Below are 53,874 nucleotides of genomic sequence, written 5' to 3'. Positions count from 1 at the left end.
TCGTCGCGTTCTTCTGTCCTCGCTGCAAGGCGCGGCGGTCACGGCTATCCAGATCGACGGCGTTGTTCACGAGTTCTCGTCGCTGGAAGGCGTGCGGGAAGACGTGGTCGACATCGTCCTGAACATCAAGCAACTGGCGCTGCGCATGCACGCCGAAGGCCCCAAGCGCATGACCCTGCGCGCCACGGGCCCCGGCGTCGTCACGGCGGGCCAGATAGAAGTTCCGGCTGACATCGAGGTTCTGAACCCCGATCACGTCATCTGCACGCTGGACGACGGCGCTTCGATCCGCATGGAACTGACGGTCCAGAACGGCAAGGGCTATGTCGCCGCCGAACTGAACCGCCCGGAAGATGCGCCGATCGGCCTGATCGCCGTCGACGCCCTGTACTCGCCGGTCAAGCGCGTCGCCTATCGCGTCGAGCCGACCCGTCAGGGGCAGTCGATGGATTACGACAAGCTGATCCTGGAAGTTGAAACCAACGGCGCCGTCTCGCCGGTTGACGCGGTGGCTTACGCCGCCCGCATCCTGCAAGACCAGCTGCAGATCTTCATCACCTTCGACGAGCCGACCAAGGCGGTTGAGGCGACGGACGGCAAGCCCGACCTGCCCTTCAACCCGGCCCTGCTCAAGAAGGTCGACGAACTGGAGCTGTCGGTCCGCTCGGCGAACTGCCTGAAGAACGACAACATCGTCTACATCGGCGACCTGATCCAGAAGACCGAGGGCGAAATGCTTCGCACCCCGAACTTCGGCCGCAAGTCGCTGAACGAGATCAAGGAAGTTCTCGCGACGATGGGCCTGTCGCTCGGCATGGACGTGCCGAACTGGCCGCCCGAAAACATCGAAGATCTGGCCAAAAAGTTCGACGACCAGATCTGATCATCAACCCTCCGCCCAGCGCCTGTCGGCGCGGATGGGGCGGTTAGAATGAAAAGGCCCCAGGTCCCGCCCCTATGATTAGGCCGGAAACCAGGGTTGAGTAGGAGAGACCCCGATGCGCCACGGCGCCGCTTACCGCAAGCTCGGCCGTACGGTCAGCCACCGCCAAGCCATGTTCGCCAACATGGCCGCCTCGCTGATCAAGCACGAGCAAATCACGACCACCCTGCCGAAGGCGAAGGAACTGCGTCCCTTCGTTGAGAAGCTGGTCACGCTCGCCAAGAAGGGCGACCTGCACGCTCGTCGTCAGGCCATCAGCGCCGTCCGCGACGTGCCGCAAGTCGGCAAGCTGTTTGAAACGATCGGCCCGCGCTACGCCGAACGTTCGGGCGGTTACATCCGCATCATGAAGGCCGGCTTCCGTCACGGCGACAACGCCGCGATGGCTGTGATCGAGTTCGTCGATCGCGACGTCGAAGCCAAGGGCAAGGACTCCGGTCCTGTCTTCGCCATCGAGGGCGACGAAGCCTGATCGGCTTCTTCAACCTGAAGACATGAAGAGGCGGCTGGAGCGATCCGGCCGCCTTTTTCATTGTCCGCCGCGATGCGGGGGGCGATAGAGCGAGCATGAGCAAGCTCGAAGACCCCATCGTCGCCTACACGCCCGACCATCGCGCCGTTTGGAGGGCGCTCAATGCGGATTGGCTGGCTGAGGGCGGCTTCGCCCTGGAGGCAAAGGATCATCTGACGCTGGACGATCCCGAGGGACAGATCCTGGCCAAGGGCGGTCACATCTTCTTCGCCGAGCGGGGCGGGGTTTCGGTCGGCTGCTGCGGCCTGATCGCCATGGCGGACGGCGGCTATGAGGTGACCAAGATGACGGTGCGGCCTGAGGCGCGCGGCGGCGGGCTGGCTCTGCGGCTGCTGGAGGCTTGCGAGGCGGCGGCGCGGGATGCGGGCGCGCACCGCCTCTATCTGGAGACCAGCTCGACGCTGGGCCCGGCGCTGGGGCTCTATGCCCGGTTCGGCTTCGTGAATCTGCCGCCTCAGCCGACGCCCTATGCGCGCGCCGACGTCTGGATGGAGAAGCGGCTGATCTCTCAGGCGAAGATCTGAGTTTGGACGCGAGGGCGTCCAAACCGATTTCGCACTAACCGCTACTCCTTCGACAGGTCCTGACGGCCGAACCAGGCGATGGCGGCCCCAAGGGGGACGAGGCTCCATAGAGCCAGGCTGAGGATGGCCTTGATGGCGACGCCGTCGGGCAGGGTGGTGGCTGCCATGCCGCCCTTGATCAGCGTCTTGAGCGTCTCGAACGCGGCGCCGGGGAGCAACAGGTGCGTCAGCCAGTCGCCCGGCTCCAGCCCCAGCAGGGGCGCGAACGGCCCGCCGAGGAAGAACTGGCCGATGCCAAGCACTAGCGGGATGAACAGGGCCGCCAGCAGCGATCGGGTGACGGTGGCGGCCAGCAGGCTGATCATCAGGAACTGCACCACCCGCACGAAGGACAGCAGGAAGAGCAGCCCGAACTGGCCAGCCTCGATCGCGCCGAAGGTGAAGGTCAGGGGGCGGGCGAAGATCGCGGCCTTGATCACTTCGGACAGGGCGCCGCTCAGCAGGAAGGTCAGCATGGCCGCTAGCGTCAGCATTTTCAGCACCCCGACCTTGCCCAACAGCAGGTTCGGTCGGCTGTTACGGGCGCTGATCAGACGCCAGGTCTCCCAGCGATAGTCGCCTGCATAGAGGGTGGCGGCGCCGATCAGCAGGAACGCGAGGATGGCCGGGTTGGCCAGGTCGCCGGCATTGCTGGCGAGAGCCTGTCCCAGGTCCAGAGGGCCGCCGAGCGACAGTTCCGGGGGCAGTTGGCCGCCGTTGATCTGGGCCGCCTTCGACTTGAGCAGGAAGAAGCCGAGGGCCGATACGAGCAGGCCGACGACTGGCACGAAGAAGACGCTCCAGAAGATCGCGGTGCGGTTGCGAAGCAGGCGCCAGGATTCGGAGCGGATGGCGTCAGCCAGCATGGAGGGCCTCGCGGATTTGCGCCTCGGTGCGCGCGGGGCCGGTTTCGGCCATGAAGACGCTTTCCAGATCGGCGCCGACCCAGCGGGCCTCGTCGATGTCCACGCCCTGTTCGATCAGGGCGCGCAGCAGGGCGGGACCCTCGGCGCGCGGAATGGCGGCCAGAACGGCGTCGCCGTCCAGCGACCCCTTGTCGCCCAGGACGCCCATGATCTTGGCCAGGGGCGTGGCCGACAGGCGCAGGCGCTCGCCGGCAGCGGTCAGTTCGCTGACCTTGCCCTCGGCGGCCAGCGTCCCGCGATTGAAGATGGCGACCCGGTCGCAGACGCGTTGGACTTCGAGCAACTGGTGGCTGGCCAGGATGATGGTCACGCCGTCGTCGTCGGCCAGGCTGCGGATCAGGGCGCGCATCTCCTGGATGCCGGGCGGGTCCATGCCGCTGGTCGGCTCATCCAGGATGACGAGGTCGGGCTTGGTCATCAGGGCGGCGGCGACGCCGAGGCGCTGCAACATGCCGACCGAGAAGCCGCGCACGCGGCGGTTGGCGGCCTCGGTCAAGCCGACGCGGTCCAGCCAGGCCTCGATGGCGGCGTCCTTGCCCATTCCATGCGCCAGCGCCAGCCATTCCAGCACCTGACGCGCGGTCATGTAGGGCGGGAAGCGGGGCGTCTCGATCATGGAGCCGATGCGGCGCATGACGGCGGGATCGCCCGCGTGCTGGCCCAAGACCCGGACCTCGCCTGCCGTCGGCCGGATCAGGCCCAGCAGGATGCGGAACAGGGTGGACTTGCCGGCGCCGTTCGGCCCCAGCACGCCGTAAACCCCGCCGCGCGGGATAGAGAGGCTCAGCCCGTCCAGGGCGCGCACTGCGCCATAGGTCTTGGTCAGGCCGATCGTTTCGATAACAGCGGTCATGCTGCAGAGCTTGGCCCGGTGGGGATAAACCGGCAAGCCGTCTTCTGCCTGTCGCAGATTAAGCTTAGGCAATCTCCCCGAAGTCGCTTCGGAGTTCCCCATGTTTTCTCGCGTCGCAGGCCTGTGTCTGGCCCTGCTTCTGACCGCCTGCGCCACCACGCCGGGTCAGACCCCCGAGCCGCAGCCGGTCGAGCCGCCGCTGGTCATGCTGATCTCCATCGACGGGTTCCGCGCCGACTATCTGGATCGCGGCGTCACGCCCAACCTGTCGCGTCTGGCGGGCGAGGGGGCGACGGGGTCGATGCGGCCGTCCTTCCCCAGCGTGACCTTTCCCAATCACTATACGCTGGTGACGGGTCTGCACCCGGACCACCACGGCATCGTCGGCAACAACATGATCGACGCCGAACTGGGCCGGTTCTCGCTGGGCAACAAGCAGGCCGTGACCGACCGCCGCTGGTGGGATCAGGGCGAGCCGATCTGGGTCTCGGCCGAAAAGGCGGGGGTGAAGACCGCCACCATGTTCTGGCCGGGCTCCGAGGCCGATATTCGCGGCGTGCGCCCGACCTACTGGACGACCTTTGATCAAGGGATGCCGGGCGATGCGCGCGTGGACCGCGTGCTGCAATGGATGGACCTGCCTGCGGATCAACGACCGCAGCTGACCACCCTCTATTTCGACATCGTCGACACCCAGGGCCACCACAACGGTCCCGACGCGCCCGAAACCGCCGAGGCGATCCGCTCGGTCGACGCCTCCATCGGCCGTCTGGTCGAGGGGCTGAAGGCGCGGGGCCTCTATGAGCGCACCGTGCTGGTGGTCGTGTCCGATCACGGCATGGCGGCCACATCGCCCGAGCGGGTGACGTGGATCGACGACCTGATCGACCCGGCGGCGATCCAGATCATCTATTCCGGCGCGGTGACCTTCCTGAACCCGGTCCCCGGTCGCGAGGCCGAGGTCGAGGCGGCGCTGCTGGGTTCGCGCCCGCATCTGGATTGCTGGAAGAAGAGCGAGATTCCGGCGCGGTTCGTGCTGGGCTCCAATCCGCGTGTTTCGGCCATCGTCTGCGCCTCCGAGCCGGGCTGGACCTTCACGACCAAGACGCGGCCGGTGACCAAGCCGGGCGGGGCGCACGGCTATGACAACTTCTCGCCGGACATGGCCGCCATCTTCATCGCCCACGGGCTGGGCGTGGTTCCGGGCCGACGGTTGACCGATCTGGACAGCGTGGACGTTCAGCCCTTCCTGGCGCGCCTGCTGGGCGTCGACGCGCCGCGCGGCGACGGGCGTCCGGAGGATACTTTGGCGGTGACCACGCACTAACCCGCTTCGTCATCCCGGACGAAGCCTCTCGCAGAGAGGCGCAGATCCGGGACCGCCCAAGACGCAGAGGTCGGCGCCTCCTGCGGTCCCGGATAGCCCTGAGGGCTTCCGGGATGACGGGCGAGGGGGCGCGGTCTAGAACACCCGTCCAACAGATCGGCGTTCCATGTCCCTGCATCATCCCAAGGTCCGCCGCGCGGCGATCGCCTTCATCCTCGTGACTGCGGTGCTGGATATCGTGGCCATGGGGATCGTCATCCCGGTCCTGCCGCACCTGATCGAGGAGTTCGTTGGCTCCAACGCCCAGGCGGGCTTGCTGAACGGACTCTTCATCGCCCTGTGGGCGGGGATGCAGTTCCTGGCCTCGCCGGTGATCGGCTCGCTGTCGGACCAGTACGGGCGTCGGCCGGTCATCCTGATCAGCTGCGCCGGGCTGGCGGCGGACTATGTGCTGATGGCGCTGGCGCCCAACCTGTGGTGGCTGGCGGCGGGGCGGCTGATTGCGGGGGTCACCTCGTCCAGCTTCACGACCATCTACGCCTACATGGCCGACATCACCGAGCCTGAGAAACGGGCGCGAGCCTACGGCCTGATCGGCGCGGCCTTCTCGGGCGGCTTCGTGCTGGGGCCCGTGCTGGGCGGATTCCTAGGCGAGTTCGGCCCGCGCGTGCCCTTCTGGGTGGCGGGCGGTCTGTCGGGCGTGGCCTTCCTCTATGGCCTGTTCATCCTGCCCGAGAGCCTGGCGCCCGAGAAGCGGATGAAGTTCAGCTGGGGGCGGGCCAATCCGGTCGGGGCCATGATGCTGTTGCGTCGTCACGCGGAACTGACCGGCCTCGCGATCGTGAACTTCCTGCTCTACTTCGCCCACCACGTCTTTTCGGCGGTCTTCGTCCTCTATGCCGGGCTGAGATATGGCTGGGGGCCGTGGGAGGTCGGGATGCTGCTGGCCCTGGTCGGCGTGCTGGACATGATCGTCCAGGGCGTTCTGGTCGGGCCGGTGTCGAAGAAGCTGGGCGACCGGATGACCATGATCTTCGGTCTGTGCGGCGGCACCGTGGGCATCGCCCTGATGGGCTGGGCCCCGACGGGCGTCGCCTTCATTATCGCCATGCTGCCCAACGCCCTGTGGGGACTGGCCATGCCGACGCTGCAGTCGCTGATGACGCGGAGAGTGGGCGAGAGCGAGCAGGGGCAATTGCAGGGCGCCAACATGAGCGTCGCCTCCATCGCCGGGGTGGCTTCGCCGCTGTTCTTCGGCTGGATCTATTCGGTGTCGGTGGGAGAAGGGTTCGAGCCTGTCTCTGCGTGGCTGCGGGGTGTCGGGGTCGATGTTGGTCTGGCGTCGAGGATCGTGGACGCTCTGTCCACGCCGGGGTTGGCCTTCTATCTGGCGGCGGTTGTCCTGGGCTTGGCGGCGCTGATCGGCTGGATCACCGCGCGGCGGGCGGAACGGGACGAGGTCACGCTCGTTTGATCGCGGCGCGGGCGTCAGGCTTGGCTGTTGGCCTTGATCCTGTCTCAAACCCGTTGCGCAATGCCTTGTAAACTCAGCCTTCCGAATGAGACCGGACGACATGAAGACTTCCCGACTGGCCCTCGCCGCCGCCCTGATGCTGTCCGCCTGCGGCCAGCCCCAGCCGTCCAAGGCCCAGGAAGGCGTCTTCGCCGAACAGCCGCGACAGGCTCCGCGCGACGCCGGCTCGATGAAGTCCAGCTTCGCCCCCGTGGTGCGCGAGGCCGCGCCCGCCGTGGTCAATATTTCGGCGCGGGGCGTGCAGCAGGTGCGTGATCCCTTCTTCGAGATGTTCGGCGGCGGACCGCAGTCGCGCGTGACCGGCTCCATCGGCTCGGGCGTCATCGTGCGCTCCGACGGGGTGGTGGTGACCAACAACCACGTCATCGAGAACATGCAGCAGATCCGCGTCACCCTGAACGACCGGCGCGAATATGCGGCCAGGGTGCTGCTGGCCGACGCGCGCTCCGACATCGCCGTGCTGCAGCTTGAGGGCGTCGAGGGCAGCCTGCCGGTCCTGCGCATCGACGATCAGGAGGAGCAACAGGTCGGCGACCTGGTCCTGGCCATCGGCAACCCCTTCGGCGTCGGCCAGACGGTGACGACCGGCATCATTTCGGCCCTGAACCGCACCGAGACCGGGATCAGCGATTCCGGCTCCTTCATCCAGACCGACGCCGCCATCAATCCCGGAAACTCGGGCGGGGCTCTGGTCGACATGGACGGCGACCTGATAGGGATAAACACCGCGATCTTCTCGCGCACAGGCTCCTCGTCCGGCGTGGGCTTCGCGGTGCCGGCGACCATGGTGAAGCGTGTGGTGGATTCCGCAGTGGGCGGGGCCAAGTCCGTCGTGCGGCCCTGGCTGGGCGTGAAGGGCGACACGGTCAGCGCCGACATCGCCCGCAGCCTGGGCTTGTCGCGTCCCCAGGGCCTGATCATCACCGACGTCTATCCCCAAGGGCCGGGCGCGCGCGCCGGGCTGGAGGAAGGCGACGTCATCACCGCCGTCGACGGGGCCGAGATCAATGATCAGGGTGGGTTGAACTTCCGCGTCGGCACGCGCTCGCCCAATGACACGGTGGCCGTGACCATCCTGCGCGACGGGCGCACCCAGACGCTTAACGCCCGCGTATCCGCCCTGCCTGGCGACGCTGACCCGGGGCAGGGCACGACCGTGGGGCAGGGGGCGCTGGCCGGCCTGCAGGGCGTGGCGCTGAACCCGGCGCTGGCCGACCGCCTCGGTGGCGATCCCTTCACCAGCGGGGTGGTGGTGACCGGCCTGCAGCGCAACAGCATCCCGGCCCGCATCGGCCTGCGTCCCAACGACCTGATCGTTCAGGTGGACGGTCGCCCGGCGACCTCGGTCGCGGCCCTCGGCCGGGCCCAGCGCGGCTCGGAACTGACCATCGTGCGCGGCGGACGGAAGCTGACGGGGCGCCTGCCCTAGGTCGCCGGAGACGGCGCTGGGGATAGCTGCGCCGTTCGGTTTGGCGAGGCTTGCGTCCGGGGATGCGGCGTGTGGAATGGCGGGATGATCTTCCTGCCCTTCGCCGCCGCTCTCGTCCTGCTGTCCGCAAGCGGGGGCGCCGTCCATGACGATCCGCTGACGCAGCCGATCCCTGGAAACCCGGACTGGGAGAAGCCGCAAACGCCGTTGAAGCTGTACGGCAAGACCTATTTTGTCGGCACCGGCGGTCTCAGCCTGGTGCTGATCGACACCGGCGACGGCCTGATCCTGATCGACGGCGCCCTGCCGCAGACCGTGGAGGCGACGAAGGCGAACATTCGTCAGCTGGGTTTCCGGGTCGAGGACATCCGCTACATCCTGAACACTGAGGCGCACTACGACCATTCGGGCGGCCTCGCCGCCCTGGCGCGCGACAGCGGGGCGGAGGTGATCACCAGCCCTGACGGCGCCGCCGCCCTGCGGACGGGCCGGGTCGACGCCCATGATCCTCAGGCCGCCAACATTCCCGAACATCCGCCGGTCCCCAATGCGCGCGGCATCGGCGATGGTGAGGCTGTGCGTCTGGGCGATACGGCCGTGACGGCGGTCTACACGCCGGGCCATACGCCGGGCAGCGTCAGCTGGACCTGGAAGACCTGCGAAGGCGAGGCCTGCGTGGACGTGGTGTTCGCGTCCAGTCTCAACGCGGTGGCGAACGGGACCTTCACCTATACGGCGCATCCCGAGGTGACGGCGACGTTGCGCGCCTCGATTGATCGGGTAGAGGCGCTGCCCTGCGACCTGCTGATCTCGGCGCATCCCGACAACTCGAGCGGCGACGTCAAGATCGCGGCCTTGCAGGCCGGCGCGACGCCCAATCCCTTCCTCGATCCGTCAGCCTGCCGCGCTTACGCGGAGCGGGCGCGGGGCCGGCTGCAGGCGCGGCTGGATCGCGAAGCGTCCTAGACGCTCTTTGCCGGGCCGCCGATGGACCAGGTGTGGCCGAACGGGTCGCGGACCTGGCCGTAGCGGTCGCCCCAGAACTGATCCTCCAGCGGCATGACCGGGATGGCGCCCGCCACCAGGGCGCGGGTCCACCATTCGTCGGGATCATCGACCTGAAGATGCAGGGTGACGCCCTTGGGCGTAATGTCGGCTTCGCCGGTCCATTCGGGGAATTCGTCGGCCAGCATGACGCTGGCGCCGTTGATCTTGAGGTGGGCGTGCATCAGCCGTTCGCCGTCCTCGGCGGGCATCCGCATGATCTCCTCGGCGCCGAAGGCCCGGCCGTAGAATTCGATGGCCGCCTGGCCGCCCCGCGACGGAATGGTCAGGTGTGCCGTGACGCCGCCGGTCGGGCCCTGGTTCGGCTGGGATTCGGACATGGTTCCTCCGTTCGGGCCGATAGTAGTGCGTGTAATCGGCTGAACGAACGCCTATCTCTGCCGTTCCATGAGTGATCTGTTCGAAGCCTCCGGCATCCACGCCCCTGACGCGCCCTTGGCCGACCGTCTGCGTCCGCAGACGCTGGAACAGGTGGTGGGTCAGGATCATCTGCTGGGCGAGGGCGGGCCGATCCGCCGCATGATCAAGGCCGGGCGTCTGGGCTCCATGATCCTGTGGGGACCGCCCGGTACCGGCAAGACTACCATTGCCCGCCTGCTGGCCAAGGCGGCGGGCTATGAATATCAATCGATTAGCGCCGTTTTTTCGGGCGTCGCCGACCTGAAGAAGGCGTTCGAAGCCGCGAGGATGCGCCGGGCCGCAGGGCAACAGACCCTGCTGTTTGTGGACGAGATCCACCGCTTCAACCGCGCCCAGCAGGACGGCTTCCTGCCCTTCGTCGAGGAGGGGGTGGTGACCCTGGTCGGCGCCACGACCGAGAATCCTAGCTTCGAGCTGAACGGGGCGCTGCTGTCGCGGTCCCAGGTCTATGTGCTGAAGCGTCTGGACGACGCGGCGCTGGATCAACTGCTGGACCGGGCGGCGGCGCTGATGGAGCGGCCCCTGCCGCTGACGGCCGAAGCGCGTCATGCCATGCTGGCCCTGGCCGACGGCGACGGGCGGTATCTGCTGACCATGTCGGAGGTTCTGTTCGACCTGCCCGAAGGGGAACCACTGGACGTTCAGGCGCTGGCCGGCGTGCTGCAGAAGCGCGCGCCCGCCTACGACAAGTCGCGCGAGGAGCACTACAATCTCATCTCCGCCCTGCATAAGTCGGTGCGGGGTTCAGACCCGGACGCCGCCCTCTACTGGCTCGCGCGGATGCTGAACGGGGGCGAGGACCCGCTGTATCTGGCGCGGCGGATCGTGCGGATGGCGGTCGAGGACATCGGTCAGGCCGACCCCCTGTCCATCCTGGTCGCCAATGCGGCCAAGGACACCTACGACTTCCTGGGATCGCCCGAAGGGGAGTTGGCGTTGGCGCAGGCGGTGGTCCACCTGGCCACGGCGCCCAAGTCGGTCGGGGTCTATGAAGCCTTCAAGGCGGCCAGGAAGGCGGCGCATGAAACCGGCTCACTGATGCCGCCCGCCCATATCCGCAACGCCCCGACCAAGCTGATGAAGCAACTCGGCTACGGCAAGGGCTACCAGTACGACCCCGATACGCCCGAGGGCTTCTCCGGCGCCAACTTCTTCCCCGACGAGATGGAGCGCCGCACCTTCTACAAGCCCAAGGGCGAGGGGCATGAGGAGAAGGTCAAGGCGAGGCTGGAACGCTGGGCGGCGCTGCGGGAACGGGCGCAAAGGGAAGGCTGAGGCGCGGGCGGCGTTGAAGCGAGGCCGTGGGATTCCTAAGTTCTGCGTCCCTCACTTGTGAAATGCGTACCGCCATGAATCTCAATCAGGTCACAGTCGAAACGACGGACATTCCGCGCGCAAAGGCCTTCTATCAGCGGCTGGGGCTGACCATGATCGTGTCGAGCGATCACTATGCCCGGTTTGTTTGTCCCGGCGACGGCGTGGGCGCGCCCGCGACCTTTTCGGTTCACCTAGCTGATCGGGTCACGCCCGGCGGCGCCGGCGTCTATTTCGAGTGCGCTGATCTGGATGAGCGGGTGGCGGCGCTGAAGGCGGCGGGCGTGGCCTTTGATCATGATCCCGTGGATCAGACCTGGCTGTGGCGCGAAGCCTGGCTGCGTGACCCGGATGGCAATCGCCTGTGCTTCTACCGGGCGGGCGAGAACCGGATGGACCCGCCATGGCGTGTCGGGGGTTCCTGATCGCTGTTCATTGTTAAGCATGGCGGTTCGGTATTAGCCTCCTCCCATCGGCAACCTGGGGAGGGAACATGACCGATATTGCAAGACGGGCTGCGACGCCCTGGCATCTCTGGCTGGTAGGGGTGTTGTCGCTGCTGTGGAACGGCTTTGGCGGATACGACTTCATCCAGACCACTACACGTGGCGAAGCCTATATGCGCGAATCCGGTTTCGGCGACGAGATGATCGCCTACTACAACGCCATGCCGGCGTGGATGTATGTGCCGTGGACCCTGGGTGTCTGGGGCGCGGTGATCGGGTCGCTGCTACTGTTGTCGCGCAGCCGTTGGGCGGTGCACGCCTTCGCTCTGTCGTTGCTGGGGGCGGTGGTCAGCCTGGTCTATTCCAAGTTCATCAACCCGCCGCCCGCCCTGCCGCCGCAGTTGGCCATGATGGAGTGGATGCCCTTCGTCATCACTGCGATCGCGGCCCTGTTGCTGTGGTACGCCTCGGCCATGGCGAAGAAGGCTGTCCTCCGCTAAAGGCTCGGCGGGTGAAAACCCGCCAGCCCGCTTCCCTGACCGAAGAAGACATCGCCGCCGTCCGTTCGTGGGTCATCCACGAGGACGCGCATATCATCGCCTTCAACAAGCCGTCCGGCCTGTCGAGCCAGGGCGGGCGCATCCAGGCCCATACGCTGGACGACCTGCTGTGGGCCTTCGCCCGCTCGAACGGCAAGCGGCCGGAACTGGTGCACCGGCTGGACCGCGACACCTCGGGCGTCATCCTGGCGGCCAAGACCAAGCCGGCCGCGGGCTTCCTCGGCAAGGCCATGCAGATGCGCCGGTTCCAGAAGACCTATCTGGCCCTGGTGTCGGCAGCCCCCGAGCCCAAGTCGGGCCGCATCACCGCCGCCCTGCGCCGCGAAGAGATCGGGCGCGAGAGCTATATGCGAGTGGTCGAGTTCGATGCACCGGGCGCGCAGGGCGCCGTCAGCGGCTATCGCACGCTGGCCTCCAGCGAAGACGGCGCCCTGGTCGAACTGTCGCCCGAGACGGGACGGATGCACCAGTTGCGGGTCCATATGGCCTCGATCGGCCGGCCTCTGGTCGGCGACGTGCGCTACGGCGGGGCTCTGACCTTCGCCGGTCGTGGGGCTTCGCGTCTGATGCTGCACGCCGCCAAACTGTCCTTCCCCCACCCTGAGGGCGGCGAGCGCGTGACGCTGGAGGCGCCCTTGCCCGAAGATTTCATGGCCCTGAAGGCGGCGGCGGGGCTCTAGCCGGTTCAGTCTCTGTTCAGCTTCGCGGCGGAACATCCCGGCAGGCTCGACGCTAATCGGGCAGGGAGATTTCGCATGAAACGTCTGACCTTCGGCCTGATCGCAGCCTCCGCCCTGGCGCTGAGCGCCTGCGCCAGCCTGGCCCCCTATGGCCCGCAGCAGTCGACGCGTGGGCAGGGCTTCAGCGAGCAGCAGATCGAAACCAACCGCTTCCGTGTCACCTACAACGGCGTCGGCGCGCCCGGCCCAGTGGCGGACCGCGCCCTGTTCCGCGCGGCGCAACTGACCGTCGATCAGGGCTATGACTGGTTCGAGGTGACGCAGCGCTGGATCGACGGCCGCCCTGACAGCGCCGGCGGCGTGCGCCCCAGCGTCTCGATCGGCGCGGGCTCGGGCCGCTATGGCGGCTGGTCGACCTCGGGCGTCGGCGTGGGCCTCGGCTTTGACCTAAGCGGGCCGCAGCCGACCTCCACCACGCTGGAGATCGTCATGAGCCGGGGCGCCAAGCCGGATCGTCCCGACGCCTATGATGCGCGTCGGGTTCAGGATGCGATCAGATCAAGGCTCTAGAGCGGCCGGCTAGCTAGAGCGTACAGGGCGACCACTCTGCCTTTACTGCTCTAGAAACGTATATTTCTTTACCGCTACTGTCTCTTGGCGCGCACCGCGGGGTAATCAGCGACCTTCAGCAGGTAGCTGCCCATGGCGGCGCGGCGGATCTTGATGGGCAGGCCGGCGCGCGCGCGGAACTGGAGCGGGGTCGTGTCGATCTGACGCCAGACCGACCCGTCCGCCAGATGGAAGGTCCATCCTTGGCCCGCCACATGGCTGGCGCGTTCCAGCGACGTTTCGACCTCGTTCAGGGCTTCCGTTTCTCCCCCGAGAAGGCTGCTGGGGAAGGCGGGCAGGCTGAAGCCGAATACGGCGCGCCTGGCTTCTATCACGCGCTCACGCTCGACGACGACGATTTCGCCCTGGCGTTCGGCGGCGTCGAGCGATGCCGCCGCTGCGTCGTAACAGTCGACGCGGGCGCTGCGATCCTCGATGCGTCTGCAGTCGAGAAGCTGCTGCATCTGTGCCGCCTTTGGCGTCGGATCTACGTTCGCGTAACTCTGATTTGTAAAGGTGAACGTCGCCGACATTGCGCACAAAATTGCAATAATTCTTCCGTGAACAGCGTTCATGTTCGCAAACTCTTTTGTCATTTCGTTAAATTTGGGGTGGTGTTGCCTAGCGGCGTGCTTTGTCAAAGCGTGGCTAGTTTGCGACATATGGGACAACTTAATCTTACGGCTCAGTAATTTTGTGTCGTAAATTGGACGCCATGGCGTAATCGGTAGGGGATTGGCGGGCGAATCTAAGATTTGTCTCGCGTCAGGATGCGGGGGCGGAAGCGAGGAAAAGGTCCTCTGCTTTGTTGCCGAACGCCAGGAGAGGGTTTTAAAAATTGACCAACAAACGTGAACGGTTGCTGGCCACGACGATGATCGCGGGCATTGCGCTGGCGGGCTTCGCCGCGCCGGCCATGGCCCAGTCGCAGGCTCAGGATGAACAGGCGACCCAGGTGGGCGAGATCGTCGTCACCGGCTCGCGGATCGCCCGTCAGGACTATCAGTCGACGAGCCCGATCGTCACGGTCGACGCTCAGGACTTCCAGGCCACGGGCTCGGTGACGATCGACAGCCTGCTGAATGACATGCCGCAGTTCGTGCCGTCGGTCAGCTCGACGTCGAACAACCCGTCCAACGGCGGTCAGGCCAACCTGAACCTGCGCGGTCTCGGCACCTCGCGCACCCTGGTGCTGATGAACGGCCGTCGCGTCGTGCCGTCCAACGCCACCGGCGTGGTCGACATCAACATCCTGCCCACCGCCCTGATCAAGAACATCGAAGTCATCTCGGGCGGCGCTTCGGCCGCTTACGGCTCCGACGCTCTGGCCGGCGTGGCCAACTTCATCCTGAACGACAGCTTCGAAGGCGTTCAGATCGACGCCCAGTACGGCGAAACCGACCGTAGCGACGGCATCACGGAAAGCTACTCGCTGACCGTCGGCGGCAACTTCGCCGACGACCGCGGCAACATGGTGCTGTCGATCGGTCGCTCGACCCGCGCTCAAATCTACAACGGCGCCCGCGACTGGGCGGCCGTCTCGGGCGCTTCAGGCACCACCCCGCTGGGTTCGACGACGTTCGACTCGAACAACCTGCCGACCCAGGCCTTCATCAACACCTACTTCGGCACGCCGACCGTCTGCGCGACCTCGTCCAACCCGTCGGCGCCCTGCGTCGGCAACTCGGGTCAGTTCGGCTTCAACAACGACGGCTCGCTGTTCAGCTATGTTCTGACCCGCAACTTCAAGAGCCCGGGCGGCATCACCTATGATGGCTTCGCTCAACCGGGCGTGGGCACCTACGCCTTCAACACCGGCGCCCTGAACTCGCTGCAACTGCCGCTGGATCGCTGGAGCGCCTATGCCGGCGGTCGTTACAAGCTCAACGACGCCGCCGAAGTCTATTCGAGCCTGCTGTTCACCCAGTACACGGCGCAGCAGGAACTGGCGGCGACGCCGGCCGCCGGCAACGTCCCCAGCACCGGCTTCCGTATCCCGACGACGAACCCGTTCATCGGCAGCGAGCTGCGCACCTTCCTGAACGCGCGCCCGAACCCGAACGGCTCCTTCCTGCTGAACAAGCGTTTCACGGAAGTCGGCGGCCGTATCGGCAATGACCGCTACAACGTCTATCAGCTGACGACTGGCGTCCGTGGCGATATCCCGGACAGCGAATGGACCTATGACGTCTATGCGCAGTACGGCCGCGTGGACAACACCACCACCCAGCTCGGCAACGTGTCGCGTTCGGCCGTGCAGCGTCTGCTGGACGCGCCTGACGGCGGCCGCAGCCTCTGCGAAGGCGGCTTCAACCCGTTCGGCGAGTCCAACCTGTCGGCGTCCTGCGTCAACTACATCTCGCGGGCCGGTCAGAACACGACCATCTCCGAGCAAACCGTCGTTGAAGCCTCGCTCCAAGGGCCTCTGTTCACCCTGCCGGCCGGCGAAGCGCGCGGCGCCTTCGGCGTGCAATACCGCCAGGACAACTACGCCTTCCGCCCCGACGCCTCGCTGGCCCAAACCAATACGGTCGTGCCGCGTCCCGACGGCGGTTCCAACGGCGGTTCGGAAATCGCGGGCTTCAACGCCTCGCAGGCTCTGAACGGCGACACGAACTCCAAGGAACTGTTCGCCGAAGTCCTGCTGCCTCTGCTGTCGGATCTGCCGTTCGTGCAGCAGTTGGACCTCACGCTGGGCGCCCGTTATTCGGACTACAGCTCGATCGGCGGCGTTTCGGCCTACAAGGCTGATTTCGAATGGCAGGTCATCGACGGTCTGCGCTTCCGCGGCGGCGCCAACCGCGCCGTGCGTGCGCCTTCGATCGGCGAGCTGTTCGCACCGACCAACACCAGCTTCCCGGCGATCGGCACGCCGTCGGCCACCGGTCTGTCGGGCGACCCCTGCGATATCCGCAGCAGCTATCGAAATGGTCCGAACGCGGCCAAGGTCCGGGCGCTTTGCATCGCTCAGGGCATTTCGGCTAGCGCTATCGACAGCTATCAGTTCGGCAACAACCAGGCCACGGGCATCACCGGCGGCAACGTCAACCTGCAAGAAGAAACCGCCGACACCTGGTCGGTCGGCGCCATCTATCAGTCGCGCTTCCAGCATCCGCTGCTGTCGGGCTTCTCGGCTTCGATCGACTACTACAACATCGAAATCACCGATGTGATCGGCACCGTGGGCGCCTCGGCCCAGCTGCAAGGCTGCTACAACGCCCAGGGTCAGAACCCGAACTACGATCCGACCAACAGCTACTGCCAGCTGTTCATTCGTGACTCGCTGACCGGCAACGTGACGCAGGCGCGCGAGCTGAACCAAAACCTGGCCACGCTGAAAACCTCGGGCATCGACGCCCAGTTCGACTGGAACGTGCAGCTGGCTGACGCCGGTCTGCCGGATTGGGGTTCGCTGAACGCCAACGTCGTGGTCGGCTGGCTGGACACCTGGGAGCGCCAAGACACCGCCGGTGGTCCGTTCATCAACCGCACGGGCACGATCGACAGCGTCTTCGGCAATACCTTCCCCGAGTGGAAGATGCTGTCGTCGCTGAACTGGCAGATGGGTTCGTTCGGCGCGGGCGTGCGTTGGCGCCGGGTGGGTGAAATGACCCAGTTCGGCACCACGACGGTGCTGGAGCCGCTGCACTACTTCGACCTGAACGGCTCCTGGACGCTGAACGACGCCGTCGTCCTGCGTGCGGGCGTGAACAACCTGACGGACGAGGATCCCCGGACCTACGCCCCGGGCGTTCAGGCGAACACCGACCCGTCGACCTACGACGTGCTCGGCCGTCGCTACTACGTCGGTCTGACCGCGCGCTTCTAAGCCCGGCCATCACGACCAAGAGAGAGGGCGGCGGATTTCGATCCGCCGCCTTTTTCCTTTCAGGACAGCGCCTTCGCCAAAGCGGGTCGGTCGGTGTACAAGCCCGGCATGACGCAATTTCTTCTTGTCGCCGCCGGCGGCGCCCTGGGGGCTATTGCCCGCTATGGGCTGGGCCTGACGGTCGGGCGACTGGCGCCCGGCGCGGCTTGGCCTTGGGGCACCTTCGCCGCCAACATCGTCGGCGGTCTGCTTATGGGTTTGCTGGCCGGATGGCTGGCGCTGAAGGCGGGCGCGGGGCAGGAGAGCATCCGTCTGTTCGCCGCCGTCGGCGTGCTGGGCGGCTTCACCACCTTCTCGGCCTTTTCGCTGGAAGCGGCCTTGATGATCGAACGCCGTGAACTGGCCACGGCTTTCGTCTATGTGGCGGGTTCGGTGGTTCTTGCCATCGCCGCCCTGTTCGTCGGCCTGATGATCGCGCGCAAACTGTTTACCGGAGTGGGCGCATGAGCCGCGAAGTCCAGACCCTCTATGTCGCCGAGGACGAGCACGACATCCGCCTGGACCGTTGGTTCAAGCGCCGCTGGCCGCACCTGACCCACATCCAGGTCGAGAAGATGGCCCGCAGCGGCCAGATCCGCGTCGACGGATCGCGGGTCAAACCGCAGGACCGCCTGACCGCCGGAGCCGCCGTGCGTGTGCCGCCTCTGCCCGACGCCAATCCGCGCAAGCCCGGCGATCTGCATGAACTGAGCGAACGCGACGTGGCCTACGCCAAGTCGTTGGTTCTCTATGAAGACGACATGGTCATCGCCCTGAACAAGCCGCACGGCCTGGCCGTGCAGGGCGGCACCAAGACCACCAAGCACGTCGACCGCCTGCTGTCGGCCTGGGGCGAGGGGATGGACCGTCCGCGTCTGGTCCATCGCCTGGACCGCGACACCTCGGGCGTCCTGCTGCTGGGCAAGGGGCCGGAGGCCGCCAAGCGTCTGGCCGGAGCCTTCGCCCGCCGTCAGGCCAAGAAGACCTATTGGGCCATCGTCATCGGCAACCCCAAGCCCTCGGCCGGTCAGATCGACATGGCGCTGAAGAAGACCGGCATCAACGACTTCGAGATGATGCGTCCTGCCGATCCCAAGGACCCCAAGGGCGAGCCGGCCGAGACCGCCTTCGCCACCATCAGCCGCGCCGCCCACCGCGCTGCCTGGATGGCCCTGCGACCCTTCACCGGCCGGACGCACCAGCTGCGCGCACACATGGCCGCCATCGGCCACCCGATCCTAGGCGATCCCAAGTACGGCGACGAGAAGTCGCGCGAACTGTCCGGCGTGCTGAAGCTGCAGCTTCACGCCCGCCGCATTGAACTGGACCATCCGCGCGGCGGCAAGCTGATCGTCGAGGCGCCGCTCAGTCCCGAGATGAAGGCCGGCTTCGCCCACTTCGGCTTCTCCGAGGACGAGAGCGAGGTCGACCCGTTCGAAGGGGTCAAGCGTCAGCGATGAGCCACGACGGTCGTCTCAACCCGGATCGAGCGGCCATCGACGGGCTGATCGCGGCCGGGCGCCTCGACCAAGCCCTGGCGGCTTTGCAGGCGGGGCCGAACGCGGCGGAGACCCGGCCGATGCAGGCCGATCTGCTCAAGCGGTTGGGACGGCTGGACGAAGCTCTGGCCCTGCGCGTCGCTCAGGTCGAGGCCAGGCCGGCCAGCAGCGTGTCGGAGCATAACCTGGCGGCGCTTCTGGGCGACATGCGCAGATATGCCGAGGCCGAGGCCGCGGTCCGTCGCGCCTTCGCAAAGGGCGGGAATGCTCCGGAGACCTGGCTGGTGATGGCCCGCGCGCTGGCCGGGCAGGAGAGACATGACGACGCGGAACAGGCCTATCGTCAGGCGGTCGCGCGTCGCCCGGCCTATGCCGAGGCCCTTCGCGAACTGGCGCAACTGATCTGGATGCGGACGGCGGACGCCGCCCTGGCTCTGAGCCCCGTTCGCGAGGAACTGGGCCGGGCGCCGCGCGACAGCGGGCTCCGGCGTCTGATGGCCCTGTTGATGGAGTATATGGGCTCGACGCCGCGCGAAGTCCTCAGCGCTCTGGTCGAGGGCGGGACGAGGGACGCCGGGATCGATCTGGCCGCGGCCAGTGCGGCCCTGTCATTCGATCTGGACCTGGCCTTGCAATACGCCGAGGCGGCCGTAGCCGGAGCGCCAGGCCACCCCGTCGTCGTGCTGAAGCTGGCCGAGATCCGCCTGGCGCGCGGAGAGCTGGATCACGTCGCGGCCTTGCTTGCGCGAACCGTCAGGGCGGCGGACGATCAGAACTGGTTGTCGCTGCAGGCCACATATGAGCGGCTGGCGGGCGTCACCGGCGGCGCACGGCTGAACGACTATGACGCCTTCGTGCAGGGCGCGACGATCGACACGCCCGAGGGCTGGAGCGATCTGACCGCCTACCTGAAGGATCTCGCGGTCGCGCTGCGTCGTCTGCATACGCTCAAGACCCATCCCGTGGGGCAGAGCCTGCGGCACGGCACCCAAACACCGGTTGATTTGCGATCCAGCCACGATCCGGCCATTCGGGCCTTCTTCGTCGCCATCGACGGCCCGATCAAAGGCTACATCGCGCGCCTCGGCGCCGGCGACGATCCTCTGCGGCGACGCAATACGGGCGCCTATCGCCTGTCGGGCTGCTGGTCGGTGCAACTGGCGCCGAACGGGTACCATGCGCCCCACGTTCACCCCGAGGGCTGGCTGTCCTCCGCCTGCTATATCGACCTGCCGGCCGCCGTCGACGCGGGTGGGCGCGAGGGCTGGATCGGCTTCGGCGCGCCGCCGTTCGACTGCGCCGCGCCCACGCCGCCTGAGCATTTTGAGAAGCCGGAGCCGGGCAAGCTGGTGCTGTTTCCCTCCTATATGTGGCATGGGACCGTACCGTTTACGGGCGAGCAGACGCGCCTGACCATCGCCTTTGACGTGGTTCCCGCATGATGCGCCCGCTCGCTGTTTTCGACATCGACGGCACCTTGGTGGACAGTCGGGCCTCGATCCATCGGGCCTCGTGCGAGGCGGCGAGGGTCCTGGGCCTGCCCGAACCCTCTTATGACCGCGTGCGCCAGATCGTCGGCCTGTCGCTGGACAAGGCGCTGCACGTGCTGGAGCCGGACCTGACGCTGGCGGAGCTGGCCGATTTCGTCGCGGCTTTTCAGGCCAGCTTCCGAGCCATGTACGACGCCGGGCACGAGGAACCCCTCTATCCCGGCGTCATGGACACCCTGCGCCGTCTGAAGCGCGACGGCTGGCGCCTGTCGCTGGCGACGGGGCAGAACCGGCGTGGCGTGGCCCGCAACCTGGCGCGTCCGGAGTGGAGCGAACTGTTCTTGTCCAGCCATTGCGCCGCCGACGGTCCGGGCAAGCCCGATCCGGCCATGCTGTTCGCCGCCATGACCGCTTGCGGGGCAGACGCCGCCTCGACCGTCATGATCGGCGACACCAGCCACGACATCCTGATGGCGCTGAACGCTGGCGTGCATCCGCTGGGCGTAGGCTGGGGTTTCCATACGCATGAGGAACAGGTCGCAGCGGGCGCGCATCACGTCGCCGTCGACTGTCCTGACCTGGAGGCGGCTCTGGATCGCTTCGCCTCTACCGCAATCGCCGCCTAGAAGACTGTCCCATGTCCCACATCCCCCCGCTTGATCCCAACGTCGCCGCCCGCAAGGGATTTCGCGAGTCCGAGGAGCGCGTCAAACGCTTCTGGAAAGCCGTTGATGTGACCAAAGGCGACGCCGGCTGGACCGTACGTCTGGACGGGCGGACGCCCAAGACCCCGGCGGGAAACACCCTGACTCTGCCGACTGAGGCCGCCGCGCAACTGGTCGCGGAAGAATGGGCGGCGCAAGGCGAGTTCGTGGAGCCGGGGACCATGCCCGCCACCCGCTTGGCTTCGACCGCCATCGACCGGGTCAGCCAGACGCGCGAGCCGGTAGCCGCCGAGATCGCCGCCTACGCCGGGTCGGACGTCATCTGCTACCTGGCCGAACATCCGGCGAACCTGATCGCGCGCCAGCAGGCTGAATGGGGGCCGTGGCGCGACTGGGCTGCGCGCGAGTTGGACGTGGTGCTGCACACCGCCGAGGGCATTGTCCACCGGCCTCAGGCCCCCGAGGCGCTGGAGCGGGTCAAGGCGCTGGCGCTGGAGATGGACGACCACGCCTTGACCGGGCTGGCGACGGCGGTGCCGCTGCTGGGGTCGGCGGTGCTGGGTCTGGCGGTGCAGCGCGGGGCCCTGTCGGGCGCGGCGGCGCTGGACCTGTCGCGTCTGGACGAGGCCTTCACCGAGGAGCGCTGGGGCGTGGACGAGGAAGCCGCCGCCCGCGTGGCCGCCCATCGGGATGAGGCGACCTTGCTCCAGCGGTGGTTCGAGGCCTTGAAGACATAAGTTTCCATGTTGGCAAGTTATGTCTTGCCGCGATGGAAACTGATGCCTATTCTTTCCGTATTGGAAAGTGAGGTTTCGTCATGTCGCACGATCCCCAGAGCCCTCAGGACGCCTTGGCGTCGATACGGGCCGCGCGCAGCAGTATCGCGCCATCGATGGCCTACCCCATTGGCTATGATCTGGCCTACGGCGCCGTATGCGGCCTTCTGGTTGCGGGGCAGGGCATGCCTCAGCCATGGTCACTCATTGTCTTGCCCATCGCCCTGGGCGGTCTCGCCGCCATGGTGATGTGGTGGCGCAAGAAGTTCGGCTGGTGGGTCAGCGGCTACTCGCCCAAACGCGCGCGCTGGGTGGCGTTTGGGCTCCTGGCCGTCTTCCTCGGACTGATAGGACTATCCCTGTATGGACGGTTCGCCGGGCCCTGGTGGCTGTTCATGGTGTCGGGGGCGTTGGGCTTCATCGCCGCCATCGTGGGCAGCCGGGTGTGGCTGGCCGTCTGGCGTCGGGAGTTGGCGGAGGCGGTTGAATGAGCGCGCCGCCCATTTTCGACCCTGTCATCCATGCGCCGGGACGGTTGCAGATCTGCGCCCTGCTGTCGGGGATCGACGACGCGGAGTTCGCCATGATCCGCGATCGGCTGGAGGTGTCCGACTCTGTCTTGTCCAAACACCTGAAACAGTTGGAGGAGGCAGGCTATGTCACACTTCGCAAAGCGGCGACGGCGGGCCGTCAGCGGACGTGGATCAGTCTGACGTCGGCAGGCAGGAAGGCGTTCGCCAGCCATGTGCTCGAACTGAACCGACTGGCCGGGATTGCGCTGACCTGAATGGTCAGCCCGCCGAGCCGCTGATCAGGGCGTCGCGTTCCTCGGCCGTGATCATCCGCCACTTGCCCTCGGGCAGGTTGTCCAGCCGGATCGGACCGACGCGGATGCGCAGCAGGTCCGTGACCTCCAGATCCACCATCTCGCACATGCGGCGGATCTGGCGGTTGCGGCCCTCGGTCAGGATGAAGCGCAGGCGGTTCTGCTCCATGCGCGAGACCCTTGCGTATTTCAGCACCCGTCCGTCCAGCATCAGGCCGCGGCGCAGCAGGGCCAGCTTCTTCTCGGTCACGTCGCCGGCGACGCGGACCAGGTACTCCTTGTCCAGGCTCGACTGCGGCCCGATCACGGCCTTGGCGACCACGCCGTCCGACGACAGCATCAGCAGGCCGCGCGAATCCTCGTCCAGCCGGCCGATCGGGGGCAGGGAGGCGTCTTCCGCCGGGACGACGCCTTCACCGACGCGGTTGGCCTCGGTCAGCAGACGCACGGCGGGGATCTTGTCCGGTTCAGGCTGGCCCGAGACATAGCCGATCGGCTTGTGGATCAGAATGGTGACGCCCGCCGCCAGCGCGGCCTCGCCCTTGTCGCTCAGGGTCAGGGTCTGGCCGGGCTCGATCTTGCGGCCGGCGTCGGTGACGACCTCGCCGTCGATGCTGACCAGGCCCTCCGCGATCAGTCCGTCGGCCTCGCGACGAGAGCAGACGCCGCTCTGCCCCAGCCACTTGTTGATGCGGACGGGCTCGGGGCCGTCGTAGGTGCGAGTGAAAGCCATGGCGTCGGTCCTTGAGGATGGCGCTCTGTAGAAGGCCGGGGGGCGGGCAGGCAAGTCGTCCTGCTTGGCCTGATCTAAAAGATTTCATAAGGCGACCCTGAATATCGCTGAGATCAGATGGTCGTGGCCCGTCATTGACCCTGAGCGCAGGGCGTCTATATGTTCAGTCACCCCAACGAACTGATCTAGATCGCGTTCGGCCGCGCCGTGACGCGTCGATTCTCGTTTTCAGTTCCACCGTCGGGGCTTTTCGCCTGATCCATTCTGAACGGGCGACTGAATATTGAACGACAACCTTTGAAGGAGACGTCTTGTCCGCTCAACGCAACACCTCGACCGCTGCTCGCCCCCGTCAGGGCTTCAACCGCCCCGCCCCCGTGCGTCTGCGCATGGCTCTGATCATGCGCAAGGACATGGATTTCGGCCCGCTGGGCGACATGGAGACGGCGCTGCGCTTTGACGGCGTGTCCCTGGCGCCGATCTCGACCGGCGACGCCAGTCTGGTCAGCGGCGGCGTGACCGTTCTGGCCACCGCCACGGCGCACGACATCACCAGCGGACGGGTAAAGGGCGTGGTCGTGCCGGGCGGCGAGGCGGACGAGGCGGGCGTGGCTCAGGTCAAGGCGCTGCTCGGTCTGGCCAAGGCGCAGGGCATGCCGGTGCTGGCCTTTGCTGAGGGCGTGGCCCTGGCGGCTGAAGCCTTCGGCGTGGCGGCGGATGCGCCGGGCGCCGTCTTCCAGGGCGGCAAGGTCGCGCTGATCAACGAGCGCGCCGAACTGTCGGCGGTGGTCGCGACGATTTCCTGATCGCGCGCCTGACTAGGTTCGTCTGAACAGAAGGCTGATGTTGTTGGCGGGCATTTCCGTCCGCAGCGTCAGCGTCAGGCCATGCGATCGGGCCAGAGCGACGACCTCGTCCCGGTCACGCAGGCCCCAGGCTGGATCGCGGGCCTTCAGATTGGCGTCAAACGCCTCGTTCGACGGCGCCAGCGGGATCTCGGCCTCGTGATAGGCCCCATAGAGATACAGCAGGCCGCCGGGACGGGGCAGGGCGCGCTCCGCCAGCTTCATCAAGCCTTCGGTCGCCGCCCATGGACTGATGTGGATCATGTTGATGCACAGGACCGCGTCGAACTGACCCTCGGGCCAACTCGTTGGGTCCATGCAGTCCAGCGCCAGCGGCGTTTGCAGGTTTGGGGCCCCCGCCTGAGCGGCCCAGGCGGCGATGCTGGCGCGGGCGTCCGCGCTGGGATCGCTGGGTGTCCATTCCAGGCCGGGCAGGGCGCTGGAAAAGGTCAAGGCGTGCTGGCCGGACCCGGCGGCGATCTCGAGCACGCGTCCGCTTTTGGGCAGATGGGCGCGCAGGATCTGCAGGATGGGCTCGGCGTTGCGAACCGAGGCTGGCGAGGCCAGCGCGCCGTCGGGCAGGGCGGTCAGGGTGTCCATGGTTCGCATCGGTCCGTGATATCGCCGCTAGTCGTCTGTCGCGACCGGAAAACTTGCTGCGACGCAGCAAATTTATTCCGACAAGAGTGAATTGCAGCAACGGTTGACCTTACGTCGTCTCCGGTGGCATTGCGCCCTGTAACAGGGCGTGATCGGCGCCCGACTCGTCACGACGGCGTCAGATCGTCGGGCGGCACGGTTCAGGAGACCATTACTGTGACTGCAGACGTATCGATTCCCGGACTCTATCCGGCGCCCACCGCCCACAAGGGCCTGATCGCCTGGGTCGAGCAGATTGCGGCCCTGACCAAGCCGGACCGGGTGCATTGGTGCGATGGATCCGAGGCCGAAAAATCGGCCATCATTGCCGACCTGATCGGCAAGGGCACGCTGAAGGAACTGGATCAGTCCAAGCGCCCCGGCTGCTACTACGCCGCCTCGGACCCCAAGGACGTGGCCCGCGTCGAGAGCCGCACCTTCATCTGCTCGGAAGACGAGGCCGACGCCGGTCCGACCAACAACTGGTCCGATCCGATCGAGATGCGCGATCGCCTGGACGGCCTGTTCGACGGCTGCATGAAGGGCCGCACCATGTATGTGGTGCCGTTCTGCATGGGCCCGCTGGGCTCCAAGATCTCCGCTCTGGGCGTCGAGATCACCGACAGCGGCTATGTCGCCGTGTCGATGGGCGTTATGACCCGCATGGGCAAGGGCGCGCTGGACATGCTGGGCGCCGACGGCGTCTTTGTTCCCGCTGTTCACACCCTGGGCGCGCCGCTGGCTGAAGGTCAAGCCGACGTGCCGTGGCCCTGCAACGACGACAAGTGGATCGTCCACTTCCCCGAAACGCGCGAAATCTGGTCCTACGGCTCGGGCTACGGCGGCAACGCCCTGCTGGGCAAGAAGTGCTACGCCCTGCGCATCGCCTCGATCATGGCCCGCGACGAGGGCTGGCTGGCCGAGCACATGCTGATCCTCAAGCTGACCAGCCCCGAGGGCGTGTCCAAATACGTGGCCGCCGCCTTCCCGAGCGCCTGCGGCAAGACCAACCTGGCCATGCTGCAACCGGCGCTGGACGGCTGGAAGGCCGAGACGGTCGGCGACGACATCGCCTGGATGCGCTTCGGCGACGACGGCCGCCTCTATGCCGTGAACCCGGAAGCGGGCTTCTTCGGCGTGGCGCCCGGCACCAGCCGCAACACCAACCACAACGCGCTCGAGACCCTGGCGAAGAACACCATCTTCACCAACGTCGCCCTGACCGCTGACGGCGACGTCTGGTGGGAAGGCCTGACCAAGGAAGCGCCCGCAGGCCTGACCAACTGGAAGGGTCAGCCGCACGATCCGGCGTCCGGTGAGCCCGCCGCTCACCCCAACGCCCGCTTTGCAGCGCCCGCCGGCCAGTGCCCGGCCATCGCGCCCGAGTGGGAAGACCCGGCGGGCGTGCCGATCGACGCCATCCTGTTCGGCGGCCGCCGCGCCTCGGCCGTGCCGCTGGTGACGGAAGCCTTCGACTGGGAGCACGGCGTCTTCATGGGCTCGACCGTGGCCTCGGAAGGCACCGCCGCCGCCGAGAACAAGGTCGGCGAACTGCGCCGCGATCCCTTCGCCATGCTGCCCTTCTGCGGCTACAACATGGGCGACTACTTCGGCCACTGGCTGAAGATGGGCGAGAAGGCGGATGCGTCCAAGCTGCCGCGTCTCTTCTTCGTCAACTGGTTCCGCAAGAACGAGGACGGCAAGTTCGTCTGGCCGGGCTTCGGCGACAACGCCCGCGTTCTGAAGTGGATCGTCGAGCGTCTGGACGGCAAGGCCGAGGCCGTGGACACCCCGGTCGGCCGTCTGCCGACCAAGGCGGCGCTGGACCTGTCGAGCCTGAGCCTGTCGGACGCCGACCTGAAGATCCTGTTGGACGTCGACGCCGACGTCTGGACCGAGGAAGCGGCCCTGATCCCCGCCTTCTACGAGAAGTTCGGCGATCGCCTGCCCAAGGCTCTGTGGGGCCAGCACGCGGCCCTGACCAAGCGTCTGGAAGAGGCCCGCGCCGCCAAGCTCGCGGCCGAGTAAGACAAAAGCCGGGTTGAAATCGGGGCGCGGGAGGTCGAAGGACAGCTCGTGCCCCTTTTCAATTCTCAAGACATCCTGGTGGTCGGCGCGGGCGTTCTGGGCCTGTGCACGGCGGCGGAACTGGTCCGGCGCGGCCATGCGGTGACGGTGGTCGATCCCGGCGGGCTGAACGCCTCGGGTGTCGCGGCGGGGATGATCGCCCCGGCGATGGAAAGCGCCGTCGATGACCTGAGCCCCGAGCACGCCGCCCTGCTGCGCCGCGCCCGCGACGCCTGGGCGGATTTCGCGGCGGCGACCAGTGTTCGGCTGGACCGCGATCTGGCCGAATGGCGGGGCGGGAACGTCGAGGTGTTGGCCGGACGATTGGCGGCCTTGGGCTTTGAACACGCCTACGACCGCATGGCCGGGCGACTGACGACAAACGAAGACTGGAAGATCGAACCGGCTCAGGCCCTGGCGGCGCTGACGCAGGGTGTTCGGAGGCTGGAAGGCCGCGCGACGTCATTGTCGTGGTCAGACGGGCGTTGGCGCGTCAAGACGACGGCGGGGCTGGTCGAGGCGGATCAGGTCGTGCTGGCGACGGGGGTGGGGACGGCGCCGGGCGGCCTGCCTGAAACCGTCGCGCGTCTGCTGGGCCTGATCGCTCCCATTCGGGGGCAGATCGGTCTGGTGAGCGAGCGGCTGCTCGACCACGTCGTGCGCGGTCCCGGCGCCTATGTCGCGCCGATGGGCCAAGGCTGCGTGATCGGCGCGACGATGGAGGCGGGCGAGCGGTCGCTGACGCCGGATCCCGAACGCTGCGCCCAGATGTTGGAAGCCGCCTGGCGCGTGCTGGGCCAGACGCCGCGTGCGCTGGAGATTGAATGGCGCGCGGGCGTGCGAGGCGCGACGCCGGACGGCCTGCCGATGGCGGGGGCGGTCGAGGACAGGCTGCATCTGGCGGTCGGGCCGCGCCGCAACGGCTGGCTGTTGGGGCCCCTGGTCGCCGGCGTGGTGGCGGACGAAGTCGAGGGCCGGTCCTCGAAAGAACCGACCCTCGTCCCCCGTCGCTTCATCTAGCCTTCGAGGGCAGTCCTACTCGGGCAGGTTGAAGCGAATGGCCATGCTGACGCGGGCGCCGTCGACGGCTTGACCGTCCACGGTGCGCGGGCTGAGCCGGAAGTAGCGGGTCAGGCCCATGGCGGCGCGTCCGAAGCCCTGATTGCCGGGCGTCTCGGATGTCACCGAACAGCCGGTCAGGCTCCCGTCGACCCTCACCAGACAGGACAGGTTGGCGACGCCGTTGACGCCCCGTGCTTCGGCCGCTGACGGATAGGCTCGCATCATCTGTTCCGCCGTCGGTTTGCGCACCCAGTCGGGGTTGGTGATGACCGGCGGCGATCGGACCGGTTCGGCCGCAACCGCGGTTCCGGTGGATGGCTCGTCGGCGGGCGCGGTCAGGTTGATGACCGGGCCGGCGTCCAGCGAGGTGACCGGGGCGATGGGAACCGCCAGAGGCGGCACCTTCGACGGAATGACGTTTTCCGCCCTATGGATCGGCGGCGTCGGCGCCGGCGGGACCTTGGGCGCGACCAGAGGTTCCGGCGGCTTGGGCATGGGCAGGATGTCGATGACGGTGGTCGGCCCGTCCTCGACCGCCGGGATATCCGCCAACTCGAACCGTTGATTGTAGAGCCACGCCCCGGCGCCGATGTGGACCAGGGCGGACACCCCGATCGCCGCCCACATCCAGCGCGGCATCGGCTTTTTGCGTTCGGCAAAGTCTATCGGGCTCACCAGTCCGGGGCCGCCCGCGGTTCTGATCATCATGGCCTTCAACGCCTCCTGTCGCAGGCCCTCCCCAGCGCCCACGGAACAATGGTCGCGCTCGGCTTGCGGCTTTATTGCGGCGCTTGGGCGGTTAGGTTTTCGTTAACCTTAGTTAGCGACCGTCAACCATATGAGCGTAGGAGCGATTCCATCATCTGGCGGGGTTGAAGCGGCCATCCGGCGTGCGTCCAGCACGACCGGCGTGGACTTCGATTTCCTGATGAAGACGGCGCGCCGCGAAAGCGCGATGAACCCGTCCGCGCGGGCTCCGACCTCCTCGGCCTCGGGTCTGTTCCAGTTCATCGAGCAGACCTGGCTGGCCACTGTGAAGCAGCACGGCGCCAAGCACGGTTACGGTCAGTACGCCGACCTGATCCATCGCGGCGATGACGGGCGCTGGCGGGTGCAGGGCTCGGCCCGCAACGTGGTGCTGGACCTGCGGTTCGACCCTCAGGCCGCCTCGACCATGGCGGCGGAGCTGACGGCCTCCAACGCCGCCTATCTGCGCGGCCGCACGGGACAGGAGCCCGGCGCGGGCGATCTCTACGCCGCCCACTTTCTCGGCCCGGCGGGCGCCGCCAAGCTGATGGAGGCCATGCAGGCGCGACCGGGCGCCAGCGCCGCGTCCTTGTTCCCCGAAGCGGCGTCGGCCAATCGTTCGATCTTCTATCGCAACGGCCGCCACGCCACGGTTGCCGAGGTTCACGCCAACCTGCAACGCACGGCGGGCGAGGGCGCTCCGGCGGCGGGCGTGGGCTCGGCGCTGAAGAGCGCCATGCCGGACCTGAGCGAAAAGGACCGCATGCTGGCCGCGCGCCTGGATCGTCTGAAGCAGGACCAGAGCCTGTTGGCCTTGCTGCTGGGACAGGACGGTCAGGGCGGCAAGAGCAGCGGCTTCGGCGGGGCCTTCGCGCCGCCCTCGGAGACGGCGGCGTAAAAGAACGTGGTTTCGCCTCATTCCTAATAAGGCGTTAACTATGTAACGCTAAGCGTGACGATTGATTCTTCGCCCGTCGCCTAGCTTACGAGCTCCCGCATGACCGCCTACCGCGCCCGACTGACGGAAAGCGATATCCGGCGCCTGATCAAATCGGATGCCGAAGACGACCGCGCCGCGGCGGCGCACAAGCTATGCCGCAGCATCGACCGGATGCAGATGGACGACGCCGATCGGGCGGCGGCTCAAAAAATTCTGGGCGTTCTGGCCAATGACGCCGCCGAACTGGTTCGTCGCGCCATGGCCGTCACGCTCAAGGCGTCGGACCTGATGCCGCGCGAGGTGGCGCGCCGCCTCGCCGCCGATGCAGACAGCGTGGCCCTGCCCATCATCGCCAGTTCGCCGGCGTTCACCGACGACGACCTGATCGAGATCATTCGCGCCGGCTCGGTCGTGCGCCAGAACGCTGTCGCCTCTCGCGGGCGCGTGCCGCGCGACGTGGCCACGGTCCTGGCGGCCGAGGGTTGCCGCTCGGCGGTGCAGATTCTGGCTTCGAACGATAACGCCGACCTTTCCGAGGCCGCCCTGGGCGTCGTCATTGACCGCTTCGGTCAGGCGTCCGAGGTCGTGTCCGCCATCGCCTACCGTCAGGTTCTGCCCCTGTCCGTGACGGAACGCCTGGTGGCCCTGGCCAGCGACGCCGTGCGCGAGCATCTGGTGACGCGCCACGCCGTGGCCCCTGAAACCGCCATCCAGTTCGCCCAGTTCACGCGCGAACGGGCGACGGTCGATCTGGTCGATCAGGCGCGAGTCAGCAACGACCTGCCGGCCTTCGTCGCCGGGCTGAACGCGCGCAAGGTTCTGAACGCCTCCCTGCTGCTGCGGGCGCTGGCTCGCGGACAGATGGCCCTGTTCGAGCACGCCTTGGCCGAGTTGGCGGGCACGCCGCATCATCGCGCCTGGCTGATGGTGCACGACGCCGGGCCGTTGGGGCTCAAGGCCATCTATGACCGGGCTGGCCTGCCGCCGCGTCTGTTCCAGGCCTTCCGCGCCGGGGTCGACACCTGGCGCGCCCTGCAGGCTGAGGGCGGCGACACCGCCAGCGACGCCTTCCGCCAGCGCATGCTGGAGCGCTTCCTGAGTCAGCGGCCCAACGCCTCGCGCGACGATCTGACCTATCTGATGGAGCGTTTGGATCGTCCGGCGGCGCCGGGAGCGGAAGCGGCGGTCAGCGCGGCCTGATCCAGGCCATCGCCCATGAAAAAAAGGCGCCCCGACATCGGCGGCGCCTTTTCTTGTGGCTGTGAGCGGGCCTCAGGCCAGATGTTCGGCGACGCGGGCTTCCAGGGCTTCGGCCAGGTCGCGGCCCACCGGATGATCGTCCGTCTGGATTTCGTCGCGGACCACGGCGCGGATGGCGTCGACATGGGCGTCCAGAATGGCGACCGGCGCCTGCATCCGCTTGTCCCCGTCGTCCATCATCCGGCACAGGGAGCCGGCGATCCGGGTCACCAGCGGATACTGATAGGTGGCGCCCAGCCCCTTAAGGTCGTGGGCGCGGAAATACAGGGCCTCGGCGGTTTCCGACGTATAGCCCTTGGCGCGGATGTCGGCCTGGGCCTGATCCAGCTTGACGACCTCGTCGTTCAGCCATTGGCCGAACTGGGCCGACATGGCCTTGAGCGCGGCCTCGGCCTTGGCGATGGCGTCGGCGTCGATGCCGCCGAATCCGCCGACCTTGGCGCGCAGCGGGTGGGGCGGGCGAATGACCTGGGGAGGATTGCTCACTTGACGGCTCCTGAACTCTTGGCGGCGAGCCTAGGGGCGGAGGCTTAAAATCCCGTGACGTTTCAGCTGGCGAACTGTTCGGCCATGACGCGCTCCTCGAACGAGCGTCCGGCGTCGAACAGCATGGTCAGGCTGATGTCGCGGCGCTCGCGCACCTCAACCCGCGTGACGCGGCGGACTTCGAAGTTGTCAGCGGTGGCGCTGACCGGGCGCTTGTCGGGCTCCAGCACCTCGAAGCGAACGCGGGCTGTGTGCGACAGCAGGGCGCCGCGCCAGCGCCGGGGGCGGAAGGCGCTGATCGGCGTCAGGGCCAGGCTGGGCGCGTCCAGCGGGATGATCGGGCCGTGCGCGGACAGGTTGTAGGCGGTCGAGCCGGCGGGCGTGGCCACCATGCAGCCGTCGCAGCTCAGTTCCTCCAGCCGCACCTTGTCGTTGATGCTGACGCGCAGCTTGGCGGTCTGACGCGTCTGACGCAGCAGGGAGACCTCGTTGATGGCCAGGCCGCTGTGGACTTCGCCGCTTTCGACCCAGGCGTCCATCTGCAGGGGGTGGATGACGGTCCGGTCGGCGCCGGCCAGGCGCTCCTGCAGGTCGTCCTCCTCATAGTCGTTCATCAGGAAGCCGACCGAGCCCCGGTTCATGCCGTAAACCGGCGTACGGAGCTGCAGGTTGTTGTGCAGGGTCTCCAGCATGAAGCCGTCGCCGCCCAGGGCGATGATGACGTCGGCCTCGGCCACCGGAACCGAGCCGTAGCGTTCGCTCAGCCGTTCGCGCGCCGCCTCGGCTTCGGGGCGGTCGCTGGCGACGAAGGTCAGGGCGAGGGGAGCGGTCTTGTTCACAGTGCTAGGCAAGCGGAGCAGGGGGCCCGTGTCAAACGGAAGCGCCGCCCAGTTCCGCCATCAGCAGGCGGAATTCGTAGGCGGCCTGATCCGCCGAGCGGTCCGCCAGCCGCCAGGCCGAGGCATCGGGATCACGCGGGAAGCCTCCGTTCAGCTTGCGGATTTCGGTCAGAAGCGCGGGGAAGGCGGCCCGGTCCAGTCCCACCGCGATGCAGGCCAGGAAGAGCGGGCGGGCCGTGTCGCCGGCCAGGGCCCGACGGATCTGGGCGATCTCGAAGCGCCCCAGCACGGCCAGGCCGTGAGCAAAGACTCCCAGCTTTTCCTCACGCAGGGCCCGGATCAGATAGGCGGGGCGCAACTGACCGGCCGCGTGCAGCTTGGCCACCAGTCTCGGGCGTCCGTTTGGTCGGCGGATGCGGCGTCCCAGGCGACGGCCGTGTCGCGAGCCGTGGCCTGGGCCGTGGTCTGGGCCGCGCTCTGGAGCGCCTCGGTCAGCCGGGCGGGGTCCAGGCTGAAGCGGTCGCCGATCGCCTGACGCAGGGCGTCGCCGACCCACTGGTAAAGGCGCAGCGCCAGGTCTTCATTCAGCGATGGGTGGCGGGTCAACGGCGCGCGCAGGGCGGCCAGCTGGCGGGACCGTTCGACCAGGTCGGCGAAAACGGCGGGATCAATCCGAGCGCTGCGATTGCTGGCCAGGGCGGTCATCACGGCCGGATCGGCCTCCGCGACGATGGCGCGGGCTACGGCGGCGCCGAGATCGGGACGAAGGGCCACCTGAATCTGATGCTCGATCGAGCAATCGGCCAGCAGTTGCAACAGGTCGTCATCGAGCAACAGGGGGCTGCCTGCGATCACCGGACGGGCGATCTCGATCTCGTCGGCGGCCAGCATCCGCACCAGGGCGGCGGGCGCCCAGTCGACCTTGGCCAGCCGCTGCGCCAGAATTTGACGGATCTCGCGTTCGGCCTTTCGGGTCAGGGCGATGAAGATGTCGGCCAGGGCGTCGGGCGCGCCGCCGTGCTCGGCGGCGGATTCATAGAGGCCCGCCACCCCCATCAGCAGGCGATGCTGATCGTCTGGCGACCGAGTCTTGGCCAGATCCAGCAGCTGGCTCAGGCCCGCCAGCGGCACGGCCTGGGAGGGCTTGTCAGGGTCTAGCGGAACGACTGTGGACACTGGCGGCTCCGCGCATCGAAAGACGGCCGCCCGGGCCGCGCGGCATAGTCATCCTGACGGCGTGAAAACAGGGTTAATGAAAACCTTCCGGGGCGAACGCCGGTCGCTTGACGTCGCGCCGGAGCGGCGCGAGGTTCAACCGAACAATGATAAGGGAGGTCGTCATGGCGGACGGATCGGCGTCGTCGCTTAAGTCGCGGGTGTCGGAGGCGGAATGGCAGGCGCGGATCGAACTGGCCGCCCTGTACCGGCTGGTGGCGCTGCACGGGTGGGACGACATGATCTTCACCCACATCTCGGCCCGCGTGCCGGGGCCTGAGCACCACTTTCTGATCAACCCCTACGGCTGGTATTTCGATGAAATTACAGCCTCTTCCCTGGTGAAGGTCGATCTGGACGGCAATATCGTCCAGGAGACGACCAGCTTCATCAATCCGGCCGGCTTCACTATTCACTCGGCGGTCCACGCGGCGCGCGAAGACGCCAAGTTCGTCATCCACCTGCACACGGTGAGCGGCGTCGGGGTGGCGGCGCAGAAGGACGGCCTGCTGCCGATCAGTCAGAACGCCTGCCTGCTGCAGCATCAGGTGGCCTATCACGGCTACGAAGGTCTGGCGCTGAACCATGACGAGCGCGAGCGGCTGGTGGCGGATATGGGCGACAAGCCGCTGATGCTGCTGCGCAACCACGGCACCCTGGCGGTCGGCGAGACGGCGGCCCAGGCCTGGGTGGGGATCTTTTTCCTTGAGCGGGCCTGCGCCCAGCAGGTGGCGGCCCTGTCGGGCGGACGTGAGCAGGTGCTGATCGCTCCGGATGCGGCGCAGGCCGAGACCAAGGATCAGGGGCGAGGCATCGGCTTTGTTTCTTCCCTCGCCTGGCCGGGCGCCCTGCGTCAGCTGGAACGAAAATCGCCGGGCTACGACGTGTGAAGGCGGTCGGGGGGCTGCTGATCGGGTTGGCGACGGCGGGGGCGTCGTCGTCGGCCTTGGCGGGAAGCTGGGCTCTGCCGAAGGGGCAGGGGCAGACCATCCTGAAGTACGAGGAAATGCGCGCCGATCGAGGCTTTGTCCCCGGCGGCACGGTCCGGCTGCCGGTCGAGCGCGAGGATCGTTCGGCGTCGCTGCTGGTCGAGTATGGCCTGACCGAGCGGTTGACCCTGCAGGTCAAGGGCGAGTGGCAGCAAGGACAGGACGCCTTTGTCCGATATGACGGGCGTGGGCCGGTCGAGATCGGCGCGCGGTGGCAGGCCTACCGTGACGACGACAAGGTTGTGGCCGTCTATGCCGGCTATGCCCAGGGCGGGGCTGGACGGAACGCCGGCTATGCGGCGCCGGGTGCGGGCGACAGCGACTGGGAGCTGCGGGGGCTGGTCGGGCGCTCGTGGGATTCCGATGGTCGCCGCTGGGCGCCTCGGCGCGGCTTCGCAGAGGCGCAGGTGGCGCGACGCTGGCGTCAAGGCTTGCCTGACGAGGTTCGGGTCGATCTGACGGCGGGGGCGCATCTCAATGAGGACTGGATGCTGATGGCGCAGGGGTTCGGCGGCGCGACAGATGGCGAGGGCGCGCGCTGGCTGTCCGTCGAGGTCTCCGCCGTTCGTCACTTCGGAGCCTGGAGCCTTCAGGGCGGATGGCGACAAGCTGTTGCGGGGCGGGAAACGCCCGTCGCGAGAGGTCCGATCATCAGTGTTTGGCGTCGCTTCTGACGCAATTTGCCGCGACGGAAACCAAACCCCTCCACGTTACAGATACTTTATTTGCGTAACGGCCATGACCCGCTAAGCGGGACCGCTTGTTGTCGGGGAGACTGCGTCGCGTGTTCAAACGCCATTTTTTCATCATCGCGGCGGCCTGTCTGGTGGGGCTCATGGTCCTGGCGGCGGTGCTGAAGATCACCCTCGCTGACGACAACAAGAGCGGCGCGGGCGGTCCCGGTCGCGGCGGTCCCGGCGGCGGACGCGGTCAGGCGGTGGCCGAAGCCGTCGCGACCCCGCGTGAGTTCGCCGACCAGATCCGGGTTCTTGGCGTTGCCCGCAGCAAGCGTTCGGTCAACATCACCTCCAACACGACCGAGCTGATCACGCGCGTCATGTTCACCGACGGCCAGCGGGTCGCGGCGGGCGCGCCCCTGGTGGAGCTCCAGGCGCGCGAGGAAGACGCCGACCTGATCCAGGCTCGGGCCCAGCTGGCCCAGGCCCAGCGCGAATACGACCGCTTCAAGGTTCTGGCCGAGCGCGGCGTGGCCCCGCGCGTGACCGCCGAGCAGGCCGAAACCGCCCTGCAGAGCGCCCGCGCCGCCGTCGCGGCGTCGGAAGCCCGTCGCGGCGACCGCGTGCTGCGCGCGCCCTTCGCCGGCGTTCTGGGTTTGACGACGGTGACGCCGGGGACCCTGATCTCGCCCGGATCGGTCATCACCACCCTGGACGACACCAGCGCCATCCGCGTCGATTTCCCCCTGCCGGAACGCTATCTGGGCGTGCTTCAGGTCGGCACTCCTCTGATCGCCACGGCCGACGCCTATGCCGGCGAGAGCTTCAGCGGCCGCATCGCCCTGCTGGACACGCGTGTCAATGAGCAGACCCGCGCTGTCATCGCCCGCGCGGAGTTCGCCAACCCGGGCGCCCGCATCCGTCCCGGCATGATGATGCGCGTGGCCGTGCAGCAGGGCCGCCGTCAAAGTCTATCGGTGCCCGAGGCCGCCGTGCAGTACGAAGGCCAGGGCGCCTTCGTCTATCGCATCGCGCGGGGCGAAAAGGGCACGACCGCCCAGCGTGTCGAGGTGCAGACCGGCGCCGTCGAGGGCGGCTTTGTCGAGATCCTGTCGGGTCTGGACAACAATGACCGCGTGGTGGCTTCGGGTCTGAACCGCATCCAGCCGGGCGCGCCCGTCACGGTCGGCGGGGGCGGCGACAAGAAGGGCGGCGCGCGCGCAGCTCAGGCGGCGCGCTGATGATGCTGTCTGATGTCTCGGTCCGGCGCCCCGTCTTCGCGGCGGTGGCGGCCATCGTTCTGTGCGTCATCGGCCTGGCGGCCTTCTTCTTCCTGCCGGTGCGGGAACTGCCGGACGTCGATCCGCCCATCGTGTCGGTCAGCACCAGTTACGCGGGCGCCTCGGCCGAGGTGATCGAAAGCCGGATCACCGAGCCGATCGAGCAACAGATCGCCGGCATCCAGGGCGTCGAGCGCATCAATTCGACCAGCCGCGACGGCCGCTCGAACGTCAACATCGAGTTCTCGCTGGACCGCAACATCGACGACGCCGCCAACGACGTGCGCGACCGCGTCTCGCGCGTCCAGGGGCGTCTGCCGGATCAGGCCGACCCGCCGGAAGTGGCCAAGGCCGACTCCGACAGCCAGCCGATCATGATCATGTTCCTGCGCTCCACGACGATGAACCGTCTGGAGCTGACGGACTACGCCGACCGCTATCTGGTGGACCGCTTCGCCACCGTGCCGGGCGTGGCCCAGGTCAACATCTTCGGCGAGCAGCGCTACGCCATGCGCATCTGGCTGGACGCCGCCGCCATGGCCGCGCGCGGCCTGACCGTCGCTGACGTCGAAACCGCCCTGACCAATCAGAACGTCGAACTGCCCGCCGGTTCGCTGGAGTCGACCCAGAAGGACTACACCGTCCGCGTGGCCCGCACCTATGCGCGGCCCGCCGACTTCGCCCAGTTGCCGATCGGCACGCGCGGCTCGGCCTCGACGGCCACCGGCGCCCAGGCGTCCGGCACGCTCGGCGCGGCGTCCGCCGCCATGACCAATGGCGTGACCGGCGCCCTGCTGGGCAATGCGGCCTATGTTACGCGTCTGGGCGACATCGCCCGGATCGAAGAGGCCCCCGCCGAGGCGCGTCGCCTGTTCCGCGGCAACGGCATCGACCAGATCGGTCTGGCGGTCACCCGTCAGGCCCAGTCCAACGACCTGCAGATCTCGGACGGCGCGCGCGCCTTGATGGAGCAGATCAAGCCGACCCTGCCGCCCGGCACCACGCTTGAAGTCGGGTCCGACAACTCGGTCTTCACCTCGCACGCCATTGACGAGGTCTGGATCACCATCGGCATCTCGATGGCCCTGGTGGCCCTGGTCAACTTCATCTTTCTGGGCAGCCTGCGCGCCGCGATCATCCCGTCGGTGGTGGCGCCCATTTGCTTGCTGGCGACCTTCATCGTCCTGGCGCCCCTGGGCTTCTCGCTGAACCTTCTGACCTTGCTGGCTCTGGTGTTGGCCATCGGCCTGGTGGTCGATGACGCCATCGTCGTGGTCGAAAACATCCAGCGCCGTCTGGACCACGGCGAGCCGCCGCTGGTGGCCGCCGAGCGCGGCGCGCGTCAGGTCTTCTTCGCTGTCGTGGCGACGACCGTGGTGCTGCTGTCGGTGTTTGCGCCCCTGTTGTTCCTGCCGGGCTACGTCGGTCGTCTGTTCGTTGAACTGGCGGCGGCCATCGCCGCGGCCGTGGCCTTCTCGGCCTTCCTGGCGCTGAGCCTGTCGCCGATGCTGGCGTCCAAGATCCTGAAGCCGGCCCAGACCGGCGGCTGGCTGGCCCGTCGCGTCGACCGGGCCATGGAGGCGCTGAAGCACTCCTACGCCAACTCGCTGAACGCCCTGCTGGGCCGCCGCGCCGCAGTGGGCGGGGTCATCGGCCTGATCGTTCTGGTGGCGGCGGGCGCGGGCGGCATCTTCCTGGTCCTGCCCAACGAACTGGTGCCGAACGAGGATCGCGGCCGCGTCCAGATCCGGGTGCAGGGGCCCGAAGGCGCAGGCTTCGACTACACCCGCAAGATCATGCTGGGGCTGGAGCCGATCCTGGCCGAGTACCGCGACAGCGGCGAAGCCGCCAACTACCTGATCTCGTCGCCCGGTTTTGGCGGCGGCAGCTACAACTCTGGAAACGGGGTTCTGAACCTGGCCGACTGGTCCCAGCGTTCCCGTTCGGCTGACGAGATCGCCCAGGAGCTGAACGGCAAGCTGCGTGGCCAAACGGACGCCCAGGTCAACGCCTCGACCCCCGGCGCCTTCCAGCGCGGCGGCGGCAACTCCAACTCGGTCGAGATGATTGTGACGGGCGCCGAATACGGCCCGATCTACGACTGGCTGCAGCCCATCCTGGCCGCGGCGCAGGAAAACCCCGGCCTCTCGCGACCGCGCCTGAACTATGAGCCGAACGCGCCGCGTCTGCTGGTCGACGTCGATCCGCAGAAGGCCGCCGCCCTGGGCGTCTCGTCGCAGCAGATCGGCCGCGCGCTGGAAACCATGTTCGGCTCGCGCCGCGCCACCACCTACATCAAGGGTGGTCAGGAGTACGACGTCATCCTGCAGACCGACCGCGACAACCGGCGAGGCGTGACCGATCTGGAGGCCCTTTACGTCTCCACCGGTGCGGGCCAGCTGGTGCCCCTGTCGGCGGTGGTCACCACCAAGACGTCCGGCGACACGCCCGATCGCCGACGTCTGGATCGCCAGCGCGCCATCACTCTTTCGGCCGATCTGAACCCCGGCACCACCATCGACGACGCGGTCGCCTTCCTGAACGCCGAAGTGGCCAAGCAGCCGCAGGGCGCCGTCACGATCCGTTGGGGCGGCGCGGCCCGCGATCAGCAGGAGGCGGGCAGCGCCGTGGGCTGGGCCTTCGGTCTGGCCTTGCTGCTGGTCTTCCTGGTTCTGGCGGCTCAGTTCGAGAGCTGGATCACCCCCGCGGTCATCATGCTGACCGTGCCTCTGGCGGCGGCGGGCGGTCTGTTCGGCCTGTTGATGGCGGGCTCCAGCCTGAACATCTACAGCCAGATCGGCCTGATCATCCTGATCGGGGTGGCGGCCAAGAACGGCATCCTGATCGTTGAGTTCGCCAACCAGCTGCGCGATCAGGGGCGGAGCATCCGTGAGGCTATTATCGAGTCCTCCAGCTTGCGCCTGCGCCCGATCATCATGACCTCGATCGCCACCGCCTTCGGCGCCCTGCCGCTGGTGCTTTGGCAAGGCGCGGGCGCGGGCAGCCGTCAGACCATCGGCGTGGTCATCTTCACGGGGGCGATCTTCGCCACCATCCTGACCTTGTTCGTGGTGCCGGTGATCTACGGCGTCCTGGCGCGCTTCACCAAGTCGCCGGAATACACCGCTCGCAAGATCGAAGAATGGGAAGCCCAGGAGATCGCCGAGGGCAAGACGCCGGACATGACGCCGGGCTGATCCGCCCGGCGTCCAATGCTCAGGAAGCGGGGGCCGTCGCGGCAGCGGCGGGCTTCGCCGTTTCCGGGGCATAGCCGGTCTCGACCTTCAGGAAGGCGATGACGTCGCGGCGGTCCGTGGCGTCGCGCAGGCCAGCGAAGGTCATCTTGTTGCCGGGCAGGAAGGTCTTGGGGTTCTCCAGCCAGTGATCCAGCTTGTCGGCGTCCCAGGCGAAGCCCGCCGTGCGCAGGGCGTGCGAGTAGCCGTACTTGTCCAGCGCGCCAGCCTGGCGGCCGAAGACGCCGTAAAGGTTCGGCCCCGCCATGTTCGGGCCGCCCGGCGTGATGGTGTGGCAGGAGCGGCAGCGGGCGAAGGCGCGGCGGCCGTTCTCGAGATCGCCGGCATTGTAGGGCGCGGGCAGGGCGGCCAGCATGGCGACCTTCTCCGCCTCGGTCGGCGCGGGCGGCGGCGGAGCCTTGGGCGTCGCATCGGCGGCGGGCGCGGCGTTGTCGCCGCAGGCGGCCAGGGCCAGAGAAGCGGTCAGGGCGGAGGCGAAGATTAGGGCGGTGCGCATGGCGAACTCCATAGGCCAGACCTCCTTGATAGCCGATGGGCGATTGGTCGCAACGGCGCCGGTTATCGTTACTGGACGCGAACGGTTCGCAGCTGATAATCACTGTCAACTTAAGTGAGCGGCGCCGGGCGCCGTCGTAATGAGCGCCATGACCGACACCATCAAACTTAGCCAGGCCCGACGCGGCGATCGCGGCGTCATCGTTCAGGTCGGCGCCCACTGCCACCATCAGGAACATGAGATCGAGCTGGAACGCCGCCTGCTGGAACTAGGCTTCGTCGAGGGGGCGCGTGTCGAGTTGCTGCACGAGGGCCTGTTCGGTCGCGATCCCATCGCGATGAAGGTGGACGACATGCGCGTGGCCTTGCGCCGGCATGAGGCGGCCAGTCTGACCATCCGTCTGGATAGAGGAAACGCCTGATGGATATGGCCGTTCGCACTGCTCGCATCGCCCTGGTCGGCAACCCCAACAGCGGCAAGACCGCCCTGTTCAACGCTCTGACCGGCGCCCACCAGAAGGTCGCCAACTACGCCGGCGTCACCGTCGAGCGGAAGGAAGGGCGCATCCACGCCGCCGACGGCCGCACGCTGTCGGTGCTGGACCTGCCGGGCACCTATTCCCTGCGCGCCCGCAGTCTGGACGAGGAAGTCACCCGCGACGCCGTGCTCGGCGCCCTGCCGGGCGAGACGCCGCCGGACGTGGTGGTCTGCGTCGCCGACGCCACCAACCTGCGTCTGGTGCTGCGTCTGGCGCTGGAGTTGAAGCAGGTCGGTCGCCCGATGGTGCTGGCCCTCAACATGTTCGACATCGCCCAGCGTCAGGGCCTGCGCATCAACCTTGAGAAGCTGTCGGCCGAGATTGGCGCGCCCGTGGTCACGACGGTGGCGACGCGCAAGCGCGGCATCGCCGAACTGGTCGCCGCCGCGCAGGCTCAGGCCGATCAGGCCGTGGGCGAGACCCGCAGCGAGTGGCACGCCCCGTCCGCCGCCGAAATCCGCGACGCCCACCGCGAGGCCGAGCGCATCATGAAGGCCTGTGTCCGTCCGCCCGAGCGGCCCGACACCCTGACGGGCAAGATCGACAGCGTCCTGCTGCACCCCGTCGCCGGTCTGGCCATTCTGCTGGCCATCCTGTTCGTCATGTTCCAGGCGGTCTTCACCTGGGCCACGCCCGCGATGGACGGCATCGAGGCCTTCTTCGCCCTGGTTGGCGGATGGGTGGCTACGGTCCTGCCGGATCAGGGCGTCACCGGCCTGGTTCAGAGTCTGATCGTGGACGGTCTGATCGGCGGGGTCGGCAGCGTCCTGGTCTTCCTGCCGCAGATCCTGATCATCTTCCTGTTCATCATCGTGCTGGAAGACTTCGGCTACATGGCCCGCGCGGCCTTCCTGATGGACAAGATCATGGGCGGGGCGGGGCTGCACGGCCGCGCCTTCATCCCCCTGCTGTCCAGCTTCGCCTGCGCCATTCCCGGCATCATGGCCACGCGGGTGATCGAGGCGAAACGCGACCGCCTGACCACCATCCTGATCGCGCCGCTGATGACCTGCTCGGCGCGGATTCCCGTCTACACCCTGATCATCGCCGCCTTTATCCCGAACGAGACCGTCTGGGGCTGGGCCAGCCTGCAGGGCCTGGTGATGTTCGGCCTCTATGCGGCGGGCATCGTCAGTGCGCTTCTGGTCTCGCTGGTGATCCGTCGGGTCTTCTGGCGCGGCGCGGTCGAGCCCTTCATGATGGAGCTGCCGGCCTACAAGATCCCCGACATCAAGAGCGTCCTGTTCAATCTGTGGCTGCGCGCCAAGATCTTCATTCGCCGCGCGGGCAAGATCATCCTGCCGCTGATGGTCATCGTCTGGGCTCTGTCGACCTTCCCCTATCCGCCCGAAGGGGCGACGGGACCGGCCATCGACTATTCCTTCGCCGGCATGATCGGCAAGGCTCTGGAGCCCATCTTCGCCCCCATCGGCTTCAGCTGGCAGATGGTGGTGGCCCTGGTCCCCGGCATGGCCGCGCGCGAGGTCGCCGTGGCGGTGCTCGGCACGGTCTATTCGATCGCCGGCGCCGAGGAGAACGTCGGCGCCCTGGCCTCGGTCCTGTCGGCCGACTGGTCGTTGGCTACGGGTCTGGCCTTCCTGGCCTGGTACGTCTTCGCCCCGCAATGCCTGCCGACCCTGGGCGTGGTCCGTCGCGAGACCGGCTCGATGAAGTGGACCATGATCATGGTCGGCTATCTGTTCGGGCTGGCCTATCTGGCGGCCTTCGTCGTCTATCACGTCGCCGTGGCGCTGGGCGGGGGCTAAGGCCGCGTCGGGTCGAGAAGGCGGAGCCTTCTGACCGCGGCCAGCACGAATGTTCCGCGTCGGGTCGAGGAGGCGGAGCCTTCTGACTGCGGCCAGCACGAATGTTCCGCGTCGGGTCGAGGAGGCGGAGCCTTCTGACCGCGGCCCACCAGGAATGACGCTGGGCCCCTGGGGGCGTCAGCGCCCCGTCGTCAGCTTCACGACGATATGCGCCGTCGTGTCGACAATGGCCTCGGCAGTGTCGGCGCGGCGCATCAGGGCGAAACCGGCGGCGACTGACTCGACCAGATTGGCGGTCTCGTAGGAGGTCAGGCGCGGGCTGAGGCCCTCCGGCAGGCGACCGCTGGCCTTGGCCTGGGCGATGCGGCGTTCAAGCGCCAGGTGCAGGCGGCGCATTCGCTTGATGCGGCTTTCGGCGAAGTCGGGCTCGCCCTTGTCGGCCAGCATATGCTCGACCCGCAGCACCGGCCCATGATCGTTCCAAAGGGCCAGGACCTCCAGCACATAGGCCCGTACCGCGTCAAAGGCGCGGTCCGCGGTCCAGTCGGCGTGAATGTGCCGCGCCAGGCGTTGAAAGTCCTCGCCGGCCTCTTCGCAGAGGATCAGCAGGCCTTCCTCGACCGACTTGAAGTAGGTGTAGAAGGTCGGCGCCGAGACGCCCGCCGCCATAGCTACGTCGGCGGCTCGGATTTCGCCCAGGTGCTTGTGATTCAGCAGCTCGCGCAGGGCGTCGAGTATGGCGCGACGGGTCCGCGCGCCGCGCGTGCCGATCTTGTGGCCCAGCTTGTTGGTCGTCTCAGACATGGGGAGGAGGCGGCGGGCTACAGGTGTCGTCAATGGCAGCCTATAGCCTGCGCTGGATGAGGAAGGCCAGCGCTGTCACTCGGGTGGCTATTCGCGCGGAAGGCCGCCCAGAGGCAGTTCCTCATGACCGATCCCGGCGGTCGCCTCTTCTATATATTGCTTGGCGGCGCTTTGCTGGTTCGCCGCCTGTTGAGCGGACACGCAGACATCTCGTCTAAGCACTGAGCCTGTGCGGGCGCGGTGCTGGCAGACAGGTCGGGCGCGGCGATTGGACCTGGCCGTTTCCGCAGGACGGGCGGCCTGCGAGGCTTGCGCGGCCGGAGACGTCTGTGCGCCAGGTTCAGCCTGCGTCGTGGGCGTTTGCAACGCCGCGAGCAAAATGAGGGTGAGGATCATCTGCCTTGCTCCCTGAGAAGAGGGCAGGTTAGGCGAACATTGGTCGCTAATGCAAGGCGATGGTGCCGGATGCAGGATTTGAACCCGCGACCTTCGGTTTACAAAACCGCTGCACTACCACTGTGCTAATCCGGCGCTGCGCGCCTTATGCTGGTGGAATCGGCAGGACGCAAGCACAGTCCGGCCATGCCGATGACGCCCTATCTCACGCCGATCCTTCTGCTGGCCCTGTCGAACGTCTTCATGACCTTCGCCTGGTACGGTCACCTGAAATTCGGGTCCAAGCCGCTGTGGATCGTGGTGATCCTGAGCTGGGGCATCGCCTTCTTTGAATACTGCCTGGCCGTGCCCGCCAACCGCATCGGCCACCAAGTCTATTCGGCGGCCGAGCTGAAGACCATGCAGGAGGTGATCACCCTGCTGGTCTTCGCCGTCTTCTCGGTGGCCTATCTGGGCGAGAAGCTGACCCTGAACCATCTGGTCGGGTTTTCGCTAATCGCGGCCGGGGCCTTCTTCATATTCAAGGGGCCGCTGTAGTCAGTCCAGCTCGGCGGCGATCCGCGCGGCCAGGGCCTTGAGGTGTTCGGTGTCGGCCATCGGCGCATGACCGTGGCCCTTCATGGCGCGGTCGGCCCATCGTGGAACGATGTGGAAATGCAGATGGAAGACGGTCTGGCCTCCGGCCTCGCCATTGAACTGCATGAGGCTGAGGCCCTCGGGCTTCAGCGCCTTTTCGACCGCGCGGGCGGTGCGCTGGACGGCGGCGGTCAACTTGGCCAAGCGCTCCGGCTCGATCTCCAGGATGTTTCGCGCCGTCGATGTCTTGGACACCACCAGAACGTGGCCCTCGGACTGGGGAAAGACGTCCATGAAGGCCAGGACGTCATCGTCTTCCCACACCCTCACGCTGGGAATCTCGCCGCGCAGGATCTTGGCGAAGATGTTGTCGGGGTCGTAAGCGCCGTGAAGGCTCATGGGGAGGCTCCGTCAGAGGTGTCGCGCGGAGGCTAGCAGGGCAGGGCGGATTTCGCACGGGAGCGAAACGCCATCTGACGCGCTATATGGTCAAGGTTCACGGAGATTGCGTCCAATGTTGCGTTTCATCGTTCAGGCTGTGGTCACGGCTCTGGGGTTGTGGCTGTCCGCCAAGGTCGTGCCGGGGGTGGACTTCACCTCGACCGGGTCGCTGGTCGCGGCGGCGGTGATCCTAGGACTGGTCAACGCCATCGTGCGGCCGATCATGGTGATCCTAACCTTGCCGCTGACCATCGTGACCTTGGGTCTGTTCCTGCTGGTGGTGAACGCGGCGATGATTGGACTGACGGCCTGGTTCCTGGGCGGCTTCTCGGTCAACGGTCTGTGGGCGGGGATCGGGGCGGCCATTGTAACAGGCGTGGTCAGCTGGATCGCGGCCTCCCTGTTCGGCGAAGGTGAGCGGGCGCGTTGAATAATCCGGGTAATATTGACGTGAATATTTTGTCCGGGTAAATCGTCGCGACCTTCAAGGAGCTGACGATGACCACAGCAACCTGCACTGCCTTCGCCGGTGATCGCCTGATCGCCTCGGGCGCGCCGGCCGAGGTCGTGGCCGCCGTCAAGACGGCCCATGATGCGGGCGAGGCGGTTCTGGTCTTCGACGACGCCGACGCTCGGCCGGTGGAGTTCGACTTGCGCGGCGATCTGGCGGCGGTGCTGGCGCGCCTGCCGTCCGAGCCGGTCGAGAAGCGCGGGCCGGGGCGGCCCAAGCTGGGTGTGACGGCGCGCGAGGTAACCTTGCTGCCGCGCCATTGGGACTGGCTGGCGGCTCAGCCGGGCGGAGCCTCTGTCGCGCTGCGGAAGTTGGTCGAGAGCGCCCTGCGCGAAGCCGAGGGGCCGGATCGCGTGCGCCGCAGTCGCGAGGCCGCCTATCGCTTCATGACCGCCGTGGCCGGCGATCAGCCCGGCTATGAAGAGGCGACACGGATGCTGTTCGCCGGCGATTGGGCGGCGTTTGACGCCGCCATCGAGGCCTGGCCATCAGACGTGGCCGACTACGCCCGGCGTCTGGCCGAGGGAAGCTGGCGCAACGGTCAGGGCAGGGCGGCCTAGCTGGGACGGATGACCATGCAGGTCACGCGGCGCTCACTCAGCGTCTCGCAGGCCGCCTGGGCGGCAGCTTCAGTCATGCCGGTGAAGCGCGAGCGATACCAGCCGTTGGCGTTTTGAACGTCGCGCTGGGCATCAGTGAATTGGGTGCGGAAGCGGCGGCTGACGTCATTCAGCCAGTCGCGGGCCACGGCTTCCTCGCGGAAGGCGCCGACCTGAACCGTCCAGCGGCCTGAGGGCGCGCGGGCGGCTTCGCGGGTCGAGCGGGCAGGGGCGGCCGAGGTCGAGCGACGCGTCGAGGAGCCGCCGTTCAAAGATGCTGTGAGATTTTCAGGCGTGCGGGCCTCGGCGCGCTGGACAGGAGCGGTCGCGCGCGGGGCGGCGCGGGCCGACGGCGGCGGCGTCACCTCGGTCGGCAGGGTGGCGGGCGGCGGACCGGCGACATAGGCCACGGCGGTCGAGCCCACGCCTTCGCCATCCTCGTCCGAAGCCGAGGCGTATTCGACCGGCGGATTGGGATCGGCGCTGATGCCGTAGCCACGCTGCTCGAAGAAGGTCTGGGCCACCTGGATGCGTTCGCCTTGACCGCGACGGCGCTGGACCTCGAAGCCGGTATCCATCAACTCGGCCACGTGGGCGTTGCGGCTGGCGGTCGATCGGCCGCCCATGACGATGGTGATGATCCGCTTGCCGTCGCGCACCGAAGAGGCGGCCAGGTTGTAGCCCGAGGCGTTGGTGAAGCCGGTCTTGATGCCGTCATAGCCCCGGCCCGTGGCCAGAAGGCCGTTGGTGTTCCGGTAGTCGCGACCGTTGAAGTACCAGTCGTGCAGGCCGAGGTAGCGATAGTACTGCGGGTAGTCGCGCATCACGGCGCGGCTCAGGATCGACAGGTCGCGGGCGGTCGTCGCCTGGCGCGTGTCGGGCAGGCCGTTGGCCGTGGTGAACCGGGTGTGGTCCATCCCCAGCTCCTTGGCCTTGGCCGTCATCCGGGCGGTGAACTGGGCTTCCGAACCGCCGATATGCTCGGCCAGGAGCACGGCCATGTCGTTGGCGCTGCGGACCGCCGTGGCCTTCATGGCGTCGTCCAGGCTGATCGACTGGCCGGCGGCCAGGCCCAGTTTCGACGGCGGCTGCGAAGCGGCGCGCGGCGAGACGGTGAGGTTGTCGGTCAGCTTGACCTTGCCGGACTCCAGCGCCTCGAAGACCAGATACAGGGTCATGACCTTGGTGATCGAAGCCGGATAGCGCCGGGCGTCGGCGAAGCGCGAGAACAGCACCTCGCCCGAGGAGGCGTCGACCACGATCGAGGCGTAGCGCGAATTGTCAGAGGATTGGGCGACCGGCGGCGGCGCGCCGAGCGCGGGTGTCAGGACCACGCCGCCCAGAACCAGGGCGGCCAGGAAGCGGCGGCGGAATGCAGCGTTCATGGTCAATCTACTAGCCTCGTCACTGTGGCGCGAAGACGACCGTGATCACCGCGCGTTACAAAGGCTAACATCGGACTCGCGGGTTTCGAGAGGGTTAACAAGCCGTCAACGGAGTTGTGATCGCGGACGGCGCCGGCAGGTGATCGGCGATCATATGTTGCGTCGCACAATTTTCACTTGAAGTCATTTCGCACTTGCACCATATGACCTGTGTCGCGATGAACCTTGTTCGTCGTGAGATCCTTTATTCGCTTCGGGAGAGTCCCAATGGCTGACGCCGCCGAGACTGTTAAGAAGACCGTTGAACAGACGACCGCCAAGGCCAAGGCTCAGGCTGAATCCATCCAGGCCGCCGGCGCCAAGGCCTTCCGCGAAGGCGTGGACAAGTCCGTCGCCTCGCTGACCGAGCTGAACGCTCACGGCAAGAAGAACCTCGAAGCCGTCGTCGAGTCGGCCGCCGCCGCCCAGAAGGGCGTCGAGGCCCTGTCGCAAGAGACTCTGGCCTTCTCGAAGAAGTCCTGGGAAGACGGCGTCGCCGCCGCCCAGTCGATCAGCCAGGCGCGTTCGGTCCAGGAACTGGTCGAACTGCAGACCTCGTGGGCCAAGTCGGCCGCCGAGGCCTATCTGGCTCAGTTCGGCAAGGCGACCGAAATCTTCACCGCTTCGGTGAAGGACAGCTTCAAGCCGATCAACGAGCGCGTCACCGCGACCGTCGAGAGCTTCCAGGCCGCTCGCTAAGCCTGACTTTTTCAGTAGGCGTACAATCAGGCCCCGGCGGAAACGTCGGGGCCTTTTTGCTGTCTCACCCATTGAGAGGCCGCCAGCAGGGCAGGGTCGAAGCCTTGTCTGGTGCTTTGCGGCGTCCGGACGACCTCGACATCGGGCGACAGGCCGCTTCCTTCGATGCGAAGTCCCGACGGGCTGATGTAATCGGCGAAGGGGACTGTCAGTTTTCCCTCATCCGGTAGTGAGAACATATGCGACGCCAGGACGGCGCCGGCGGTTTTAGCGCCGAATAGCCGAGCACGCCGGCCATGCTGAAGCGCAACGGGGGTCACTTCGCCGCCGCTAGCCGTCCGCGGTCCGGTCAGGACAGCTAGCGGCCCTGCGAAAGTCACCGCCGAGGGCAGGGTTCTGCTCTCGCTGTTGCCCCGCCGGGTTTTGAACGTGCCGATATCGCTTCCGACGGGCAGTAAGACTGATAGCAGCCGCACCACCTCGTTGATGAGGCCGCCCGTATTGTCTCGGAGGTCGAGGATGAGCCCGGACGGCGCCGACTGTTGGATAGCAGCGACAGCCCAATCGATCGATGGCGGCTCGAATTCGTTAAAGCGAAGGTAGCCCGTTCCGTCCTTAAGGGTTCGCCATTCAGTCTTTGGAGGCGGCGGCTTTGGGGTCCACCTGATCGTCATGACCCGATTGGACGGCGTCTCAATCAGTTCGATCTCTTGGCTGTGTTTGTCGAGCCGCCGCCAACCGGCCAGTCTGACGCGCTGGCCCGGGCGTAGGCCCGCATCATATGATGGTCCGGGAAAGGTGACGTCTTCGACGATGAAGGCGGGTTCGACCCAGGTGAGCTTCGCGCCGATCCCGGCTTCATCGGTTCTGGACAGGATGAAGGATGGGCCACGTTTCTGACGGGGCATTCTGTAGCGCCGATCGGGGGACAGCATCAGGGCGCCAGGCGGACGGATGTCGACATGAGATGTGTTGAACTGGTCGAGAATCGGAACCAGCACATCCAGATAGAGCGCGGCCTGAGTTTCGGCCTTCGCGGCTCGCGGCCGCCAATCACGACGAATAGCCGCCCAATCCAGGCCGTTCATGGCCGGGTCGAAATACCATTCGTCGATGGTTTCCCACATGGCGTCGAAAACGGCCAGATTGTCTCGTTCGGAGGCCGATAGACAACTGGCCTGCGCCAAGCTGCCTGCGGCCAGCGCCATCACGGATCGTCGCGTTTCCCACCCCATAAATCGGGGTTACGCGAGATAAAGCCGCGCCTCAAGCACCGCTCACACAAGGCGTGACTGGACGCCCCTACAAATCAGGCCATCATCACCTATCTGATCCATCAAGACTCCCCGAAGACGGACAACGAATGCCTAACAGACGGCCAGGTGAACAAGGCGGAGGCGCAGGCGCCGCCGTCGTCACCGAGACAAAGCCGAAGCTTCAGCGGCCCTCGCTCTATCGAGTGCTGATCCTGAATGACGACTACACCCCCATGGAGTTCGTCATCTATGTGCTGGAACGGTTCTTCCAGAAGAGCCGGGAAGACGCGACCCGCATCATGCTGCATGTGCACCAGCATGGCGTCGGGGTTTGCGGCGTCTTCACCTACGAAGTGGCCGAAACCAAGGTCGCCCAGGTGGTCGAGACGGCGCGCCGTCACCAGCACCCTCTGCAATGCACGATGGAAAAGGACTGAGAGGAACCTCCCATGCCCTCGTTTTCGCGTCCTCTCGAAGAGACCCTGCACCGCGCGGTCCACTATGCGAACGAGCGTCGGCACGAATACGCCACGCTCGAGCACCTGCTGCTGGCCCTGATCGACGATCCCGACGCCTCGGGCGTGATGACGGCCTGCAACGTCGATCTCGGCGCGCTGAAGACCGCGCTGACCCTCTATGTCGATAATGATCTGGCCGCCCTGGCCACGGCCGACGGAGATGACGCCAAGCCCACGGCGGGCTTCCAGCGCGTGATCCAGCGCGCGGTCATCCACGTCCAGTCGTCGGGCCGCGAAGAGGTGACGGGCGCCAATGTCCTGGTCGCCATCTTCTCCGAGCGCGAAAGCCACGCCGCCTACTTCCTGCAAGAGCAGGACATGACGCGCTATGACGCGGTCAACTTCATCGCCCACGGCATCGCCAAGAAGCCGGGCGCGACCGAAACCCGTCCCGCGCGCGGCGCCAGCCCCGAGGACGCCGAGGACGCCGCCGCCGTCAAATCCGGCGGAGAGGCGCTGGAAGCCTACTGCGTCGATCTGAACGAGAAGGCCAAGAGCGGCAAGATCGACCCTCTGATCGGCCGTCAGGCCGAGGTCGAACGCTCGATCCAGATCCTGTGCCGCCGGACCAAGAACAACCCGCTGCTGGTCGGCGATCCGGGCGTCGGCAAGACCGCCATCGCCGAGGGCCTGGCCCGCAAGATCGTCAACGGCGAGGTGCCGGACGTCCTGAAGGACGCCACCATCTACTCGCTCGACATGGGGGCGCTGCTGGCCGGCACCCGCTATCGCGGCGACTTCGAGGAGCGGCTGAAACAGGTCGTCAAGGAACTGGAGACGCACGAGAACGCGGTCCTGTTCATCGACGAGATTCACACGGTGATCGGCGCGGGCGCGACCAGCGGCGGGGCGATGGACGCCTCCAACCTGCTGAAACCGGCCCTGGCGTCTGGCAGCCTGCGCTGCATGGGTTCGACCACCTACAAGGAATACCGTCAGCACTTCGAAAAGGACCGCGCCCTCGTGCGGCGCTTCCAGAAGATCGACGTCAACGAGCCGACGGTCGAGGACACGGTGAAGATCCTCAAGGGTCTGAAGACGACCTACGAGACCCACCACAAGCTGCGCTACACCGACGCCGCCATCCGCACGGCGGTCGATCTGTCGGCGCGCTACATCACCGACCGCAAGCTGCCGGACAAGGCCATCGACGTGATCGACGAGGCGGGGGCGTCGCAGATGCTGCTGCCTGAGTCCAAGCGCAAGAAGGTCATCGGCCAGAAGGAGGTCGAGGCCGTCATCGCCAAGATGGCCCGCATCCCGTCGAAGTCGGTCAGCAAGTCGGACACGGAATCCCTGCGCGAGCTGGAAACCGATCTGAAGCGCGCCGTCTTTGGTCAGGAACAGGCCATCGAGCAGGTCTCGGCGGCGATGAAGCTGGCGCGGGCGGGTCTGCGCGACCCGAACAAGCCCATCGGCGCCTTCCTGTTCAGCGGCCCGACCGGCGTCGGCAAGACCGAGGTGGCCAAGCAACTCGCCGCCACCCTGGGCATCGAGATGCAGCGCTTCGACATGTCGGAATACATGGAGCGCCATACGGTCAGCCGCCTGATCGGCGCGCCTCCAGGCTATGTCGGCCATGACCAGGGCGGCCTGCTGACCGACGCCGTCGACCAGCATCCGCATTCGGTGGTCCTGCTGGACGAGATCGAGAAGGCCCACCCCGACGTCTACAACATCCTGCTGCAGGTGATGGACAACGGGACCCTGACCGACGCGGTGGGCAAAAAGGTCGATTTCAGGAACGTCATCCTGATCATGACCACCAACGCCGGGGCCGCCGACAACGCCCGCGCCTCCATCGGCTTCGGTCGGGGCAAGGTCGAGGGCGAGGACGACAAGGCCATCCAGCGCCTGTTCGCGCCGGAGTTCCGCAACCGTCTGGACGCCATCGTGGCCTTCAAGCCGCTGGGCACGGAGACGATCCGTTCGGTGGTCGGCAAGTTCATGATGCAGCTGGACGCCCAACTGGCGGACCGCAACATCACCATCGAGCTGACCGACGAGGCGACCGACTGGCTGGCCAAGAACGGCTTCGACGAACTGTACGGCGCGCGGCCCCTGGCCCGCGTCATCCAGGAGCACATCAAGAAGCCGCTGGCCGACGACATCCTGTTCGGCCGCCTGACCCGCGGCGGACACGTCAAGGTCGAGCTGAAGGACGGCAAGATCGCCTTCGACATCACCCCCGCCAAGGGCGCGACGGTGAAGGAAGAGGAAGAAGAAACGGCCTGATTTCGATCAGGCCAAAAGAGAAAAGGCCCGGGCATAACGCCCGGGCCTTTTTTGTTCGCTTTGTCTGCGGCTTTTAGCGGCGACGGCCCAGCGCACCCAGGAGCATCGCCGCGCCGGCGATGATGCCGGTGGTCAGCAGGGGTTTGCGGCGAGCGAAGTCCAGACCCTTGCGGGCCGGGTCGCGCAGGTCGGCGGGGGCCTTGTCGACCATGCCGTCCAGGCCGTCGATGACGCGGCCATAGGCGTCCAGCGCCTTGCCCTTGACCTCGTTCAGCTTGCCTTCGACCTGCAGCTTGCTGTCGCCGGTCAGGCGACCCAGGCCGTTCTGGGCCTTGCCCTTCAGTTCCGTCGCGACGCCTTCGATACGTTGATCGGTCATGGTGATCCCTGATGTGAGGAGGAGACTCACATTGGAAGCGTATCGCGGCGCCGCAAGTTCCGTCAGCGCGCGCGATAGGGCGAGAGGTCGGCCGTCATGGCTTCCATCTCCGCCGCGACCGCTGGCCGCTCATTGTCGAGATAGCGGGCGACCGGATCGCGCAGGGCCGGATCGGCGATCCAGTGAGCGGAATAGACAGGGGAGGGCAGGTAGCCGCGCGCGATCTTGTGCTCGCCCTGGGCGCCCGCCTCGACGCGCGACAGGCCGCGCGAAATCGCGAAGTCGATGGCCTGATAATAACAGAGCTCGAAATGGAGGAAGGGCACCTCCTCCAGCGCGCCCCACTGACGGCCGTAGAGGGCGTCGCGGCCGATGAAGTTCAGGGCGCCGGCTATGGGCGTGTCGTCCCGGAAGGCCATGACCAGGGCGATGCGGTCGGCCATGCTGGCCCCGACGCGGGCGAAGAAGTCGCGCGTCAGATAGGGGCGGCCCCATTTGCGGTCGCCGGTGTCCATGTAGAAGGCGAAGAAGGCGTCCCAGTGGGCCTCGGTGATCTCGGCGCCGGTCAGGATGCGGATGTCGAGCCCGGCCTGGGCTTCGCGGCGCTCGCGGCGGATGGTCTTGCGCCGGTTGGACGACAGGGCGGCCAGGAAGTCGTCGAAGGTCTGATAGCCGTCGTTGCGCCAGATGAACTGGATGTCGCGGCGCGGCAGCAGGCCCGCCTCGGTCATGGCGCGCCATTCCGGCTCGGTCGGGAAGTTGACGTGCAGTGACGAGACGCCGAGGCGCTCGACCAGGGTCAGGGCGCCTTGCAGCAGGGCTTCCCTGATGGCGTCATCCCGGCCGGAGCGAAGCGCAGAGCCGGGACCGCCCAGAGCGGTGTCGTCGGCGTCTTGGGCGGCCCCGGATAGCCGCTGCGCGTCTTCCGGGGTGACAGGTTTCACCAGAAAACGCGGCCCGGTCGCGGGCGTGAAGGGCACGGCGCCCAGAAGCTTGGGATAGTAGCGGCCGCCCGCCCTTTGATAGGCGTCGGCCCAGCTGTGGTCGAAGACGTATTCGCCCTGGCTGTGGCCCTTCAGATAGAGGGGCATGACGCCGATCACGGCGCCGTCTTCGTCATGCAGGGACAGGTGGCGCGCCGCCCAGCCCTGGGACGGGACGGCGCTGCCTGACGCCTCGCAGGCGTGCAGGAAGTCATAGGAGACGAAGGGATCGCCGGTCGGGGCCGCGCAGGCGTCCCACCCGTCCCGGCCTATGTCGGCGATCCCGTCGTGAACCTGAAGCGTGAAGCTCACTTCACCTCGATGATGGCGTCGATTTCCACGGCGAAGCCGAGCGGCAGCTTGTAGACGCCGACGGCCGAGCGGGCGTGCTTGCCCGCGTCGCCGAAGACTTCGACCATCAGGTCCGAGCAGCCGTTGATGACGGCGGGGATGGCGATGAAGTCGGGACCGGCCTGGACGAAGCCGCCCAGCTTGACGATGCGGACGACGCGATCCAGGTCGCCGTCGACGGCGGCGTTGATCTGGGCCAGCAGGTTGATGCCGCACAGGCGGGCGGCCTCGGCTGCCTGCTCCGGGGTCACGTCGACGCCGACGGTGCCCTTGATCCCGCCGTTGGCGTCGTTCGACAGTTGGCCCGAGATCAGGATCTGGTTGCCCGTGCGGACGTAGGAGACGTAGCTGGCGACCGGCTTGGCGGGCTCAGGCAGGGTGATGCCGAGTTCGGCGATGCGGGCGTGGATGCTCATGTCGGAGACTCCGTTGAGGGGTTCGTGCGGGGTTTAGCGCGCCAGACGGGCGGCGTCATCCGGGCTTCTTGAGGGCGCGGCCCGCGACCACGGCGGCGGCGCCGAATTTCTCGCGCAGGGCGTCGATG

Annotated in this window: 58 protein-coding genes and 1 tRNA gene (2 of these 59 running past the window's edge); 37 read left to right on the top strand and 22 right to left on the bottom strand. The window is 67.1% G+C overall.

Annotated features, from left to right (window positions below):
* The 3 genes from ACI2KI_RS05175 to ACI2KI_RS05165 all read left to right on the top strand — a co-directional run.
* Positions 1–883, top strand: the 3' portion of a protein-coding gene (locus ACI2KI_RS05175; protein WP_207826445.1) for a DNA-directed RNA polymerase subunit alpha. Its footprint begins 137 nt before the window's first position; only the last 883 of its 1,020 coding nucleotides appear in the window; its start codon lies beyond the left edge, outside the window; its stop codon occupies positions 881–883.
* Between the two features lie 115 nt (positions 884–998).
* Positions 999–1,415, top strand: a complete 417-nt coding sequence (gene rplQ / locus ACI2KI_RS05170) for a 50S ribosomal protein L17 (protein WP_105563656.1) — start codon at positions 999–1,001, stop codon at positions 1,413–1,415.
* A 95-nt stretch (positions 1,416–1,510) separates the two neighbouring features.
* Positions 1,511–1,999 carry a GNAT family N-acetyltransferase gene (locus tag ACI2KI_RS05165; protein WP_404618324.1) on the top strand — a complete coding sequence of 163 codons (489 nt, stop codon included), beginning with the start codon at positions 1,511–1,513 and terminating at the stop codon, positions 1,997–1,999.
* Between the two features lie 41 nt (positions 2,000–2,040).
* Here ACI2KI_RS05165 and ACI2KI_RS05160 read toward each other — a convergent pair whose 3' ends face one another.
* Both ACI2KI_RS05160 and ACI2KI_RS05155 read right to left on the bottom strand, forming a co-directional pair.
* Positions 2,041–2,904 carry an ABC transporter permease subunit gene (locus tag ACI2KI_RS05160; RefSeq protein ID WP_404618322.1) on the bottom strand — a complete coding sequence of 288 codons (864 nt, stop codon included), beginning with the start codon at positions 2,902–2,904 and terminating at the stop codon, positions 2,041–2,043.
* A complete protein-coding gene (locus ACI2KI_RS05155) occupies positions 2,894–3,817 on the bottom strand; it encodes an ABC transporter ATP-binding protein (protein WP_404618320.1) in 924 nt (307 codons plus the stop codon). Before ACI2KI_RS05155 ends, ACI2KI_RS05160 begins: the two co-directional genes overlap by 11 nt.
* Positions 3,818–3,917: 100 nt before the next feature.
* Here ACI2KI_RS05155 and ACI2KI_RS05150 point away from each other — a divergent pair, with 100 nt between their 5' ends.
* The 4 genes from ACI2KI_RS05150 (at position 3,918) to bla (ending at position 9,073) form a co-directional block, all read left to right on the top strand.
* Positions 3,918–5,144: an ectonucleotide pyrophosphatase/phosphodiesterase gene (locus ACI2KI_RS05150; RefSeq protein ID WP_404618318.1), complete on the top strand. Its 1,227-nt coding sequence runs from the start codon at positions 3,918–3,920 to the stop codon at positions 5,142–5,144.
* 166 nt (positions 5,145–5,310) lie between these two features.
* The gene (locus tag ACI2KI_RS05145; protein ID WP_404618316.1) at positions 5,311–6,618 is read left to right on the top strand and encodes a TCR/Tet family MFS transporter; all 1,308 of its coding nucleotides are present in this window, start codon (positions 5,311–5,313) and stop codon (positions 6,616–6,618) included.
* A gap of 100 nt (positions 6,619–6,718) precedes the next feature.
* A complete protein-coding gene (locus ACI2KI_RS05140; protein ID WP_404618314.1) occupies positions 6,719–8,107 on the top strand; it encodes a trypsin-like peptidase domain-containing protein in 1,389 nt (462 codons plus the stop codon).
* Positions 8,108–8,191: 84 nt separating this feature from the next.
* Positions 8,192–9,073 (top strand): subclass B3 metallo-beta-lactamase, encoded by an 882-nt coding sequence (gene bla, locus ACI2KI_RS05135; RefSeq protein ID WP_404618312.1) that lies wholly within the window; start codon positions 8,192–8,194, stop codon positions 9,071–9,073.
* Here the strand turns inward: bla and ACI2KI_RS05130 are convergent.
* Positions 9,070–9,492 (bottom strand): VOC family protein, encoded by a 423-nt coding sequence (locus ACI2KI_RS05130; RefSeq protein WP_404618310.1) that lies wholly within the window; start codon positions 9,490–9,492, stop codon positions 9,070–9,072. The genes bla and ACI2KI_RS05130 overlap by 4 nt on opposite strands.
* Before the next feature lie 67 nt (positions 9,493–9,559).
* Here ACI2KI_RS05130 and ACI2KI_RS05125 point away from each other — a divergent pair, with 67 nt between their 5' ends.
* From ACI2KI_RS05125 to ACI2KI_RS05105, 5 genes are all read left to right on the top strand, one after another.
* Entirely contained in the window at positions 9,560–10,867 is a 1,308-nt protein-coding gene (locus ACI2KI_RS05125; RefSeq protein WP_404618308.1) for a replication-associated recombination protein A, read from the top strand.
* A 74-nt stretch (positions 10,868–10,941) separates the two neighbouring features.
* Positions 10,942–11,331: a VOC family protein gene (locus ACI2KI_RS05120; protein WP_404618306.1), complete on the top strand. Its 390-nt coding sequence runs from the start codon at positions 10,942–10,944 to the stop codon at positions 11,329–11,331.
* Positions 11,332–11,399: 68 nt separating this feature from the next.
* Positions 11,400–11,852 carry a hypothetical protein gene (locus tag ACI2KI_RS05115; RefSeq protein WP_404618304.1) on the top strand — a complete coding sequence of 151 codons (453 nt, stop codon included), beginning with the start codon at positions 11,400–11,402 and terminating at the stop codon, positions 11,850–11,852.
* An 11-nt stretch (positions 11,853–11,863) separates the two neighbouring features.
* Positions 11,864–12,592, top strand: a complete 729-nt coding sequence (locus ACI2KI_RS05110; RefSeq protein ID WP_404618302.1) for an RluA family pseudouridine synthase — start codon at positions 11,864–11,866, stop codon at positions 12,590–12,592.
* A 75-nt stretch (positions 12,593–12,667) separates the two neighbouring features.
* Positions 12,668–13,162: a CC0125/CC1285 family lipoprotein gene (locus ACI2KI_RS05105; protein ID WP_404618300.1), complete on the top strand. Its 495-nt coding sequence runs from the start codon at positions 12,668–12,670 to the stop codon at positions 13,160–13,162.
* Positions 13,163–13,236: 74 nt separating this feature from the next.
* On the opposite strand, the gene ACI2KI_RS05100 is transcribed toward ACI2KI_RS05105, so the two are convergent.
* Positions 13,237–13,776 carry a hypothetical protein gene (locus tag ACI2KI_RS05100; RefSeq protein WP_404618298.1) on the bottom strand — a complete coding sequence of 180 codons (540 nt, stop codon included), beginning with the start codon at positions 13,774–13,776 and terminating at the stop codon, positions 13,237–13,239.
* Between the two features lie 263 nt (positions 13,777–14,039).
* Here ACI2KI_RS05100 and ACI2KI_RS05095 point away from each other — a divergent pair, with 263 nt between their 5' ends.
* The 8 genes from ACI2KI_RS05095 to ACI2KI_RS05060 all read left to right on the top strand — a co-directional run bounded on the left by ACI2KI_RS05095 (position 14,040) and on the right by ACI2KI_RS05060 (position 22,286).
* Positions 14,040–17,030 carry a TonB-dependent receptor plug domain-containing protein gene (locus tag ACI2KI_RS05095; RefSeq protein ID WP_404618296.1) on the top strand — a complete coding sequence of 997 codons (2,991 nt, stop codon included), beginning with the start codon at positions 14,040–14,042 and terminating at the stop codon, positions 17,028–17,030.
* Between the two features lie 108 nt (positions 17,031–17,138).
* Positions 17,139–17,537 (top strand): fluoride efflux transporter CrcB, encoded by a 399-nt coding sequence (gene crcB, locus ACI2KI_RS05090; protein WP_404618294.1) that lies wholly within the window; start codon positions 17,139–17,141, stop codon positions 17,535–17,537.
* Complete coding sequence (locus ACI2KI_RS05085) at positions 17,534–18,529, top strand: RluA family pseudouridine synthase (RefSeq protein WP_292083314.1); 996 nt, start codon at positions 17,534–17,536, stop codon at positions 18,527–18,529. The genes crcB and ACI2KI_RS05085 overlap by 4 nt, the downstream gene beginning before the upstream one ends.
* Entirely contained in the window at positions 18,526–20,010 is a 1,485-nt protein-coding gene (locus ACI2KI_RS05080) for a putative 2OG-Fe(II) oxygenase (protein ID WP_404618292.1), read from the top strand. Before ACI2KI_RS05085 ends, ACI2KI_RS05080 begins: the two co-directional genes overlap by 4 nt.
* Positions 20,007–20,684, top strand: coding sequence for an HAD-IA family hydrolase (locus ACI2KI_RS05075; RefSeq protein ID WP_404618290.1), 678 nt, complete (start codon positions 20,007–20,009; stop codon positions 20,682–20,684). Before ACI2KI_RS05080 ends, ACI2KI_RS05075 begins: the two co-directional genes overlap by 4 nt.
* Positions 20,685–20,695: 11 nt before the next feature.
* Complete coding sequence (locus ACI2KI_RS05070) at positions 20,696–21,460, top strand: ATP12 family chaperone protein (RefSeq protein ID WP_404618288.1); 765 nt, start codon at positions 20,696–20,698, stop codon at positions 21,458–21,460.
* Between the two features lie 155 nt (positions 21,461–21,615).
* Positions 21,616–21,990 carry a hypothetical protein gene (locus ACI2KI_RS05065; RefSeq protein WP_404618286.1) on the top strand — a complete coding sequence of 125 codons (375 nt, stop codon included), beginning with the start codon at positions 21,616–21,618 and terminating at the stop codon, positions 21,988–21,990.
* Positions 21,987–22,286: a transcriptional regulator gene (locus tag ACI2KI_RS05060; RefSeq protein ID WP_404618284.1), complete on the top strand. Its 300-nt coding sequence runs from the start codon at positions 21,987–21,989 to the stop codon at positions 22,284–22,286. The genes ACI2KI_RS05065 and ACI2KI_RS05060 overlap by 4 nt, the downstream gene beginning before the upstream one ends.
* A gap of 4 nt (positions 22,287–22,290) precedes the next feature.
* On the opposite strand, the gene ACI2KI_RS05055 is transcribed toward ACI2KI_RS05060, so the two are convergent.
* Positions 22,291–23,058, bottom strand: coding sequence for a pseudouridine synthase (locus ACI2KI_RS05055; RefSeq protein ID WP_404618282.1), 768 nt, complete (start codon positions 23,056–23,058; stop codon positions 22,291–22,293).
* A 311-nt stretch (positions 23,059–23,369) separates the two neighbouring features.
* Here ACI2KI_RS05055 and ACI2KI_RS05050 point away from each other — a divergent pair, with 311 nt between their 5' ends.
* On the top strand, positions 23,370–23,864 hold the full coding sequence (locus ACI2KI_RS05050) for a hypothetical protein (protein WP_404618280.1): 495 nt from the start codon (positions 23,370–23,372) through the stop codon (positions 23,862–23,864).
* A 12-nt stretch (positions 23,865–23,876) separates the two neighbouring features.
* Here ACI2KI_RS05050 and ACI2KI_RS05045 read toward each other — a convergent pair whose 3' ends face one another.
* Positions 23,877–24,503, bottom strand: a complete 627-nt coding sequence (locus tag ACI2KI_RS05045; RefSeq protein WP_404618278.1) for a DUF938 domain-containing protein — start codon at positions 24,501–24,503, stop codon at positions 23,877–23,879.
* A 216-nt stretch (positions 24,504–24,719) separates the two neighbouring features.
* Between ACI2KI_RS05045 and ACI2KI_RS05040 the strand changes: the two genes are divergently transcribed.
* Positions 24,720–26,570: a phosphoenolpyruvate carboxykinase (GTP) gene (locus tag ACI2KI_RS05040; protein WP_404618276.1), complete on the top strand. Its 1,851-nt coding sequence runs from the start codon at positions 24,720–24,722 to the stop codon at positions 26,568–26,570.
* 48 nt (positions 26,571–26,618) lie between these two features.
* On the top strand, positions 26,619–27,629 hold the full coding sequence (locus ACI2KI_RS05035) for an NAD(P)/FAD-dependent oxidoreductase (RefSeq protein WP_404618274.1): 1,011 nt from the start codon (positions 26,619–26,621) through the stop codon (positions 27,627–27,629).
* 15 nt (positions 27,630–27,644) lie between these two features.
* Here the strand turns inward: ACI2KI_RS05035 and ACI2KI_RS05030 are convergent, their stop codons facing one another.
* A complete protein-coding gene (locus ACI2KI_RS05030; protein WP_404618272.1) occupies positions 27,645–28,379 on the bottom strand; it encodes a TonB family protein in 735 nt (244 codons plus the stop codon).
* A 130-nt stretch (positions 28,380–28,509) separates the two neighbouring features.
* Here ACI2KI_RS05030 and ACI2KI_RS05025 point away from each other — a divergent pair, with 130 nt between their 5' ends.
* Together ACI2KI_RS05025 and ACI2KI_RS05020 are read left to right on the top strand one after the other, a co-directional pair.
* On the top strand, positions 28,510–29,316 hold the full coding sequence (locus ACI2KI_RS05025) for a transglycosylase SLT domain-containing protein (protein ID WP_404618270.1): 807 nt from the start codon (positions 28,510–28,512) through the stop codon (positions 29,314–29,316).
* Positions 29,317–29,415: 99 nt separating this feature from the next.
* Positions 29,416–30,558, top strand: a complete 1,143-nt coding sequence (locus ACI2KI_RS05020; RefSeq protein WP_312063057.1) for a DUF2336 domain-containing protein — start codon at positions 29,416–29,418, stop codon at positions 30,556–30,558.
* 72 nt (positions 30,559–30,630) lie between these two features.
* Here ACI2KI_RS05020 and ACI2KI_RS05015 read toward each other — a convergent pair whose 3' ends face one another.
* From ACI2KI_RS05015 to ACI2KI_RS05000, 4 genes are all read right to left on the bottom strand, one after another.
* A complete protein-coding gene (locus ACI2KI_RS05015; protein WP_404618268.1) occupies positions 30,631–31,104 on the bottom strand; it encodes an Hpt domain-containing protein in 474 nt (157 codons plus the stop codon).
* Positions 31,105–31,166: 62 nt separating this feature from the next.
* Complete coding sequence (locus tag ACI2KI_RS05010; protein WP_292083295.1) at positions 31,167–31,943, bottom strand: NAD kinase; 777 nt, start codon at positions 31,941–31,943, stop codon at positions 31,167–31,169.
* Positions 31,944–31,974: 31 nt separating this feature from the next.
* Positions 31,975–32,328 (bottom strand): DUF2336 domain-containing protein, encoded by a 354-nt coding sequence (locus ACI2KI_RS05005; protein ID WP_404618265.1) that lies wholly within the window; start codon positions 32,326–32,328, stop codon positions 31,975–31,977.
* Positions 32,283–33,119, bottom strand: coding sequence for a DUF2336 domain-containing protein (locus ACI2KI_RS05000; protein ID WP_404618263.1), 837 nt, complete (start codon positions 33,117–33,119; stop codon positions 32,283–32,285). Before ACI2KI_RS05000 ends, ACI2KI_RS05005 begins: the two co-directional genes overlap by 46 nt.
* A 164-nt stretch (positions 33,120–33,283) precedes the next feature.
* On the opposite strand from ACI2KI_RS05000, the gene ACI2KI_RS04995 reads away from it, so the two are divergent.
* The 4 genes from ACI2KI_RS04995 (at position 33,284) to ACI2KI_RS04980 (ending at position 39,301) form a co-directional block, all read left to right on the top strand.
* Positions 33,284–34,048 carry a class II aldolase/adducin family protein gene (locus ACI2KI_RS04995; protein WP_404618261.1) on the top strand — a complete coding sequence of 255 codons (765 nt, stop codon included), beginning with the start codon at positions 33,284–33,286 and terminating at the stop codon, positions 34,046–34,048.
* Complete coding sequence (locus tag ACI2KI_RS04990; protein ID WP_404618259.1) at positions 34,045–34,821, top strand: hypothetical protein; 777 nt, start codon at positions 34,045–34,047, stop codon at positions 34,819–34,821. Before ACI2KI_RS04995 ends, ACI2KI_RS04990 begins: the two co-directional genes overlap by 4 nt.
* A gap of 110 nt (positions 34,822–34,931) precedes the next feature.
* On the top strand, positions 34,932–36,065 hold the full coding sequence (locus ACI2KI_RS04985) for an efflux RND transporter periplasmic adaptor subunit (RefSeq protein WP_404618257.1): 1,134 nt from the start codon (positions 34,932–34,934) through the stop codon (positions 36,063–36,065).
* 2 nt (positions 36,066–36,067) lie between these two features.
* Positions 36,068–39,301 carry an efflux RND transporter permease subunit gene (locus tag ACI2KI_RS04980; RefSeq protein ID WP_404618938.1) on the top strand — a complete coding sequence of 1,078 codons (3,234 nt, stop codon included), beginning with the start codon at positions 36,068–36,070 and terminating at the stop codon, positions 39,299–39,301.
* A gap of 19 nt (positions 39,302–39,320) precedes the next feature.
* Here the strand turns inward: ACI2KI_RS04980 and ACI2KI_RS04975 are convergent, their stop codons facing one another.
* Positions 39,321–39,854 (bottom strand): c-type cytochrome, encoded by a 534-nt coding sequence (locus ACI2KI_RS04975; protein WP_404618255.1) that lies wholly within the window; start codon positions 39,852–39,854, stop codon positions 39,321–39,323.
* 148 nt (positions 39,855–40,002) lie between these two features.
* Here ACI2KI_RS04975 and ACI2KI_RS04970 point away from each other — a divergent pair, with 148 nt between their 5' ends.
* Positions 40,003–40,275: a ferrous iron transport protein A gene (locus ACI2KI_RS04970; protein WP_404618253.1), complete on the top strand. Its 273-nt coding sequence runs from the start codon at positions 40,003–40,005 to the stop codon at positions 40,273–40,275.
* The gene (locus ACI2KI_RS04965) at positions 40,275–42,158 is read left to right on the top strand and encodes a ferrous iron transporter B (RefSeq protein WP_404618251.1); all 1,884 of its coding nucleotides are present in this window, start codon (positions 40,275–40,277) and stop codon (positions 42,156–42,158) included. The genes ACI2KI_RS04970 and ACI2KI_RS04965 overlap by 1 nt, the downstream gene beginning before the upstream one ends.
* A gap of 177 nt (positions 42,159–42,335) precedes the next feature.
* Here ACI2KI_RS04965 and ACI2KI_RS04960 read toward each other — a convergent pair whose 3' ends face one another.
* The 3 genes from ACI2KI_RS04960 to ACI2KI_RS04950 form a co-directional block, all read right to left on the bottom strand.
* Complete coding sequence (locus ACI2KI_RS04960) at positions 42,336–42,962, bottom strand: TetR/AcrR family transcriptional regulator (protein WP_404618249.1); 627 nt, start codon at positions 42,960–42,962, stop codon at positions 42,336–42,338.
* Positions 42,963–43,049: 87 nt separating this feature from the next.
* The gene (locus tag ACI2KI_RS04955) at positions 43,050–43,358 is read right to left on the bottom strand and encodes a hypothetical protein (RefSeq protein ID WP_292083284.1); all 309 of its coding nucleotides are present in this window, start codon (positions 43,356–43,358) and stop codon (positions 43,050–43,052) included.
* Between the two features lie 60 nt (positions 43,359–43,418).
* A tRNA-Thr gene (locus tag ACI2KI_RS04950) sits at positions 43,419–43,493 on the bottom strand.
* Positions 43,494–43,544: 51 nt separating this feature from the next.
* Between ACI2KI_RS04950 and ACI2KI_RS04945 the strand changes: the two genes are divergently transcribed.
* Positions 43,545–43,895 carry a DMT family protein gene (locus ACI2KI_RS04945; protein ID WP_404618936.1) on the top strand — a complete coding sequence of 117 codons (351 nt, stop codon included), beginning with the start codon at positions 43,545–43,547 and terminating at the stop codon, positions 43,893–43,895.
* On the opposite strand, the gene ACI2KI_RS04940 is transcribed toward ACI2KI_RS04945, so the two are convergent.
* Positions 43,896–44,333, bottom strand: coding sequence for an HIT family protein (locus ACI2KI_RS04940; protein WP_404618246.1), 438 nt, complete (start codon positions 44,331–44,333; stop codon positions 43,896–43,898).
* A gap of 115 nt (positions 44,334–44,448) precedes the next feature.
* Here ACI2KI_RS04940 and ACI2KI_RS04935 point away from each other — a divergent pair, with 115 nt between their 5' ends.
* On the top strand, positions 44,449–44,805 hold the full coding sequence (locus ACI2KI_RS04935; RefSeq protein WP_292083281.1) for a phage holin family protein: 357 nt from the start codon (positions 44,449–44,451) through the stop codon (positions 44,803–44,805).
* A 68-nt stretch (positions 44,806–44,873) separates the two neighbouring features.
* Positions 44,874–45,446, top strand: a complete 573-nt coding sequence (locus ACI2KI_RS04930; protein WP_404618243.1) for a DUF2239 family protein — start codon at positions 44,874–44,876, stop codon at positions 45,444–45,446.
* Here ACI2KI_RS04930 and ACI2KI_RS04925 read toward each other — a convergent pair.
* Positions 45,443–46,870 (bottom strand): D-alanyl-D-alanine carboxypeptidase, encoded by a 1,428-nt coding sequence (locus tag ACI2KI_RS04925; RefSeq protein WP_404618241.1) that lies wholly within the window; start codon positions 46,868–46,870, stop codon positions 45,443–45,445. The genes ACI2KI_RS04930 and ACI2KI_RS04925 overlap by 4 nt on opposite strands.
* Before the next feature lie 267 nt (positions 46,871–47,137).
* On the opposite strand from ACI2KI_RS04925, the gene ACI2KI_RS04920 reads away from it, so the two are divergent.
* A complete protein-coding gene (locus tag ACI2KI_RS04920) occupies positions 47,138–47,608 on the top strand; it encodes a TIGR01841 family phasin (RefSeq protein ID WP_312063087.1) in 471 nt (156 codons plus the stop codon).
* 26 nt (positions 47,609–47,634) lie between these two features.
* On the opposite strand, the gene ACI2KI_RS04915 is transcribed toward ACI2KI_RS04920, so the two are convergent.
* Positions 47,635–48,816, bottom strand: a complete 1,182-nt coding sequence (locus ACI2KI_RS04915; protein WP_404618239.1) for a S41 family peptidase — start codon at positions 48,814–48,816, stop codon at positions 47,635–47,637.
* A gap of 155 nt (positions 48,817–48,971) precedes the next feature.
* Between ACI2KI_RS04915 and clpS the strand changes: the two genes are divergently transcribed.
* Both clpS and clpA read left to right on the top strand, forming a co-directional pair.
* Entirely contained in the window at positions 48,972–49,301 is a 330-nt protein-coding gene (gene clpS / locus ACI2KI_RS04910; protein WP_003164443.1) for an ATP-dependent Clp protease adapter ClpS, read from the top strand.
* A 12-nt stretch (positions 49,302–49,313) separates the two neighbouring features.
* Positions 49,314–51,617, top strand: a complete 2,304-nt coding sequence (gene clpA, locus ACI2KI_RS04905; RefSeq protein ID WP_404618237.1) for an ATP-dependent Clp protease ATP-binding subunit ClpA — start codon at positions 49,314–49,316, stop codon at positions 51,615–51,617.
* A 73-nt stretch (positions 51,618–51,690) separates the two neighbouring features.
* Here the strand turns inward: clpA and ACI2KI_RS04900 are convergent, their stop codons facing one another.
* From ACI2KI_RS04900 to ACI2KI_RS04885, 4 genes are all read right to left on the bottom strand, one after another.
* Positions 51,691–51,996, bottom strand: coding sequence for a CsbD family protein (locus ACI2KI_RS04900; protein WP_404618235.1), 306 nt, complete (start codon positions 51,994–51,996; stop codon positions 51,691–51,693).
* A 62-nt stretch (positions 51,997–52,058) separates the two neighbouring features.
* Positions 52,059–53,291, bottom strand: a complete 1,233-nt coding sequence (locus tag ACI2KI_RS04895; RefSeq protein WP_404618233.1) for a GNAT family N-acetyltransferase — start codon at positions 53,289–53,291, stop codon at positions 52,059–52,061.
* A complete protein-coding gene (locus ACI2KI_RS04890) occupies positions 53,288–53,746 on the bottom strand; it encodes a RidA family protein (RefSeq protein WP_404618231.1) in 459 nt (152 codons plus the stop codon). Before ACI2KI_RS04890 ends, ACI2KI_RS04895 begins: the two co-directional genes overlap by 4 nt.
* A gap of 55 nt (positions 53,747–53,801) precedes the next feature.
* Positions 53,802–53,874, bottom strand: partial view of a DNA polymerase IV gene (locus ACI2KI_RS04885; protein WP_404618934.1) — the end only. It continues 1,184 nt past the right edge of the window; only the last 73 of its 1,257 coding nucleotides appear in the window; its start codon lies off the right edge, out of view — the gene reads right to left on this strand; the stop codon is at positions 53,802–53,804.

The organism is Brevundimonas sp. NPDC046655, from assembly GCF_044901625.1.
Lineage (GTDB): Bacteria > Pseudomonadota > Alphaproteobacteria > Caulobacterales > Caulobacteraceae > Brevundimonas.
The sequence above is the reverse complement of the archived record's forward strand: the minus strand, read 5'-3'. Positions and strand labels throughout refer to the sequence as shown.

Bases quoted from the DNA above. Each gene is read 5' to 3' on its own strand.
- rplQ (WP_105563656.1), top strand. From the start codon at position 999: ATGCGCCACGGCGCCGCTTACCGCAAGCTCGGCCGTACGGTCAGCCAC.
- ACI2KI_RS05165 (WP_404618324.1), top strand. From the start codon at position 1,511: ATGAGCAAGCTCGAAGACCCCATCGTCGCCTACACGCCCGACCATCGC.
- ACI2KI_RS05160 (WP_404618322.1), bottom strand. From the start codon at position 2,904: ATGCTGGCTGACGCCATCCGCTCCGAATCCTGGCGCCTGCTTCGCAAC.
- ACI2KI_RS05155 (WP_404618320.1), bottom strand. From the start codon at position 3,817: ATGACCGCTGTTATCGAAACGATCGGCCTGACCAAGACCTATGGCGCA.
- ACI2KI_RS05150 (WP_404618318.1), top strand. From the start codon at position 3,918: ATGTTTTCTCGCGTCGCAGGCCTGTGTCTGGCCCTGCTTCTGACCGCC.
- ACI2KI_RS05145 (WP_404618316.1), top strand. From the start codon at position 5,311: ATGTCCCTGCATCATCCCAAGGTCCGCCGCGCGGCGATCGCCTTCATC.
- ACI2KI_RS05140 (WP_404618314.1), top strand. From the start codon at position 6,719: ATGAAGACTTCCCGACTGGCCCTCGCCGCCGCCCTGATGCTGTCCGCC.
- bla (WP_404618312.1), top strand. From the start codon at position 8,192: ATGATCTTCCTGCCCTTCGCCGCCGCTCTCGTCCTGCTGTCCGCAAGC.
- ACI2KI_RS05130 (WP_404618310.1), bottom strand. From the start codon at position 9,492: ATGTCCGAATCCCAGCCGAACCAGGGCCCGACCGGCGGCGTCACGGCA.
- ACI2KI_RS05125 (WP_404618308.1), top strand. From the start codon at position 9,560: ATGAGTGATCTGTTCGAAGCCTCCGGCATCCACGCCCCTGACGCGCCC.
- ACI2KI_RS05120 (WP_404618306.1), top strand. From the start codon at position 10,942: ATGAATCTCAATCAGGTCACAGTCGAAACGACGGACATTCCGCGCGCA.
- ACI2KI_RS05115 (WP_404618304.1), top strand. From the start codon at position 11,400: ATGACCGATATTGCAAGACGGGCTGCGACGCCCTGGCATCTCTGGCTG.
- ACI2KI_RS05105 (WP_404618300.1), top strand. From the start codon at position 12,668: ATGAAACGTCTGACCTTCGGCCTGATCGCAGCCTCCGCCCTGGCGCTG.
- ACI2KI_RS05100 (WP_404618298.1), bottom strand. From the start codon at position 13,776: ATGAACGCTGTTCACGGAAGAATTATTGCAATTTTGTGCGCAATGTCG.
- crcB (WP_404618294.1), top strand. From the start codon at position 17,139: ATGACGCAATTTCTTCTTGTCGCCGCCGGCGGCGCCCTGGGGGCTATT.
- ACI2KI_RS05085 (WP_292083314.1), top strand. From the start codon at position 17,534: ATGAGCCGCGAAGTCCAGACCCTCTATGTCGCCGAGGACGAGCACGAC.
- ACI2KI_RS05080 (WP_404618292.1), top strand. From the start codon at position 18,526: ATGAGCCACGACGGTCGTCTCAACCCGGATCGAGCGGCCATCGACGGG.
- ACI2KI_RS05075 (WP_404618290.1), top strand. From the start codon at position 20,007: ATGATGCGCCCGCTCGCTGTTTTCGACATCGACGGCACCTTGGTGGAC.
- ACI2KI_RS05070 (WP_404618288.1), top strand. From the start codon at position 20,696: ATGTCCCACATCCCCCCGCTTGATCCCAACGTCGCCGCCCGCAAGGGA.
- ACI2KI_RS05065 (WP_404618286.1), top strand. From the start codon at position 21,616: ATGGCCTACCCCATTGGCTATGATCTGGCCTACGGCGCCGTATGCGGC.
- ACI2KI_RS05060 (WP_404618284.1), top strand. From the start codon at position 21,987: ATGAGCGCGCCGCCCATTTTCGACCCTGTCATCCATGCGCCGGGACGG.
- ACI2KI_RS05055 (WP_404618282.1), bottom strand. From the start codon at position 23,058: ATGGCTTTCACTCGCACCTACGACGGCCCCGAGCCCGTCCGCATCAAC.
- ACI2KI_RS05045 (WP_404618278.1), bottom strand. From the start codon at position 24,503: ATGGACACCCTGACCGCCCTGCCCGACGGCGCGCTGGCCTCGCCAGCC.
- ACI2KI_RS05030 (WP_404618272.1), bottom strand. From the start codon at position 28,379: ATGATGATCAGAACCGCGGGCGGCCCCGGACTGGTGAGCCCGATAGAC.
- ACI2KI_RS05025 (WP_404618270.1), top strand. From the start codon at position 28,510: ATGAGCGTAGGAGCGATTCCATCATCTGGCGGGGTTGAAGCGGCCATC.
- ACI2KI_RS05020 (WP_312063057.1), top strand. From the start codon at position 29,416: ATGACCGCCTACCGCGCCCGACTGACGGAAAGCGATATCCGGCGCCTG.
- ACI2KI_RS04995 (WP_404618261.1), top strand. From the start codon at position 33,284: ATGGCGGACGGATCGGCGTCGTCGCTTAAGTCGCGGGTGTCGGAGGCG.
- ACI2KI_RS04980 (WP_404618938.1), top strand. From the start codon at position 36,068: ATGCTGTCTGATGTCTCGGTCCGGCGCCCCGTCTTCGCGGCGGTGGCG.
- ACI2KI_RS04975 (WP_404618255.1), bottom strand. From the start codon at position 39,854: ATGCGCACCGCCCTAATCTTCGCCTCCGCCCTGACCGCTTCTCTGGCC.
- ACI2KI_RS04970 (WP_404618253.1), top strand. From the start codon at position 40,003: ATGACCGACACCATCAAACTTAGCCAGGCCCGACGCGGCGATCGCGGC.
- ACI2KI_RS04965 (WP_404618251.1), top strand. From the start codon at position 40,275: ATGGATATGGCCGTTCGCACTGCTCGCATCGCCCTGGTCGGCAACCCC.
- ACI2KI_RS04960 (WP_404618249.1), bottom strand. From the start codon at position 42,962: ATGTCTGAGACGACCAACAAGCTGGGCCACAAGATCGGCACGCGCGGC.
- ACI2KI_RS04955 (WP_292083284.1), bottom strand. From the start codon at position 43,358: ATGATCCTCACCCTCATTTTGCTCGCGGCGTTGCAAACGCCCACGACG.
- ACI2KI_RS04945 (WP_404618936.1), top strand. From the start codon at position 43,545: ATGCCGATGACGCCCTATCTCACGCCGATCCTTCTGCTGGCCCTGTCG.
- ACI2KI_RS04940 (WP_404618246.1), bottom strand. From the start codon at position 44,333: ATGAGCCTTCACGGCGCTTACGACCCCGACAACATCTTCGCCAAGATC.
- ACI2KI_RS04935 (WP_292083281.1), top strand. From the start codon at position 44,449: ATGTTGCGTTTCATCGTTCAGGCTGTGGTCACGGCTCTGGGGTTGTGG.
- ACI2KI_RS04930 (WP_404618243.1), top strand. From the start codon at position 44,874: ATGACCACAGCAACCTGCACTGCCTTCGCCGGTGATCGCCTGATCGCC.
- ACI2KI_RS04925 (WP_404618241.1), bottom strand. From the start codon at position 46,870: ATGAACGCTGCATTCCGCCGCCGCTTCCTGGCCGCCCTGGTTCTGGGC.
- ACI2KI_RS04920 (WP_312063087.1), top strand. From the start codon at position 47,138: ATGGCTGACGCCGCCGAGACTGTTAAGAAGACCGTTGAACAGACGACC.
- ACI2KI_RS04915 (WP_404618239.1), bottom strand. From the start codon at position 48,816: ATGGCGCTGGCCGCAGGCAGCTTGGCGCAGGCCAGTTGTCTATCGGCC.
- clpS (WP_003164443.1), top strand. From the start codon at position 48,972: ATGCCTAACAGACGGCCAGGTGAACAAGGCGGAGGCGCAGGCGCCGCC.
- clpA (WP_404618237.1), top strand. From the start codon at position 49,314: ATGCCCTCGTTTTCGCGTCCTCTCGAAGAGACCCTGCACCGCGCGGTC.
- ACI2KI_RS04900 (WP_404618235.1), bottom strand. From the start codon at position 51,996: ATGACCGATCAACGTATCGAAGGCGTCGCGACGGAACTGAAGGGCAAG.
- ACI2KI_RS04890 (WP_404618231.1), bottom strand. From the start codon at position 53,746: ATGAGCATCCACGCCCGCATCGCCGAACTCGGCATCACCCTGCCTGAG.